This window comes from Nostoc sp. CHAB 5836 (assembly GCF_020829445.1).
Lineage (GTDB): Bacteria > Cyanobacteriota > Cyanobacteriia > Cyanobacteriales > Nostocaceae > Nostoc.
Genome location: NZ_JAIVFV010000043.1, coordinates 1 through 45,409 on the forward strand (window position 1 = coordinate 1; position 45,409 = coordinate 45,409).

A 45,409-nucleotide genomic window follows, 5' to 3' on the forward strand; every position below is an offset into this window, starting at 1 on the left:
TTCTTAGGCTTTAGGCGTTTAACTCAGTTGGACTCAGTTTGAAAAATAACTGGGGTAATTTATGATGCGTAGATTGTAAGTTCGCGTAAATCAAACGCGAACACTTCTTTTTTGTCCAAAGTCCAATAACTTGCTCACGGGCTAGGACGGCTAGAAAGTCTCGGCGGTTTAACCCAGCAACGTTGGCTGCTTTCTCCATTGAGATTTCCTGCTTCTGATACCAGTAGATAGCAGCAGCTTGGCGTATATCGCGCACAAATTCTTCTGGACTCAGGCGACGGGTGCTAAATACGGATTCTGGCAGGTTAATCGTGACATTAGACATGATTTATGTCCTAAATTGCTGCATTATGCTGCAATACGGTTTAGATAAGACTAAAACCCTTGTCCAGTGGACAGTGTAGAGACGTTGCAATGCAACGTCTCTACAGGCCTATGGTTCTGCAGAAAATCCTTAACCCGAGCGTATTGGATTATGCTGCATTAATAATATCAACCATCTCCTTTTAAAAGCGATCGCCTCCTCCCGGCAATTTACATATAAAAGGCTCAAGCATTGCTGCCTGAGCCTTTTCTAGATTCAACTAAGTTAGTTTCGCCTATTTACCTTAGTAACGGTTACGGTTGTAGCCACCGCCACCACCGCCACGGTTTCCACCACCGAAGGAACCACCTCTGTCTTCTCTGGGCTTGGCTTTATTTACTTTGAGGTCACGACCAAGCCACTCAGCACCGTCAAGAGCTTCAATAGCTTTTGCTTCTTCATCTTCTGAACTCATTTCCACAAAAGCGAAACCGCGTAAACGACCTGTTTCACGGTCAGTGGGTAATTGAACACGCTTTACAGCACCATATTCTGCAAATACAGCACTCAGCGCATCTTGCGTAACATCATAGGAGAGGTTACCTACGTAAATTGACATTAAATGTCTCCAAAATCATAAGTTTGTAGAGATTTAGATTTCGGAGAGAAGTCTGTAATACCAAAAGGGAAAAGCCTGTCAATACTAAAAACAAACACTGTCGCCGAATTAATTCTCATTTCACTTCCCATGATGACATAGCAACTAAACTTTCTGGGAGAAAGTTTGAAAAATTGTTATAAAAAGTTATATTGTGCAGTTGTTCAGCTAATGAGCATTGCGATCGCCACTTACCTGCTGATTCCTGGAAAAATTCTGAAATCTGCGATTCGTTAGCGGTTTGTGCAATTTTTAGCAATGATATCACTTGTAACTTTCCTGGCTATTGATCGCTGTAATAGGACTTACGCAATAACTCTAGTAAACGCAAGTCTTCTACATAAGGGCAGATTGCAAGAAATTTAAAAATATTTATACTGAGTTAAGAATTACATCGGAAGCTAAAAAGCTACCTCATTGACGTAATGAGTTAAAGTGGTGAGAATTTTTCCGGATAAAAAGTAATTTTTGATACAAAATTCTGCAAGAAGATAGTTAATTTACTCTCGCCGCTTTTCACTAGCCATAATGTCTCAAAATTACTTGGTAATGCACGGCTGTTTAACCCCAAAACCTCCCAAAATAGAAGAAAAATAAATGATTTTGGATAGAAATAAGCCGCACAAGCAGGTGAAAATCTCACCTTTCGCAGCCGCTAACCAGGTAATTAATACCCAGTTAGATTTAGTTATGAAGACTGATATGGCTGTTGCAGATACAAAGGTATCTTCCCCTTTTACATCCATATTATTGATTCCCTGTTTGCTGGGCATAGGACTGCTGACAGCGAGTTGTGGAGCGCTTCCCAAGGAAGAATCGGCTGATGCACAATCTCAGAGTCTTGGTAGGGGACAAGGTGGTGGTGCAACGGCTGTAGATGTAGCGATCGCCCGAACCGATACGCTGGAAACACAACCAGAATATACAGGTAACACAACACCCTTTCGGATTGTATCAGTGCGATCGCAGGTAGAAGCCCAGTTGTTGGCTTTAAACCTTGATGTGGGCGATGCAGTAAAGCTTGGGCAAAAGGTCGGGCAGTTAGATGATGCCATACTTTTGACCGAATTAAAGCAAGCAGAAGCAGAACTAGCAGCCCTGAAATCAGAAGTAGCTAGAGCAACCAATCAGGTAAGCAATGCCCGTGCAGACGTTGAACGGGCGCGGCTGGAAGTGGTACAAGCTCAGGCAGACTCAGAACGCCAACAAAATTTATTCAAAGCCGGAGCGATCGCAGCACAAACTGCCCAGCAAGCACGTACCCAGGCAAAAACGGCCGCCCAGGAACTGCGGGCAGCCCAAGAGCAAGTTCGTACAGAACAACAAGCCGTCGCTGCTGCTCAAGGTAGAGTACTTGCTCAACAGGCTTTGGTTGCTCAAACCAAAGAGCGCAGGTCTTACGCTCGGTTGACATCCCCCATCACTGGCATAGTTACAGAAAAGGTAACAGAACCCGGCAATCTTTTGCAAGCAGGTAGCGAAGTCTTAAAAATTGGCGACTTTAACCGTGTCAAAGTCGTCGTCCAAGTTTCCGAATTAGAACTGTCACAAATTCAAGTTGGACAGTCTGTACAAGTGCGCTTAGATGCCTTCCCCAAGGAAACATTAATTGGCAGAGTTACGCGCATTTCTCCAGCAGCCGATGCCACAGCTCGCTTGATACCTGTAGAGGTAGTAATTCCTAACACCCAAGGGAAAATTGGTAGTGGACTACTGGCGCGAGTCAATTTTCAAACCCAGACTCAACGGCGCGTAGTAGTGCCGCAAACAGCTATTCAAAAACAAGCAGGGGAAGCAAAGGCAGCAGGGAGAGAGCAAGCAGAGCAACCAGGAACGCTATTTGTGGTGAAAGACACAGAAGGCAAGATGAAAGTATCGACGCGTGCAGTCACTTTAGGAAAAAGGGCTGATGGCAAGGTGGAAATTTTATCTGGTTTGCAAGCGGGAGAGCGCTATGTTGTTCGTAGTGGTAAGCCGTTAAAAGAAGGTGACACTGTAAATCTTTCAATTCTTTCGGAAAAGCAATAGTAGGGTGGGCAATTCGCAATACCTCGACAGGGTTGAAATTTAAACGCAAAGGGGCGCAAAGGGAAGCGCAAAGGTTCGCAGAGAATTGGCTACGAATTTATGAAATATTGTACTTAGTAGTCAGCACTTAGCACTTATCACGTAGTATTATGCAACAGGCAAATAATAATAGTGGCAATGGCGGATTTAGCCTTAGTGCGATCGCTATCCGCCAACACATTGGCACACTCATGCTCACTGTGGCAGTAATTGTCATTGGCGTATTTTTTCTCACAACGATCCAAGTGGATCTTCTACCGTCAATTACCTATCCCCGAATTGGCGTTCGGCTAGAAGCCCCTGGTATTTCCCCAGAAGTAGCAGTAGATGAAATTACCAGACCCTTAGAAGAAGCTTTAAGGGCAACTGAGAATGTAGTACAAGTTTTTTCCCGCACCCGTGAGGGACAGGTAAGCCTCGATTTATACTTCCAACCAGGGGGCGATATTGACCAAGCCCTCAACGATGCTACTGCTGCTTTTAACCGAAGCCGAGGACAACTGCCAGATACGATAGAGGAACCACGCTTATTTAAAGTCGATCCCTCCCAATTGCCGGTTTATGAATTGGCACTGACATCTGCTTCGTTACCAGGTAAAGATTTACGCGTATTTGCTGATGAAGAGTTAACCCGTGAACTCAGTGTTGTGCCAGGAGTCGCTTCCGTTGACGTATCTGGCGGCGCTGAGGAAGAAGTACGAGTGCTTGTTGACTTAAACCGATTGCAAGCTTTGGGTGTAGGGTTAAATGATGTCTTAGATGAATTAACAGCCCGTAACCAAGACACTTCTGGCGGTCGGATTCTGGGGCAAAATTCCGAGCCATTAACTCGGACTGTAGGACGCTTCCAAAATGCTAATGAAATCGAAAACCTCTCCTTAGAAGTTTCCTCCCCCTCATCCCCCTCATCCCCCTCATCCCCCTCATCCCCCTCATCCCCCTCATCCCTTCCCCGCCGCGTCTACTTGCGAGACTTTGCAGAGGTAATTGACGATACAGAAGACCAGCGATTATTTGTTTACCTGAACCGTCAGCCAGCAGTGAAATTTTCAGTCCAAAAGCAGCCTGAGGCCAATACAATCACAGTTGTAGATGCTGTGAAGCGGCGAATTGAACAATTACGACAATCGGGTTTAATTCCAGCAGACATGATTTTGAGTCCCACCACAGATGAATCTGTCTTCATCCGCAATTCTTTAAATGATGTCATCTTTTCGGGAATTTCTGGGGCATTATTAGCAGCAACGGCAGTGTTGTTATTTTTGGGGTCATTCAGGCAAACATTTATTATCAGTTTGACGATTCCGTTGTGTACTCTGGCAGCGATCGCTTTAATGAGAATATTTGGCTTAACTTTGAATGTTTTTAGTTTGGCAGGTCTGACATTAGGAGTCGGTCAAGCAATTGATACATCGGTTGTGATCTTGGAGAACATTTCCGAAAAAGCGGGCATGACTCCCAATCAGAGAGAGATGGAAGAAGGGGAAAAGGGCAAAAATTCCAAATTCTTTATTGACAGTGCGATCGCAGCTTCCCAAGAAGTAGAATCTGCTTTAATTGCTGCTACAGGTGCCAACTTAGTTTCTGTAGTGCCATTTCTCTTAATTGGCGGCTTTATTGCACTGCTATTTAATGAACTGATTTTGACAATTAGCTTCGCAGTTGCAGCATCTCTTGTCGTTGCCATCACAGTGGTGCCGATGCTGTCTTCTCGACTTTTGGGAATTCGCTGGTCTAGTGGAATCAGCGAATTTTGGCTGCTTAGACAGTTTAATCACCGATTTGAAGATGCTACACGGGGATACGGTAACTTCTTAACCAAAGTTTTACGCTATCGGTTTTTCGTAGTCACTGCTGCTTTGCTCATTTTAGGCGGCAGTAGCTTCTTTATGTTTGGTCAAATTCCCCAAGAAATTTTACCTCGCATCAGTACTGGTCAAGCTAACTTAAGAGCGCAGTTTCCTCCCGGTACACCTTTAGCAACTTCTCAAAAAGTTATGCAAATTGTCGATGACATTTTGCTCAAACAACCAGAAACCGAGTCTGCTTTTACAACCGTGGGTGGTAATTTATTTGGTAGCAATACTACAGAAAATCCTTTACGTGCCAGTAGCACCATCAATCTTAAACCAGGCACAGATGTCGAAGCCTTTGTCAAAAAAGTAACTCAGGAATTTAACAAACTCAACTTAGCGGGAATTCTGCTGCGCCTCAATCCTGGTCAGGTGCGGGGTTTAATCTTGAGTAATTCCCCAGTGCAAGGGTCAGAGGTTGACGTGATTCTGCAAGGTGAGAATGAAGAAAACTTAACGCAAGCAGGGGCACAAGTGCTGCAAGCTTTGCAAGAAAGAGCAAAATTAGCAACATTCCGACCAGATGCTGACCCCCGACAACCGGAAATCCAAATTCGCCCCGACTGGGAAAGGGTTTCAGCTTTAGGGTTGAGCGCCGAGCAAATTGGTGCAACAGTTCAAACAGCAATTGAAGGTTCAGTTCCGACGCAAATTCAACGCGGTAATCGTTTAGTTGATGTGCGGGTGCAGCTAAATAAAGAAGCCATTCAGCGGCCTTCTCAGTTAGAGCAATTACCGCTATTTACAGAAAACAATCAACTAATCCGCCTTTCAGATGTGGCAAACATTCAAGAAGGACAAGCACCTGGTGAGGTTCAACGGATTAATCAGCGCCAAGCTTTTATTGTGGCAGGCAATCTCAGCGAGGGAGCTAGTCTTGGTGAAGCGATCGCAGAACTCAACGAGGTACTCCAAGATGTAGACTTACCTGATGGCATTTCCATTGTGCCTAGTTCTGCTCAAGAAACTAATCAGCAACTTCAGGATGCTTTAAAAACTTTGGGAGCCTTGGCAACCTTCTTAATCTTTGTAGTCATGGCGGTGCAATATAATTCGCTGATCGACCCATTGGTAATTATGTTCACCGTACCACTAGCTTTAGCTGGGGGAATTTTTGGACTTTACATTACTCAAACTGCAATTGGCGCAACTGTAATTGTTGGTGTAGTACTGCTGGTGGGAATTGTGGTGAATGCAGGGATTTTAATGGTAGAACTAGCGAACCAAATTCGGGATGAAGAAGGTTGTACTCGCCAAGTTGCCATCATCAAAGCTGCTCCTCAACGTTTGCGCCCAATTATCATGACCACAGTCACCACTATCTTGGGATTGTTCCCTTTAGCATTAGGTATTGGCGAAGGTTCAGAGTTTTTGCAGCCATTAGGAATTGTAGTTTTTTTTGGGATGGCGATCGCAACAATGCTGACATTATTTATCATCCCCTGTTTTTATATTTTGCTGCACGATTTACTAAATGGAAATTGGGCGAAGCCAGTGTTAATCCGATTGCGTGGATTTACGAAAAAACTTACCAGCTAATGAGCATTTAAGTTACACATAAGTAGATCGGCGCGATTAAAGATAACTGGTTATGGCTGTCATTTGTCCTTAGTCATTCGTCATTGGTAAGGGTTTTAAGCCTATTTACGTTTCGTCATATAGTTTGATTTATTTTCACCGACTTACTTAGGCCAATACCGTTGATTGCCAATATTAAGGAGTAAGGAGTTTGAAACTTTTAACTCCTCACTCCTCACTCCTCACTCCTCACTCCTCACTTTTGTAAGTGTTAGCTAGCTAACAGAGTCTTTTCTAGAGAAGTCCAACGGAAAGAGCGATCGCCACCCCTTTCAATAACTACTTTCACTCGTGGTTCTAGCTGAGGCAAATTCGCTAAATACTCAACTTCCTCATTAGAAAGAATATTCCCTTCAATAATCCACAAGACCAGCCCCTTTGATTTAGGTGGTAGCTGTTCTAGATGAGAATTGAGAATAGGTGGCAAATAGTACACCTGACCTACTGCCGCACCACTACCAGTACTTTTTTTCCCAAGATGAGGAGGTCTGACTCCATGAATTCTTGTGAGATACGCAGCTACGTCACCCAGTCCCTTAGCGGTAATGTGGAGAGTAGTATAGCCAGCTGCGCGTAATCGGCGCTGATATCGACCTTCATAACCCCCTTCCAGAGGTACATACACTCCAAGAGCGCCAAATTTTTCCAAATCGCGGATTAAACCATTGCCAGTGGTAATTAGTGCCATAGATTTTCGTCTTATCCCACTTAGATATCTCTATTATTTACCGTGAAACGATAGATTAAAAGCATTTTTTTGGGCATTGGGCACTTGTACTGCCCTTAAGAGCAGGACGCACTCGCGTTCGACTACGCAGTTCGACTGCGATTCCATCTCTTCTTAGGCTACGCCAACGAGCAAAGTCGAGATGCTGACCGTAAACTCACCAAGCGCGAACGCGAGTGCGTCTCCAAGAGTTGTCGAAGTATTGAGCATTGGGTATGGATTCTTCTTTTTGTCTCCCTAATCTCCCTCATCTCCCCCATCTCCCTCATCTCCCCCATCTCCCCACTCCCCACTCCCAAAAATAACTCTACAAACTACTAGACAAACATAAATAAATAATTTATATTATTGGATTGTGACCAAACACGCAAATTAGGTTGGCTTTTTACTGTCATTCTGAGGTAGTGTTAGCATCAAAAGCTGATGACTGAACCCAAATGGGATAATCTAACTCAGATTGATCATAGACTGGTAAACTAAGAAAGCTTTCAGATCAACATTGGAGCTTATGGAGGAACAACCAAAGCCAATCCTAAGCTCCAGAGTAGATTTACTCCTGTGCCTCTGAAAAAGCAGGCAAAATTTTAAACAATAGTTTAAGGTGTTTAAGGAAGTAAAACTGAGCAGCAATGTTGGTTTCATGGCATTACGTCAGTCTCAGTTAACGGATACTGGGCGGTAAAACCGCTTAAGTCCAACTGCAACACGGCAGTAGCCAATCTCCGGGAAGTCGCCCTTCGGGCGTATATAAATCGGAAAACCCCGCCGACAGCGCTGCCTCCAGAAAGTGCCAGAGCAATTGCTTGGACGAAAGCATTGCTGCACACAGCTTAAAGCTGTAGCGCCTTGCATTGATTCCAGAAGTTACTCCTTCCCAATGGGAAGAGACTTGTGGCTGTTCTGGTGATCTAGTGAGTGAAGCTAAACAGATTCACCAAGCAGTACGGACACGGTTTGTTGTGTCCGCAAGCATTTGGAGCGGTTTATTGAAGCCATTCCAAATTTCGCAGGCTAACTCAGCCTAAACTGATGCGTACAAAGCGTGTCCTCTAGAGTCCAATTCCAAGGTCAGCAAGTAGAAAGGAGAACCAGTTACTGTGTCTGTAGGTATTCTCGGCACCAAGCTGGGCATGACCCAAATATTTGACGAAGCAGGAGTAGCTATTCCTGTGACTGTCATTCAAGCAGGGCCATGCACCGTTACACAAGTTAAAACAAAACAAACCGACGGTTACTTTGCCATTCAAGTTGGTTATGGCGAAGTCAAACCAAAGGCACTAAACAGACCACTACTGGGTCATTTGGCTAAATCATCTGCCCCAGCATTGCGTCACCTAAATGAATATCACACCGATGGCTCTGGTGATTATGCTTTAGGTCAACAGATTAAAGCAGATATTTTTAGCCCAGGTCAAATTGTCGATGTCGTCGGCACAAGCATCGGTCGCGGCTTTGCGGGAAACCAGAAGCGCAACAACTTTGCTCGTGGGCCGATGTCACACGGTTCTAAAAACCACAGAGCGCCAGGTTCTATTGGTGCTGGGACAACACCCGGTCGTGTCTATCCAGGTAAGCGGATGGCAGGACGTTTAGGTGGAAAACGCATCACAATCCGCAAACTGACCATAGTGCGAGTTGACTCAGAACGCAACTTATTGCTAATTAAAGGAGCCATTCCTGGCAAACCAGGCGCTCTAGTCAGCGTTGTGCCTGCAAAAATAGTGGGATAGTCAAAAGTCATTAGTCAAACGTCATTAGTCATTAGTCATTGGCTAAGGACAAATGGCAAAAGACAAATGACCAATGACGCCACGTGCTTAACTTGGGGAGACCCCAAGACCGCAGTGGCTCACCAATGACAAAGGACAAATAACAAAGATGGTTGAAAGCGTAGTTAAAAATTGGCAAGGAGAACAGGTCGGCGAGACGACCTTCGAGTTGCGCACTGCCAAAAAAGAAACAGCGTCTCATATTGTGCATCGCGCCTTAGTACGGCAACTGACCAATTCTCGTCAAGGAAATGCCAGTACAAAAACCCGTGCGGAAGTCAGAGGTGGCGGTCGTAAACCTTGGCGACAAAAAGGTACTGGTCGCGCTCGTGCAGGGTCTATTCGTTCACCATTGTGGCGTGGTGGTGGTGTGATCTTTGGGCCAAAGCCGAGAGACTTTAACCTCAAGTTGAACCGCAAAGAGCGACGTTTAGCACTGCGGACAGCATTTGTCAGCCGCATTGACGACTTGATCGTAGTACAAGAATTTAGCACCGAGCTATCTCGCCCGAAGACTAAAGAATTAGTAGCAGCACTTGCTCGTTGGGGAGTAGTACCAGAAAGCAAGGCACTGTTAATTTTGTCTGAGATTGCCGATACAGATAATGTTTATTTGTCAGGCCGCAATATTGAAAATTTAAAACTAATTGCAGCCGACCAGCTAAATGTTTTTGATTTACTGCACGCTGACAAAATTGTAGTTACGGCATCAGCCCTAGAAAAAATTCAGGAGGTCTACAGTGCCTAGCTTTGACCCCCGTGACCTTGCCGATTTAGTACGTCGCCCAATCGTCACCGAGAAAGCGACCATTTTGATGGAGCAGAATAAGTATACCTTTGAAGTAATTCCAAAGGCATCTAAGCCAGAAATCAAGGCTGCGATCGAAGACTTGTTTCAGGTCAAGGTTGTAAAAGTCAACACCATCCTACCACCGCGTAAAAAGCGGCGCGTTGGTAAATTTATTGGTTATAAACCCCAATATAAGCGAGCCATTATCACCGTCGCACCTGGGGATGAAGACAAGATTAGACAAGTTCTATTCCCAGAAGTCTAAAAAAGTTAGGAGTTAGGAGTTATGAGTTAGGAGTTACTACGCTCAAAACTCAGCACTCAAAATTTCCAACTCAGCACGGGCTAGACGCCCCGCTATCGCTAACAGCATTCAGCACTTAAAAATATGGGTACTCGTTCTTATCGCCCTTATACCCCCAGCACTCGCCAAGTTACAATCTCTGACTTTGCGGAAATTACCAAAACCGAGCCAGAGAAATCCTTAACAACCTCAAAGCATCGCGCCAAAGGTCGGAATAATCACGGGCGGATTACTAGTCGTCGCCGGGGTGGCGGACACAAACAGCTTTATCGGATCATCGATTTCAAAAGGGATAAACATAATATTCCTGCCAAAGTCGCGGCGATTGAATACGATCCTAACCGCAATGCCAGAATTGCCCTTTTGTATTACCAAGACGGCGAAAAACGGTACATCCTCCACCCCAACGGGTTGAAAGTTGGAACAATAATTATTTCTGGCCCTGAGTCTCCCTTTGAAGATGGTAATGCCTTACCTCTGTGGAAGATTCCCTTGGGTACTAGTGTTCACAACGTGGAATTCACTCCTGGGAAAGGTGGTCAAATTGTCCGTGCTGCGGGTGCTAGCGCTCAAGTAGTGGCAAAAGAAGGTAATTATGTAACTCTCAAGTTGCCTTCAGGAGAAGTCCGCTTGATTCGACGCGAGTGCTACGCCACTATTGGGCAAGTAGGCAACACCGATGCCAGAAACCTGAGTGCAGGTAAAGCCGGACGAAATCGCTGGAAAGGTCGCCGTCCTAAGGTTAGAGGTAGCGTCATGAACCCAGTAGATCACCCACATGGTGGTGGTGAAGGTAGAGCGCCTATCGGTAGATCAGGGCCTGTTACACCTTGGGGTAAACCCACATTGGGTGCGAAGACACGCAATCGCAAGAAACTCAGCAGCAAGTTGATTGTACGTCGTCGCCGTAAGTCTTCTAAACGCGGTCGCGGTGGTCGTGAATCTTAAACAGTTAGGAGTTATGAGTTATGAGTTATGAGTTGAATCTAACTCCTCACTCCTAACTCCTAACTCCTCACTCCTAACTCCTCACTCCTAAATTTAACTATGGGTCGTTCTCTAAAAAAAGGTCCTTTCGTTGCGGATCATCTTCTAAAGAAAATTGAAAAGCTCAACGACAATAACAAAAAAGAAGTTATTAAAACTTGGTCACGAGCTTCGACAATTTTACCCCTAATGGTAGGTCACACGATCGCTGTTCACAACGGACGCCAACACGTTCCAGTTTTTGTAAATGAACAGATGGTAGGACACAAATTGGGTGAATTTGCCCCAACACGCACCTACAGGGGTCATGGAAAAAGCGACAAAAAAGCAGGTAGGTAGTCATTTGTCATTAGTCATTAGTCATTAGTTATTAACTCAGGGCAAAGGACAAAGGACAAAGGACAAATGACAGATGACAAGTGACAAAATTGGAGAAAATTATGGCTAATGATACTACTGAAGTAAAAGCGATCGCTCGTTTTATCCGCATCTCGGCCTACAAGGTGCGTCGCGTACTCGATCAAATCCGGGGGCGATCGTACCGAGAAGCGTTAATCATTCTGGAATTCATGCCCTATCGCGCCACTGATCCCATATTAAAGGTTCTCAGAAGCGCTGCTGCCAATGCCGAACACAACGCTGGATTAGATCGAACTCAACTAGTGATTACTCAGGCTTATGCCGATCAAGGGCCGCCGTTAAAGCGTTTCCAGCCAAGGGCGCAAGGTCGAGCTTACCAAATTCGCAAGCCGACGTGTCATATTACTGTGGCCGTTGCAGCCGCCCCAGGAAAATAAGCTTTTTTTACACGAATAAATTGCGTAAAGTAAGAAATTTTAGAGGAAGCATTCGTGGGACAGAAGATTCATCCAGTTGGTTTTCGCCTGGGTATTACACATGAACATCAATCCCGTTGGTTTGCTGTTCCTGATCGCTATCCAGAACTTTTGCAAGAAGACTACAAACTCCGTCAGTACATAGAACAAAAGCTGGGTAGACAAGCTCAAAACAACGCCGGAATTTCCGAAGTGCGGATTGAGCGGAAAGCTGACCAAATCGACTTAGAAGTACGCACAGCTAGACCAGGCGTAGTCGTCGGACGTGGTGGGCAAGGTATCGAATCCTTACGTACCGGACTCCAAGGACTGTTGGGTAGTAATCGTCAAATTCGCATTAACGTAGTTGAAGTTCAACGAGTTGATGCTGATGCCTACCTAATTGCTGAATACATTGCTCAACAATTGGAACGTCGGGTTTCCTTTCGGCGGGTAGTGCGGCAATCGATTCAGCGTGCCCAACGGGCTGGTGTCCAAGGTATTAAAATCCAAGTCAGTGGTCGGCTCAACGGTGCGGAAATCGCCCGGACAGAGTGGACTCGTGAAGGCAGAGTACCTTTACATACCTTACGGGCTGACATCGACTACTCTTATTGCACAGCAAAAACTGTTTACGGCATTTTGGGTATCAAAGTATGGGTGTTTAAAGGAGAAATTATTCCTGGACAAGAACCAGCTCCATTACCACCCGTAAGCCGCGATCCTCGTGATCGTGGCGATCGCGAGCGTGAACCCCGTCGCCGTCAACAACAACGTCGTCGCCAGCAATTTGAAGACCGCTCAAATGAAGGATAAATCGTCATTAGTCATTAGTCATTAGTCATTAGTCATTAGTAAATGGCAGATGACAAATGACAAAGGACAAATGACAAATGACAAATGACAAGTAACAAACCATGTTAAGCCCTAGAAGAACTAAATTCCGCAAACAACAGCGCGGACGGATGGAGGGACTAGCCACCCGTGGTAGTACCCTCAACTTCGGTGATTTTGCACTCCAAGCGCAAGAACCTGCTTGGATTACCTCCCGGCAAATCGAGGCTTCTCGTCGGGCAATGACCCGTTATATTCGTCGGGGTGGACAAATCTGGATTCGGATTTTCCCTGATAAACCTGTAACCATGCGTGCTGCTGAAACCCGCATGGGTTCCGGTAAAGGTAATCCAGAGTTTTGGGTAGCTGTAGTCAAGCCAGGGCGAATTTTGTTTGAAATCGGTGGAGTTACTGAAGAAATAGCGCGTGAAGCTATGCGCTTGGCTTCATTTAAGCTGCCCATAAAAACCAAGTTTATTGTGCGCTCTCAACCACAGGATCAGGAGTAACTTATGCCTCTTCCCAAGATTTCAGAAGCGAGAGAACTAACTGACGAGAAACTCTCTGAAGAAATTGTCGCCATCAAAAGACAACTATTTCAGTTGCGCTTGCAAAAAGCCACCAGACAACTAGAAAAGCCCCACCAATTTCGACAACTGCGCCACCGCCTAGCTCAATTGCTGACGCTAGAAACAGAACGCAAACGGGCAGCAAGTCAATCGGCTAAAGAAGAAAAGTAGGAGATTATGGCAGTTAAAGAACGAGTTGGCTTGGTAGTGAGCGATAAAATGCAAAAAACTGTGGTAGTCGCCATAGAAAACCGCGCTCCTCACCCCAAGTACGGCAAAATTGTGGTTAACACCCAAAGATATAAAGTTCACGACGAAGAAAATCAGTGTAAAGTAGGCGATCGCGTTCGCATTCAGGAAACTAGACCCCTGAGTAAAACCAAGCGCTGGAAAATCACAGAAGTCCTGAACGTCAAGCCTACTTAAACCTCATCGTTGTTACAAACTAACAACATTACAAGGGAGAATAATTGTGATTCAACCCCAGACTTACTTGAATGTCGCAGATAATAGCGGCGCTCGCAAACTAATGTGTATCCGCATCTTAGGCGGAGGCAACCGTCGTTATGGTTTTATCGGCGATAAAATTATCGCAGTTGTCAAAGATGCTACACCCAACATGGCTGTAAAAAAGTCTGATGTTGTGGAAGCAGTAATTGTCCGAACTCGGAAAGCTATGTCTCGTGACAGTGGCATGAGTATTCGTTTTGATGATAACGCTGCGGTGATCATCAACAAAGACGGTAATCCCAGAGGCACACGGGTTTTTGGCCCAGTTGCCCGGGAACTACGCGATAAAAACTTTACCAAAATCGTTTCTCTGGCTCCGGAGGTGCTTTAATGGCAACCAAACAGGGTACACCCAAAGTATTCCACAAAATGCACGTCAAAACTGGCGACACCGTACAAGTGATTGCTGGCAAAGACAAAGGAAAAGTTGGCGAAATTACTCAGGCACTTCCCCAACTGAGTAAAGTCATCGTCAAAGGTGTCAACATTAAAACCAAGCACGTCAAACCCCAGCAAGAAGGGGAATCAGGGCGAATTATTACCCAAGAATTCCCAATTCATAGCTCCAACGTCATGCTTTATTCCACCAAGCAAAACGTTGCCAGTCGTATTTGTTACACCTTTACCTCCGAAGGCAAAAAGGTCAGAAAACTCAAGAAAACTGGCGAGATTTTGGATAAATAGTCATTAGTCATTAGTCATTAGTCATTGGTCATTAGTCATTAGTCATTGATCTTAGTAAAAGGACAAATGACAAAGGACAAATAACAAAAGACAAAGGACAATAAAAGTTCCCTGACCAAGCCCAGGGATATCAGGACAAAAAAAATATGCCGACAACAAGACTCAAAACCTTATATCAAGAGACAATCGTCCCCAAACTGATCAATCAGTTTCAATATACCAACGTTCATCAAGTACCGAAGTTGGTAAAGGTTACGATTAACCGAGGTTTGGGTGAAGCAGCTCAAAATGCGAAGTCACTAGAGGCATCCATCAACGAAATTGCCTTGGTAACAGGTCAAAAACCAGTGGTGACACGGGCGAAAAAGGCGATCGCTGGCTTTAAGATTCGTCAAGGGATGCCTGTGGGGATCATGGTTACTCTCAGATCCGAACGGATGTATGCCTTTTTTGACCGACTAGTTAGCCTGTCACTACCCAGAATTCGAGATTTTCGCGGCGTTAGCCCTAAAAGCTTTGACGGACGTGGTAACTACACTCTGGGTGTGAGAGAACAGCTAATTTTTCCAGAAGTCGAGTACGACAGCGTTGATCAAGTGCGTGGGATGGATATTTCCATCATCACCACAGCAAAAAACGACGAAGAGGGACGCGCCTTACTTAAAGAATTAGGAATGCCCTTTCGCGATCAGTAAGTTCATCTATAGAGGGAACGATGGCGGCTAACGACACAATTGCAGATATGCTGACGCGCATCCGCAATGCCAACCTGGCGCGGCATCAAACTACACAAGTGCCAGCGACAAAAATGACCCGCAGCATTGCCAAAGTGCTACGGGAGGAAGGCTTTATTGCTGAAATCGAAGAAGCAGAAGAAGGGGTAAAACGCAATCTAGTGATTTCCCTGAAATACAAGGGTAAAACCCGTCAGCCTCTAATCACCGCCTTAAAGCGAGTGAGTAAGCCTGGCTTGCGTGTTTACTCCAATCGAAAAGAATTACCAAGGGTACTAGGCGGCATTGGCATTGCCATTATTTCTACATCCAGTGGCATTATGACTGACCGCGAAGCGCGGCGTCAGAACTTGGGTGGCGAAGTGCTTTGTTACGTTTGGTAGTCATTGGTCATTAGTCATTGGTCATTAGTCATTTGTTATTAGTGAAATACAAAGGACAAAGGACAAAGGACAAATAACAAAGGACAAAAAGTCATGTCTCGTATTGGTAAACGTCCAATTACTATTCCCGCCAAGGTTCAAGTGGCGATCGATGGTGCAAAGATTGTGGTTAAAGGCCCGAAAGGAGAACTTTCTCGCACTCTCACACCTAATGTCTCAGTCTCTCAAGAGGGAGAAATATTACAGGTAAATCGTCGCGATGAAACTCGTACCTCAAAGCAATTGCACGGCTTGAGCCGCACTTTAGTTGCGAACATGGTTGAGGGAGTTTCCCAAGGTTTTCAGCGCCGTTTAGAAATTCAAGGTGTTGGTTATAGGGCACAAGTTCAAGGACGTAACCTAGTTTTGAATATGGGTTACAGTCATCAGGTGCAAATTGAACCACCAGAAGGAATTCAGTTTGCAGTAGAAGGTACTACTAACGTCATTGTCACCGGCTATGACAAAGAAATCGTCGGGAACACAGCCGCTAAAATTCGTGCCGTTCGTCCACCAGAACCTTACAAGGGTAAAGGCATTCGTTATGCCGGAGAAGTGGTCAGACGGAAGGCTGGTAAGACTGGTAAAGGTGGTAAGAAGTAGAAATGAAACTTACTCGTAGAGAATCAAAAAATCGTCGTCATCGACGCGTTCGTGGCAAAGTTATCGGCTCCCCAGAACGTCCGCGTTTAGCGGTATTTCGTTCTAATGAGCATATTTATGCCCAAATAATTGATGATACTCAGCATCAAACCATAGTGGCAGCATCGACTGTAGAACCAGAGTTGAAATCTAGTTTAGCGTCATGTGCAAACCGCGATGCATCGGTGCAAGTTGGTAAATTGATCGCAGTGCGATCGCTAGAAAAAGGCATCACCAAAGTAGTCTTTGATCGCGGTGGTAACTTATATCATGGTCGTGTCAAAGCACTCGCTGATGCAGCCCGCGAAGCTGGTTTAGATTTCTAAAGTCATTGGTCATTGGTCATTGGTCATTAGTCATTAGTCATTAGTCATTGGTCACTTGTACTGAGCGACTTGTACTGAGCGTAGTCGAAGTAAGTCGAGGTAACTCCAAGTATTACTGAATAAACAAAGGACAAAGGACAAAGGACAAATGACAAAGGACAACTGACAACTAACGTTCACCAGAGCATAAATTATGGCAACAGAGCGTAAAAGTAGAACAAAGCGTGCCAAAAAAGAAGAAACCACTTGGCAAGAGCGGGTTATCCAAATCCGCCGCGTAAGTAAAGTGGTCAAAGGTGGTAAAAAACTCAGCTTCCGAGCGATCGTTGTCGTTGGTAACGAACGCGGTCAAGTTGGAGTTGGAGTAGGCAAAGCTTCAGATGTAATCGGTGCCGTCAAAAAAGGCGTAGCCGACGGCAAAAAACACCTGATTGATGTCCCAATCACTAAATCCAACTCCATCCCCCATCCCATTGATGGTGTCGGTGGCGGTGCAAAAGTGATTATGCGTCCAGCCTCACCTGGTACTGGGGTAATTGCTGGTGGTGCTGTGCGAACTGTGTTGGAATTAGCAGGAGTTCGTAACGTTTTAGCCAAACAACTAGGCTCCAACAATCCGCTCAATAATGCTAGAGCCGCAGTTAATGCCTTATCTACACTGCGTACCCTTGCTGAAGTCGCCGAAGATCGCGGTATTCCTATTCAAAATCTCTACATCTAATTTAGTCATTGGTCATTAGTCATTGGTCATTAGTCATTGGTCATTGGTCACTTGTACTGAGCGACTTGTGCCGAGCGACTTGTACTATTGCTAGTCGAAGTCTTAGTGAATCACAAAGGACAAATGACAAAGGACAAATGACAAAGGACAAATGACAAACCACAAATGAGAAGTTGATAACTTATGAGACTCCATGATGTTAAGCCGCAAAAAGGCTCAAAGAAACGCAAGAAGCGTGTAGGTAGGGGTATTTCTGCTGGTCAAGGCGCCAGTGCTGGTCTAGGTATGCGGGGTCAAAAATCTCGTTCTGGTAGTGGTACTCGACCAGGTTTTGAAGGTGGTCAACAGCCATTGTACCGCCGCTTACCTAAGCTGAAGGGCTTTCCGATTGTTAATCAGAAGATTTACACTACGATTAATGTAGAGAAGCTAGCCTCCCTTCCCGCGAATACGGAAGTAACTTTGGCTTCATTGAAAGCAGCAGGTATTCTGACTGCTGTCAAAGGGCCATTGAAAGTTTTAGGTAACGGAGAATTGAGTATTCCGCTCAAAGTACAAGCGGCAGCTTTCACAGGTTCAGCTCGTAGCAAAATTGAGGCAGCTGGTGGTAGTTGTGAAGTCTTATGAGTGAGCCGGAACAGCGCACTTAAATGCAAGCCAACTCGCTGCCAGTGCTTGGTTCACTATAAAGGTAGCACTCTATGATCAGTCGAGATAAAGCCCCAACGGCTCAAGAAACTTTTATGCAGATGGCACAGGCAGCTGGCCTCAGAGGTAGGTTGCTTGTTACCGTCGGGATTTTAATTTTGGTTCGCCTGGGTATTTTCTTGCCCGTGCCAGGGATTGATAGACCCAGATTTTCCGAAGCCATATCGGGCAATAATTCCATATTTGGATTATTGGATATATTCTCGGGGCGAGGACTTTCGACTTTGGGAGTCTTTGCTTTAGGGATTTTGCCCTTCATTAATGCGTCTATTATCATCCAATTGCTCACGGCTGCGGTTCCATATTTAGAAAATTTACAGAAAAATGAAGGGGAAGCAGGTCGGCGAAAAATATCGCAGATTACCCGCTATGTCACTGTAGGTTGGGCAATTCTTCAAAGTACAGCTTTTTCGGCATTATTCCTCCAGCAATTCGCCTTAAAGCCAGGGCCTATATTTGTAGCTGAAACTGCGATCGCTCTGACTGCTGGCTCGATGTTCGTCATGTGGGCATCAGAACTAATTACAGAACGGGGTATTGGGAATGGAGCATCTTTGTTGATTTTTGTCAATATTGTTGCCTCATTACCAAAAGCTTTAGGTGACACCATCGACTTGGTACAAGTCGGTGGTCGGGAAACAGTAGGTCGGGTGATCGTGCTGATCTTAGTTTTCCTCGCAACAATTGTTGGGATTGTGATTGTGCAGGAAGGAATGCGCCGCATCCCAATTATTTCGGCTCGTCGCCAAGTAGGTCGGCGAGTTTTAGCAGAGCAGCGCAGCTATCTGCCCCTGCGGCTAAATCAAGGCGGCGTAATGCCAATTATTTTTGCTGCTGCCATCCTCAGCTTGCCACTGCTGATCGCCAATTTTGCTAAAAATGCCGAATTGGCGAATATAGTTAACACTTATTTGAGTCCAGGCGGTTCTAGCTCCTGGGTCTATGCCTTGGTGTACATGGTTTCCATCGTTTTCTTCAGCTACTTCTATTCTTCGTTGATTCTCAACCCAGTAGATGTGGCGCAGAACTTGAAGAAAATGGGTTCTAGTATTCCCGGAATTCGTCCCGGTAAGGCAACTAGCGAGTATATCGAACGCGTGTCCAACAGACTCACTTTTTTGGGTGCGATCTTTTTGGGCTTTGTTGCGATTATCCCGACCGCTGTGGAAAGCGCTTTGAATGTGAAAACGTTCCAGGGGATAGGTGCTACCTCTTTGTTAATTTTAGTTGGTGTAGCAATTGAGACAGCCAAACAAGTCCAAACTTATGTCATCTCTCAGCGCTATGAAGGAATGGTGAAATAATAGTGACGCGATTAATCTTCTTGGGGCCACCTGGAGCGGGTAAAGGAACACAAGCTCAAACCTTGGCTGAACACTTGAATATTCCCCATATTTCTACGGGTGAAATATTAAGACAAGCCATGAAAGAGCAGACTCCTTTAGGAATTAAGGCTCAAAGTTATGTTGATGGCGGCGAGTTAGTACCCGACCAGCTAGTGCAGGACTTGGTACAGGAGCGCCTCGATCAGCCAGATGCCAAAAATGGTTGGATTCTGGATGGATTTCCCCGGAAAGTGACCCAAGCAGCTTTTCTGGAGAGGTTACTCGAAGCAATACATCAAGGTGGCGAAAAGGTAGTCAATCTAGATGCACCAGATGAAATTGTCATCGCGCGTTTGCTAGCTAGAGGACGAAAAGATGATACCGAAGAGGTAATTCGTCGTCGTTTAGAAGTATACCGCGCTGAAACTGCACCTTTAATTGATTATTACGGCGATCGCCATAAACTCCTAACAGTCAATGGCAATCAGTCCCAAGAAGATGTCACTGGTGAGTTACAAAAGGTAATCGCTTGAGGTGAGGGGATGAGGGGGATGAGGGAGATGAGGGAGATGAGGGAGATTGGGGAGAAGCTACACTCAGTACAATATTTCATAAATTCGTAGCGAATTCTCTTTGCGTTCCTACCCTACGGGAAGGCGAAGCGCCTATGCGCTTCCCTTTGCGCCCCTACCCTGCGGGAAGGCGAACGCGAGTGCGTCTCCAAGAGTTGCGCCTATGCGTTTAAATTTCAACCCTCAATTCACCACGATTTTATGCTGCATCTGTACTAAGTTTTTTCACAATGGCCAATGCCCCATGCCCCTTTAAAGAAAAAGATCAATTTTAGCTAAGATATATTAATAAACTGTTGATATATTTCTTAAAATGTGTTTCTTTGCAGATGAAGCGCTGCAACTGAACACGAAATTGTTGAGTTGAGGAAAAAACAAATTGTCTAAGCAAGATTTGATTGAAATGGAAGGCACGGTCACAGAGTCCTTGCCCAATGCGATGTTTCGCGTTGACTTGGACAATGGCTTTAACGTGCTAGCACACATTTCCGGCAAGATTCGCCGAAATTATATCAAGATTTTGCCCGGCGATCGCGTCAAGGTGGAGTTGACCCCCTACGACTTGACCAAAGGCAGAATTACCTATCGACTACGAAAGAAGTAAGTATATGTAGAGAATTTTACCATAAAACCATTTTTTTGACTGTTTGCTAGTCATTTAATTGGATTAATTTCCCTATAAATGCTATAATTTTATATTTGGAGTCAAAAAATAAAAGGCATGAAAGTTAGAGCTTCAGTCAAGAAAATTTGTGAAAAGTGTAACGTGATCAAACGTCGTGGTCGCGTTATGGTGATCTGCGTGAACCCCAAGCACAAACAACGTCAAGGATAACGCTTTTACCAACAGAGCCAGTTGCAGGACGCATATCATCATTAAAACGAAAAGACGCGATTAATCACGTTTTTCCAACCAACAGTAATTGCGACAACAATAGGGAGAGTTCATTGTGGCACGTATTGCCGGAGTAGACCTTCCACGCGATAAGCGCGTCGAGATCGGTCTGACTTACATCTACGGAATTGGTTTATCACGCTCTCAAGAAATTATAGCGGCTACTGGTGTGAACCCAGACACCCGTGTTAAGGACTTAAGTGATGCCGATGTGACAGCCCTACGAGGGGAAATAGAAACCAACTATCAGGTTGAAGGCGACTTGCGGCGCTTGGAGTCTTTGAACATCAAGCGCTTAGTTGACATTGGTACCTACAGAGGTCGTCGTCATCGCATGGGCTTACCAGTCAGAGGCCAAAGAACTCGCACTAATGCTAGAACCCGTCGAGGCAGAAGGCAGACAGTGGCTGGGAAGAAGAAGGCTCCAGGGAAATAATTTTGCAACCCTTGCTAATCCGAGCAAGTTTTACCTTAAATCAACTAAACAAGTATGGCGAGACAACCAACTAAAAAAACCGGGAGCAAGAAGCAGAAACGGAATGTACCCAGTGGGATGGCCTACATCCAGTCTACTTTCAACAATAGCATTGTCACCATTACCGATCAAAATGGAGATGTCATCTCGTGGGCTAGTGCTGGTTCTAGCGGCTTTAAGGGAGCAAAAAAGGGAACTCCCTTTGCAGCACAAACTGCAGCTGAAAGTGCAGCCCGTCGAGCTATTGATCAAGGAATGCGCCAAATTGAGGTAATGGTCAGTGGGCCAGGAGCAGGTAGAGAAACCGCTATCCGGGCACTTCAAGGAGCAGGACTGGAAATTACACTTATTCGGGATATTACCCCGATTCCTCACAATGGTTGTCGTCCACCCAAGCGCCGTCGAGTTTAAATACCAAAACTTGGGCAGTGAGGACGAAAAGTTACAGCCAGCAATGACCGCTTGAGCGTCTTAACGTGCAAACTGTTATTGAGTCAAAGCTTGGGCCACCAGAAGCGCGTCAGATTTTCCCGCCAGGAAAGCTGTTAAACTTCGGGTTACCCAAAATATTATTAATCAATTTTGGATTTTAGATTTGCGATTTTAGATTGAACCCGACAAGGGTGCTGGGCCTCGTGGATTTTAAGTTGATGATTTAAGATTTGTTGCGCTAATCATGAGGCGGAGCATGAACGAAAGAAGCACAATCCAAAATCCAAAGTCCAAAATCGAAAATTGGCAATCAATTCTGGAGGCAATTGATTTGTCTGCTAGCAGCACCTTAGAAAAAGGGAGGCTCATCCGTGGCGCAGTTTCAAATTGAATGTGTAGAGTCGAATACCGAAGAAAGTCGGAACCATTACAGTAAATTTGTTTTGGAACCTCTAGAACGCGGTCAAGGAACAACTGTTGGCAACGCACTGCGGCGGGTTTTACTGTCTAATTTAGAAGGTACAGCAGTTACAGCAGTGCGGATTGCAGGTGTTTCACATGAGTTCGCCACAGTTCCGGGCGTGCGGGAAGATGTGCTGGAAATCCTCATGAGAATGAAGGAAGTTATCCTAAAAAACTATTCTTCGCAGCCTCAGATTGGGAGATTACTCGTTACCGGCCCAACAACAATCACTGCGGCACATTTCGATTTGCCCAGTGAAGTAGAAGTCATCGATCCGACCCAGTATGTAGCCACCATCGCTGAAGGTGGAAAGTTGGAAATGGAATTTCGGATCGAAAAAGGCAAAGGCTATCGCACCGTAGAGCGAGGACGTGAGGAAGCCACATCGTTGGATTTTCTCCAAATCGACTCAATATTTATGCCTGTGCGAAAAGTCAACTACAGTGTTGAAGAATCTCGTGGGGAAGGCTTGATTCCAAAAGACCGACTACTGTTGGAAGTTTGGACAAATGGCAGTATTTCCCCGCAAGAAGCACTATCTTCTGCTGCTGCGATCTTGGTAGATTTATTCAACCCGTTGAAAGATATCTCCCTAGAACCAACAGATATAGGTTCCGATATTCCAGACGACCCAACTGCCCAGATACCCATCGAAGAGTTGCAACTTTCTGTGCGGGCATATAACTGTCTCAAACGGGCGCAAGTTAACTCTGTGGCAGATTTGTTGGATTATACCCAAGAAGACCTCTTAGAAATTAAGAACTTTGGGCAAAAGTCAGCAGAAGAAGTTGTGGAAGCTTTGCAGCGACGCTTGGGCATCACCCTGCCAATGGAAAGAGGCTCTAAACATCCTTAAGAAAAACCGTTCATAATTCATAGTGCATAATTATGCGTCACCGTTGTCGCGTCAAAAAACTCAGTAAACCAGCCGATCAACGCCGTGCTTTATTGCGATCGCTCGCCACCGAGCTGATCCGTCATGGTAAGATCACCACCACTTTAATTAGAGCGAAAGTTCTCCGAAGTGAAGTGGAAAAAATGATTACCTTAGCCAAAAATGGCTCCTTGTCAGCACGTCGGGAAGCCCTAGGCTATATCTTCGATAAACAACTGGTTCACGCTCTATTTGAACAAGCCCCGACTCGATACGGCGATCGCCAGGGCGGTTACACCCGCATCATGCGTACCGTACCGCGCCGGGGTGATAATGCAAAAATGGCCATAATTGAATTGGTTTAAGTCATTAGTCATTGGTCATTAGTCATTAGTCATTGGTCATTCGTGAATAACAAAGGACAACTGACAAAGGACAAATGACAAAAAACAAATGACAAAGGACAAAATCTGTATGTTAGAAAGCCACCAGCCTACACAAACTCATCGAGTAGCCTTGGTAATCCAATACCTAGGCACTCATTTTCATGGCTGGCAACGGCAAAAAAAACAGCGGACAGTCCAAGAAGAGATCGAAATAGCGATCGCGACTATTCTTGGGCATCATGTAACACTACATGGTGCAGGACGAACCGACTCTGGAGTTCATGCTGCTGCTCAAGTAGCCCATTTTGAAGCAACAGGTTTAATTCCGCCTCACAAGTGGGCAACAATCCTAAATAGTTATCTGCCGTCAGATATATTAATCAGGGCTTCAGCTAGTGTAGATAACCGTTGGCACGCTCGTTTTAGTGCAGCTTATCGACGATATCGCTACACAATATATACTGAAGATCGGCAAAACTTGTTTGTAAGACCCTTCAGTTGGCATTATTATTATGCACCCCTGGATGAATCTTTAATTGAAGCTGCCTTGAAACCTCTCTTGGGAAAACATCACTTAGCTGCTTTTCACCGTGCAGGCTCAAAGCGATCGCATTCTTGGGTAGAGGTGCAAGCAGCAGAGTGTCGTCGCAGTGGGCCATTTATCCATATTGAAATACAGGCAGATGGATTTTTGTATGGCATGGTACGGCTGTTGGTAGGGATGTTGGTACAGGTAGGTTCTGGACAACGGACACTTTCTAGCTTCACCGAACTCTGGAAAGAACAACGCCGGGAAGAAGTGAAACACGCCGCACCGCCACAAGGCTTATGCTTATTGCGAGTCGGCTATCCAGATTTTCCCTTTCCAAAAGAGACTTGGTACGACACCTTGCCAAAGTTCGTCACTAGTCAAGAGTCATTAGTCATTGGTCATTAGTCATTAGTCATTGGTCATTAGTACTGAGCGTAGTCCTTGGCGCAGCTTCTCCAAGAGTTGTATTGGTCATTAGTGAATGACAAAAGACAAAAGACAAATGACAAATGACAAATGACCAATGACAAAAGACAAATGACCAATGATAAATGACAAAAGACAAATGACAAAGGACAAATGACAAATGACAACAAGTAAAACATACCTTCCTTCTCAAGCAACCCTTGAGCGTGAGTGGTACATAGTAGATGCCACAGATAAACGCCTCGGTCGCCTCGCCAGCGAAGTCGCCCAGGTATTGAGAGGCAAAAATAAACCCGAATATACACCCCACCTAGATACAGGTGACTTCGTAATTATCATCAATGCCGAGAAAGTAGCAGTTACAGGCAAAAAGCGCACCCAAAAGCTTTACCGTCGCCATTCTGGTCGGCCCGGTGGGATGAAAACGGAAACTTTCGCTAAACTGCAAGACCGCATACCAGAGCGGATTTTAGAACAAGCTGTTAAAGGTATGCTACCCAAAAGTAGCCTCGGTAAGCAGTTGTTCACCAAGCTGAAAGTTTACGCTGGGCCTACGCATCCCCATGATGCTCAAAAACCCAAAGAACTACAAATTAGTACAATTCCTGGAGAAGAAAATTAATGGTAGTAGCAGATGCTAATAGCGGTCGCGCCGTATACTGGGGTACTGGCCGTCGTAAGAATGCAGTAGCAAGAGTACGCTTGGTTCCAGGCACCGGTCAACTGACTGTAAACGGTAAAGATGGAACCTTGTATTTCCAATTCAACCCCAACTATCTGGGAGTGATCAAAGCACCCCTGGAAACTCTGGGACTAGAAAACGAATATGACATTTTGGTGAAAGCAGAAGGCGGCGGCTTGACCGGACAGGCTGATTCTGTTCGCTTGGGCGTTGCTCGTGCTTTATGCCAACTTGATCCAGACAACCGCCCACCTTTGAAAACCGAAGGTTACTTGACTCGCGATCCGAGAGCAAAAGAGCGGAAGAAATATGGTTTACATAAAGCTCGGAAAGCGCCTCAGTACTCTAAGCGTTAGGGAATTGGGCATTGGGCATTGGGCATGAGGAAAAACTACTCCTAACTCCTAACTCCTAACTCCTAACTCCTAACTCCTAACTCCTAACTCCTAACTCCCCACTCCCTAGCTGCAATTGAACGCTGAAAGTTATAATTGATATAGATTCATCACAAAAAACAATGGCTAAAGCTGATATTCACCCCAAGTGGTATCCAGATGCTAAAGTTTACTGCAACGGTCAAGTTGTTATGACCATTGGCTCTACTAAGCCAGAATTGCACGTAGATATTTGGTCTGGAAATCACCCATTTTACACCGGCACTCAGAAGATTATTGACACTGAGGGTCGAGTAGAGCGCTTCCTCCGCAAGTACGGTATGAGCAGCACTCAAACATCTGGCGACGAACAAGACAAAAAGTAGCGAGTTGGCTCTGCTGTTAACGACGGCCCTGCATCAGCTGGGTCGATTTTTATTTATATGCTCGAGCCAATTTGTTATTTTTTTAAGGAGCGATCGCACTCGTCATGGCTGAATCATACTTACTGGATAAACTAAAATCCGTTGAACAAACTTTTAATGAATTAACACGTCGTCTTGGCGACCCTGATACCGCTAGTAACCCTGATGAGTATCAAGAAATTGCTAAGTCTCGTTCTTCTTTGGAAGAGGTAGTTAATACTTATGAAATTTGGAAAACAGCCCAAGCAGATTTGATTGGAGCGCGTCAGGTTTATAAAGAATCTGCAAGTGACCCAGAGTTGCAAGAAATGGCAGCACTGGAAGTAAAAGAACTTGAGGAAAAAATAGAAAACTTAGAGTCTCGCTTGAAAGTCTTGCTGTTACCACGCGACCCCAATGATGAAAAGAATATCATGTTGGAAATTCGCGCTGGTACTGGTGGCGATGAAGCAAGTATTTGGGCTGGCGATTTGATGCAAATGTACACCCGCTATGCCCAGACTCAAGGTTGGAAAGTTTCTCTAGTGAGCGAATCTCGTGGAGAAATGGGTGGCTGGAAAGAAGTCATTCTCGAAATTAAAGGTAATGACGTTTACAGCCAATTAAAGTTTGAAGCTGGAGTGCATCGTGTGCAGCGCGTGCCGGCAACTGAATCTGGGGGACGGGTTCACACTTCCACAGCTACCGTGGCGATTATGCCAGAGGTGGATGATGTGGAAATTCACATTGACCCGAAAGATATTGAAATGACTACAGCCCGTTCTGGCGGTGCTGGTGGACAAAACGTCAACAAGGTGGAAACGGCCGCTGACTTGATGCACAAACCGACAGGGATTCGGATTTTCTGTACAGAAGAACGCAGCCAGTTGCAAAATAAAGAACGGGCGATGCAAATTCTGCGGGCGAAGTTGTATGAGATGAAGTTACGCGAACAACAAGAAGCTGTAACTTCCATGCGGCGATCGCAAGTTGGTACTGGATCGCGATCGGAAAAAATTCGCACCTATAATTATAAAGATAACCGCGCTACCGATCATCGGTTAGGTCAGAATTATTCCCTGAACCCTGTTTTGGAAGGTGATTTAGAGACGCTTATTCAATCTTGTATATCTCTAGACCAGCAAGAACGTCTAGCGGAGTTAGCGACTGCCGCCGCTAACTAATTTTTGCTGTTAAATATTCTGTAAAACCACTTGTTGTACTGTTGTTTTTAACACATACAAGTGGTTTTCTAATATCGCGCAGAGATTTGGAATTGGCAGTCTCAACGCTGAGATTTTAGGACAGATAATGGAAAAGATTGACACAGGCATTTCTGGTTTCTCAATCCAATAACCCCACATAGCGAAGCAAGAACCATGCAAAATCTCACCAGAATTACCCGCAATCCAGAAGTTATGGGCGGCAAACCCTGCATTCGAGGAATGCGTGTCACTGTTGGTACTATCGTTGGCTTAATGGCATCTGGACACAGCTTCTTTGATATTCTCAAAGCATATCCCTACCTCGAAGAAGCTGATATCTATGAGGCGCTTGCCTATGCAGCATGGCGAGTTGAAGAAATTGAAGTCCCTCTTATAAGTGCATGAAGATTTTGATTGATATGAACCTTTCCCCTGATTGGGTTGCGGTTTTTGAGAGGTACAATATTTCATCTGTCCACTGGTCTACCATTGGCGACCCCCGCGAGAAAGATTCAATAATTATGGAGTGGGCAAGAACTAATGGTTATATCGTCTTTACTCACGATTTAGACTTCGGCTCCTTGCTTGCTGCAACAGGTGCTGATACCCCCAGTGTTATTCAGGTTCGCACCCAGGATATTTTGCCTAATAGTATCGAACAGATAGTCATTTCAGCTCTGAAGCAGTTTGAGTCCTCACTCTTAACAGGCGCATTGGTCACTGTTGACCAAGCCCAATCTAGGGTGCGTATTTTACCAATTAGACCTGGATAGCCCTGAAAGTGTCAACAAACTAGTTTGTGGTCTCTTGCTGTGAAGATTCAACTTTATGGAAAAACCTTTTTTGTATGACGAAGACTTCTATGGCTGGACACAGCAACAGGCTAAAGCGTTAGAGCAGAGGCTAGTTATGGAACTAGACTGGCAACACCTGCAAGAGGAAATTCAAGCTTTGGGCAGACAGGAGTATCGAGAACTCGTGAGTCGTCTGAGTGTATTGCTTGGCCATCTCTTGAAGTGGGAGTATCAACCCGAACAACGCGATCGCAGTTGGTTTTTAACAATTCGAGAACAGCGTCGCGCCATCCATAGGCATTTGCGACAGAACCCTAGCTTAAAGTCTCGAATCGAAGAAGCCTTGTTAGATGGCTTTGAAGCGGGGGTCGATTTGGCGCTACGAGAAACTAACTTACCATTACGAATTTTTCCAGAACATTGCCCCTATTTATTTGATGAGGCGATCGCAGACAATTTTCTGTGCGATACTCGTCAAGACTGGCAAGGATAGTTCCTACCATTTTTCTGACGCTCATTTTTTACTTGGAGACACGTTATATTTCAATACAGTTCAGTTAAGCATTTCCTCCTTCTCCTTCTCTCTGTGTTCTCTGCGCCTCTGTGGTTCGTATTCCATGCCTTATAAAGAGTACGATAGTATTCAAGATATTTAGCAACAAAACCTTGCTCTTCATCTTTAAAAACAAAACTAGGTACTCTTTTATTCAAATACCGTAAATCTTTTATCTTATCAATACCTTAGCCAAAAAAATAAGTAATCTAGCTTTTGCCGAAATAGCCCAACATATAGCGTTTCCCGACCTAGTGAGAGGATGTTTTAAAAGTCTTTTTATCGGTAGCAAAACGTTCTAGATCCCCCTAAATCCCCCTTAAAAAGGGGGACTTTGAAAGGTTTTGCCCCCCTTTTTAAGGGGGGTTGGGGGGATCAACTAAGTGCCTAAAATCACAGCCAACCACTTTTAAAACATCCTCTAAACTTGATCCACTAGCCGATGCTATATTATTTGCTACATATTAACTATGCAAATTTGCCGTTTACATCAGTGAATACGCGCATTTTGTGTTTTTATAGTAAAATTTCCTGCTTTAATAAAGGAGAGTTTTTTAAGTGAATTCTTAGAGTCAAAGTTGCACCCTTGAGGAAGCGAAATAGCCCAACATAAGACCATGCTTGATTATGAGGCAAAACGTCAAACTCCAGTCCAGACGTATACTACAGTCAAAATTACTTCCACACAAACCATACAGTATTTTATTGGGTCAGTTTTTTGCCATCCGGCAAAAACAAACTTGTAAAATCTTAGGTTTGTTCTATATCAAGGCTCGTAAATTGGCGAAGGTATTGATCTTATTTGAAATTATTGGTAATCCTCCAGAAGATGCTAGCCTTTATCAATTTTCATCAGTTGAAATCAAACAAACAGCCTTCAGAATCGATGGGGTATTTCTACCGACACCAGGAAGCGGAAACCAGATTTACTTTGTGGAAGTGTAATTTCAAGCCGATGGGGAAATTTATTCACGGCTAATTGCAGAAATATGTTTATACCTGCGTCAGAATCAACCGTTAAATGATTGGGGTGCTGTGGTTTTATACCCAAATAGGAAAGTAGATACAGGCAATATCAAACATTACCGTGAGTTTTTCACAAGTGGGCGCGTCAGGCGCATTTATTTGGATGAATTAGGTGAAGCTGCATCGCTTCCAATCGGCATTGCAACTGCTAAATTAGTAATTGCAGCCGATGATATCGCAATTGTCCAAGCAAGGCAGTTGATAGACAGAACTAAGTCAGAGATAAACTCACCATCAAAACAGCAGCAATTATTACAATTTATAGAGACTATTTTGGTTTACAAATTTCCCACAATCAGTAGGGAGGAGATGGAGCAAATGTTTAGCTTAAGCGAGTTAAAGCAAACCAGATTTTATCAAGAAGCCTTTCAGGAAGGTGTTGAACAAGGCATTGAACAAGGTAAGGTTCAAGGGAAACTAAAAGCAGTACCAGCAATGTTGGCAGCAGGGTTGACTGTAGAACAAGTAGCACAGGCGTTAGATTTGAATGTCGAAGAAGTCAGACAAGTAGCACAAAGTCAGCCTTAAGATAGATGTGGTAAATTTTATCCGTGGCTCAAGCAAAATTTGGTTTGCGCTCACGAGACTTTCTCACGACGAATTTATAGTTAATTTTTGTTAATATTAGAGGCGGTGTTAGTACTTCGTCCTCAACCACCCACTCCCTACCTGAGAGAAACTTAATGCTGCGACTAGAACATATAAGTAAAATTTATCCCACAGGCGAAGTTCTCAAAGATATCAACTGGGAAGTTAAACCAGGCGATCGCATTGGCTTAGTCGGTGTCAACGGTGCTGGAAAATCTACCCAACTCAAAATCATCTCTGGGGAAATTGAACCCACCGCAGGCGAAATTATCCGTCCTAATAGCTTACATATAGCCTACCTCAACCAAGAGTTTGAAGTAGACCCCACCCGCACCGTTAGAGAAGAATTTTGGACTGTCTTCAAAGAAGCCAACGAAGTACAGTTATCTCTGGCGCACATACCACAAGAGATGGAAACGGCTAGCCCAGAGGAACTGGATCGACTGATCGACAAGTTGGATCGCTTGCAGCGCAAATTTGAAGCCTTGGATGGCTACAACTTAGATGCACGCATCGGGAAAATCTTACCAGAAATGGGGTTTGGGCTAGAAGATGGCGATCGCCTCGTTAGTGCCTTCAGTGGTGGTTGGCAAATGCGGATGAGTTTAGGTAAAATACTGCTGCAAAAACCTGACTTGTTGCTGCTGGATGAACCGACTAACCACTTAGATTTAGAAACCATTGAGTGGTTAGAAAATTACCTCCGAGGGCTAGTTACGCCGATGGTAATAGTCTCTCATGACCGGGAGTTCCTTGACCGCCTCTGCACCCAAATTGTCGAAACTGAACGTGGTGTCTCTAGTACTTACCTTGGGAACTACTCGGCATATTTGGAACAAAAAGCCGAAAGTCAATCAGCACAACTGAGTGCTTACGAACGTCAGCAAAAAGAATTAGAAAAACAGCAAACATTTGTTGATAGATTTCGCGCCAGTGCTACCCGCAGTACCCAGGCGAAAAGCCGGGAAAAACAACTCGACAAAATTGAGCGCATTGAAGCACCCATTGCAGGGGTAAGAACTCTCCACTTCCGTTTTCCCCCCGCACCCCGTAGTGGACGGGAGGTAGTAGACATTAAAGATTTAACTCATCTTTATGGTGATAAAATCCTGTTTTTGGCAGCAAATCTCCTCATTGAAAGAGGCGATCGCATTGCATTTCTTGGCCCAAATGGTGCTGGAAAATCTACCCTTCTGCGCGTAATTATGGGTATGGAACCACCCACAGAAGGTAGTGTTCAATTAGGGGATCACAACGTTATTCCCGGTTACTTTGAGCAAAATCAAGCTGAAGCCTTGGATTTGAAGAAAACTGTCATGGAAACTATCCATGATGAAGTTCCCGATTGGGATAATCAAGAAGTCCGCACACTTTTGGGACGCTTCTTATTCACTGGTGATACTGTATTTAAGGCAGTTGGCGCATTAAGTGGAGGAGAAAAAGCTCGTCTGGCGTTGGCAAAAATGCTCTTACGTCCTGCGAACTTACTAATTTTAGATGAGCCGACAAACCACCTAGATATTCCAGCTAAAGAAATGCTGGAAGAAGCGCTTAAAAATTATGATGGCACGGCAATTGTAGTTTCCCACGATCGCTACTTTATTTCTCAAGTAGCTAACAAAATCGTTGAAATTCGTGATGGCGAATTCCGCGTTTACTTAGGAGATTATCATTACTATCTCCAGAAAATTGCCGAAGAAAAAGAACAAGCCAAGTTAGCTGCGATCGCTGCTGAAAAAGCTGCTAAAAAAGCTGCAAAAGCTTCCACTAAAAGGAAATAACAAATGATTACTTAGTAGTAGCGCGAAAACTCTACTACTAAGTAATCATTTGTTATTAGCGCTCAACAACATTACAGAAAAATTGCTAAAATTTAAAAAGTCTATCAAAAAACTGCAATTCTTTCATAAAATAAATTAATAAGCAAAAATTCACTTGCGGCATGGATTAGCAGTGGTATCATTCGGATATTACAAAAAGTAAAGGGCAATTTTACTATGACCAAAGCACCTGTTGCTCCGGTGGTGCTAGTCATTTTAGACGGATGGGGCTACTGCGACCAAACGCGAGGAAACGCCATTACTGCTGCTAAAACTCCCATCATGGACAGTTTATGGGCAGCTTACCCCCATACCCTCATCCACACATCAGGAAAAGCTGTAGGGTTGCCAGATGGCCAAATGGGCAACTCGGAAGTTGGTCATTTGAACATTGGTGCTGGACGAGTGGTACCGCAAGAACTGGTACGCATCTCTGATGCGGTCGAAGACGGTTCTATTGCCTCCAACCCAGCACTTGTCAAAATTTGCCAGGAAGTTCGTTCTCGGAATAGCAAGCTGCATCTAGTCGGGCTTTGTTCTGAGGGAGGGGTACATTCGCATATCACCCATCTATTCGGACTAATTGACTTAGCGAAAGACCAGCGAATTCCAGAAGTTTGTATTCACGCCATCACTGATGGTCGTGACACCGCCCCAACTGAGGGTGTAAAAGCAATCACGCTCTTGCAAGATTATATAGACCGCACAGGCATTGGGCGCATAGTCACCCTCAGCGGTCGCTACTACGCGATGGATCGCGATCACCGCTGGGATCGGGTCAAACGCGCCTATGATGTGATGACCCAAGATGGTGCAGGTGACGATCGCAAAGCTGTAGAAGTCTTGCAAGCATCTTACGCCGAAGGGGTAAAAGACGAATTTGTCAACCCAATCCGAATTGCCGCAGGCGCAATCGAACCAGAGGATGGGGTAATATTTTTCAACTTCCGCCCCGATCGCGCCAGACAATTAACTCAAGCTTTGGTCAGTCCCAAATTTGACGGTTTTCAAAGACAGCAAATCACACCGTTGTCCTTTGTCACCTTTACGCAGTATGATTCAGACTTACCTGTGGCTGTAGCCTTTGAGCCGCAGAATCTCAGTAACATTCTGGGAGAAGTCATAGCCAATCATAGTCTGAAGCAGTTCCGCACTGCCGAAACCGAAAAATACGCCCACGTCACCTATTTCTTTAATGGGGGACTGGAGGAACCTTTTGCCGGAGAAGATCGGGAACTAGTAAGTAGCCCGATGGTAGCAACTTACGATCAGGCCCCAGCGATGTCAGCAGCAGCAGTTACAGATGTAGCGATCGCTGCGATTCAAAAGGGTATGTATTCCCTAGCTGTGATTAACTATGCCAACCCAGACATGGTAGGGCATACTGGTCAAATCGATCCTACCATTACAGCAATTGAAACAGTTGATCGCTGTTTGGGACGCTTGTTAGAGAGCGTGATTAAAGCAGGTGGTACAACAATTATTACTGCCGATCATGGCAACGCTGAGTATATGCTAGATGAAGCGGGTAATCCCTGGACAGCCCACACCACTAACCCAGTCCCCTTCATCTTGGTAGAAGGAGAGAAAGTCAAAATTCCTGGATATGGTACAAATGTCGAACTGCGAAGCGATGGCAAGCTATCCGACATCGCCCCCACTATTCTAGAGATTTTACAGCTGCCTCAGCCACCAGAAATGACCGGGCGATCGCTGCTAAAAACAGCAGATTACGAGTTGCAACGCACTCGCACCCCGGTACAAGTAGGACTGTAGAAGAGTTAGGAGTTAAGAGTTAGGAGTTAATAGTGAGGAGTTAATAGTGAGGAGTTAATAGTGAGGAGTTAATAGTTAATGATGAACAGTGGTGAATTCAAACTTCCCAAACTCCTAACTCCCAACCCTAACTCCTAACTCCCAACCCTAACTCCTAACTCCCAACTCCTAACTCCCAACTCCTAACTCCCAACCCTAACTCCTAACTCCTAACTCCTAACTCCTAACTCCCAACTCCCAACTCCTGAATTCTGTTTTTGAAACTTTTTATAAATGAGATTCCTACCATGACAGTTACTAATATCGTGCAAGGCATTTGGGCATTTTCCGCCACCGGTTTAATTATCTTAGTTTTGCTGCATAGCCCTAAAGGAGATGGCATTGGAGCCATTGGTGGACAAGCCCAGCTATTTAGCAGCACCAAAAGTGCAGAAAACACCTTAAACCGAATTACTTGGGCATTGACAGTAATTTTTCTTGGTTTAACAGTAGTTTTAAGTGCTGGTTGGCTGCCTAAATAAGGATAGGTAAATGGGGAAAATAACCCAACACCCGATACTTAACACCCTAATAATTTTAATTTCACGACGGTTAATTACAGCTCTTGCCTTCTTTCTTGGCACAGGGCTGTTAATCATTTTTACTAATCTCCAGTTGAGCGATGGGTTTACAATAAAACCAAAATATGTATCTTCAAACTTAATAATCTCTCTTCCCATCTCCCCATCCCCCTCATCCCCCTCATCCCCCTCATCCCCCTCATCCCCCTCATCCCCCTCATCCCCCTCATCCCCCTCATCCCCCCCAAAACCCCATCCCTTACCGCCCACACTCGCACAGTGGCAAGATAGCACTAACAGTGGTGACTACTTTTCCCAAGTCACAACAACCCAAGTTGATTATTTAGTCTGGTCACAATTTCCCGTTCGAGTTTATGTAGAACCACCAAAAGCTGTCAGTGAAAAACAAGCTCAAGCATGGGTTAACGGTGTCTTGCAGGGTGTACAGGAGTGGAGTAATTATTTACCTTTAACAGTAGTCGAACAGCCAGAAGTTGCTGATATTACGATCGCCCGAAAAGCGCCACCTTTACAAATTTCCCCTGGTACTAATATACCCCGCGCGCGATCGGCACAAACTACTTACGAGTTATACACCAACAACAAAGTTTTATCCCACCGTTTCACCATCTTGTTAAGTCCCAGTCAAACAGGTGAATATCTCATTGCAGCAGCCCGCCACGAATTCGGTCATGCGTTGGGAATTTGGGGTCATAGTCCACTACAAACTGATGCGCTATATTTTTCTCAAGTTCGTAACCCGCCGCCTATTTCTCCCAGAGATGTAAATACTCTAAAGCGGGTTTATGAACAGCCAACCAGTTTAGGATGGTCTTTAGTGGACAATTCAAAGATTAATTGATCGATAGGTAGACTATAAGCTGGTCACTACGGAAAAAATAGTAGGAGAAATCCCATGACTAACTTAAATGTACAGCTACCCGAATCTTTATATAAACAAATTGAAGCTTTAGCAGCCAGAGAAAATATTTCTATTGAACAACTTGCAACTCTTGCTTTATCTGCACAAGTTTCCGCATGGATGACCAAAGACTATTTGGAAGAAAAAGCCAAAAGCGGTAGCTGGGAAAAATTTCAGCAAGTTTTGAATAAAGTGGCTAACGTAGAACCAGAAGAATATGATAAATTGTAGCGACTTAATTTTATGGTGTTGCTGAGTTAAAATATGAAAATGTTTAGCGCAAAGAAGAAAAATTTAAGATTAAGGCAACCAATTTTTATCCAAAATTTGCTCTAATGTATAAGGACATAATTCAGGTAAATTGGTTAGCTTTGTTTTAGCCTTAACATAATCTAAGGCATTAATATAAATTATGCTGAAATTATCCTCTAAATGTTTGCGTAAATTGGCACTTAAATCTTCATTTATCTGATTACGAAAACTAATAATTTCTCCTGACCAATGATTAGCATTTCTTGGCTTTTCTAAATCCCAATTTTGATAAAGTAATAAATGTCTAATAATTTGTTCCAACAAACTTCTTACTCGCCTTTTTTCATTTTTAGCCAAATCTTCCAATTCTTCTATTAAATTTTCATAGTCAATGTCTGCTAATTGTCGATTTTTGAGACATTTAATAGTCTCCTCCAACCATTGCAGGTAATTAGATTCATATAATGTTTTTATGTCGATGATTGTAGTCATTTGTTGATTTTGTAGCTTTAATTTACTGTTACTTATTATTTAATGTTAACTAATGTATTAAGTAGGTCGGCCCAATTAAAGCTAACTGGCTGAGGCTTTCACTTGTACTGCCCTTAAGAGCGGGACGCACTCGCGTTCGACTACGCTCAGGAATCGCGAGGTCGAAGTATTGGTCATTAGTAAGGGTTTGAAGCTTATTTACGTTTCTTAACATACTTGGTTTTTTTCGCACCAATGTACTTAATTTTTGCCGATAATTATTTACATTTTATAACTTTATGATCATACCTAGTCTAACAGGTGAGTATGTCCAACTCACTGTGCGTCATGAACTTGATTAAGATTTGCAAATATAGCGTGATCATCAGTTTGTAACTGATGCTTTATATAGGACTAGTATTTGATTTTTGAAATAAATATACCTAGGGGAGCAAGTGCGTTGCGGAGGTTCCCGACGCTCGATAGCATTCGCCCAGCATCTCAAAGAGAAGCGTTACCAACTGTGCGTAGGTCTGACTCGTTAACGCTGCGTATCCGTTGTAATAACTGGCATTCCCTAAGCTCTACGACTTAATGGTAGAGGTCGCTGTGCTAAAACTTCTTTATAAAGTTCTTCCAGCAGAGTAATATTTTTACTAAGGGTATAGCGGTCTAATATACGCTGTCTGGCTTTTTGCCCCAGTAATGTTGTTAACTCTGGATGGTCTTGCAACACTGGCAAGAGGGTTCTTAATTGCGATCGCGCTGTTTTGGTACTAATAACTACACCTGCACCCTTTTCCAACACTTCTCCATCTGCGCCCACGTCTGTTGCTAAACAAGCTAACCCACATGACATTCCTTCTAACAGAGATAGGGACAAACCCTCTACCAATGAAGGCAAAACAAATACATCTGCGCCTCGTAAAATTTCGATGCGTCGGTCTTCATCAGCGACAAATCCCAACCAGATAATGCCGTATTCTGAACCATAAAACGGCTCCAAGGAAGACTTCAAAGGCCCATCGCCAACAATTAGCAACTTACTACCAAGGCGCATTGCAGACTGCTTCCAAGCCCGCAGCAGGGCTTCGATATTTTTCTCTGGCGCTATTCGACCCTGATAGACAAACAAGCGTTCAGCTTTAAATTCTGCTTTGACTTGAGATAGCCCTGGAGAATACTTGGCAGTATCAACACCGTTGGGAATTACAGCGATATTTTCTTCCCGCACGCCCATCCCTGCCAATAATTCTCGCTGAATTTGGGAAAATACAATTACGCGATCGTAGTTAACTAAAAAAGGCGCGTAGAGCTGATAAGCCAAAAGTTGTGTTCCCGATATCAGCTTTGCCCCCTTACCAGCAAACGGCGTGTGAAAAGTGGCAATTAGGGGTAACCTCAGTTCCTCACAGATTTCCGGTAGAAAAAAGTCTAGAGGAGATAACGTTAAGGAAGCATGGACTATATCTGGCTTGATTTCCCGGAGTGAATCGGTTAAAACTTTGGTCGCTTTAAAAGTGGGAATTGTGTAAACCTGCGACTTGTAAATGAAAGGAAGGGAAACCTCTCGGAGATTTGGCCAATTGTCAGGTTCAGACTCTTCCTGGGCGAAGTGAAGAAAGCTAACTTGATGTCCCCTATCTAGCAAGGAATTTGTAATTTCTCGACTGTAGGTGACGTTGCCGCAAAAGGGTGATTTTTTTCCAATCCAGGCTATACGCATTCTTTATTTAGCTGTAAGAAAAGCAGGTTTGATCTATTATGTGTCCTTTGTGATTTTTATTTTATCTAGCTATACTTGCTGATTTTTTTAGTTATTACAGATTCCCACCACGCTTTGTTTAAAAAGCCTCTTTTAAGCTGATTAAACCAGTGGATTTATGGCTTTATTTATTTTACTTATAAGTTGTTAGTTTCTGATATTTAAACAACTTATTCTGACTAATGTCAGATTGATAATCCCGCAAGTATATGATAAATTTTCACTGACCTCAGTTTACCATGAACACAAAAGCTTTAAGTAAATATTAATTACTTCAAAGTAATGAATAATAACTCCTGTTAGTTGATAACTACTTGCGTGAGTTATACCAGGTTAATATACCTCCTAAAAAGACGATCGCAGCTAATCCCAAAAAAACTACCTGTAATCCTACAAAGGTTTCTGCGACACCAGCTAATGCCAAAGGTAAGGAGAGAGCAATATTAATTACGTTGTTCTGCAAGCCAAAAACTTTACCACGCATTTTTGGAGGTGTTTCTGTTTGGATTGCGGTTTGCATGGGAATTCCCACTAGCGCCCCAAAGATACCTAATAGCGCCACAAGTAACAAGACTAGCCATAGTTGGGTTGTAAATACGGACAGACCAATTAGGGATGCTGCCATACCCATACAACCGCACAGACTTAGCTGGGTATAGGAGAAGCGTTGACCAAATTGACCGAGAATTGTTGCGCCAGCAGCGATGCCAACACCACCGGCTGCTAGTAAAAAGCCGAATTGGGAGGCTTTCATGTTGGGAATGATTTCTGCCATGCGAACGGCTAGAACAGTTAATGCTGCAAAGACAGAAAACAAGATAATCAGCTGAAGCAAAGCATTGCGGACGCGCTGATTTGCTTGGAGGTAAGCAAAACCATCCCGCAAGTCCGAAAAGACGTGAGGGAATTCTGTATCGGGATCGTGGTGTTTTTCCTTAGTTGCCAGGAGGAACAAAATTAGTCCAGCGATCGCATAGCTACCACCTACTAAAAGTTCCTTACCTAAACTACCACTACCACCAACTTGTAACCAAAGTCCATCGGCGATCGCTAACAATGGTTCTCCCACAGCAAACCCAACAATCACCGATGCCATCATTGTTGTTGTATAAAGCGAATTTGCCGAGAGTAAATCCTGTTCTTCTACCATTAAGGGAATTGCCGCCTGTTCCGCCGGTGCGAAAAACTGCGTCAGTGTGGAAACTAAAAAAGTCACACCCAGGATGATCAAAAAACCCACTGGTAGGACTCCTATGGGTTTCCAGCTATGAGTCAACCACAGCAGAAAAGGAATTGAGAAAACCAGGATGCCGCGCCAAATATTCGTTGCCACCAGCACAGCCTTTTTCGACCAGCGATCGACAAACACGCCAGCAACTGAACCAAACAATACTGCTGGAATAGTAAAAGCCATCATCAAGACTGACACCCAACCACTAATACTCTGATTACTAGCCTGAAACTGAGTATTAATCAAAGCAATCATCAGTACCAAATAAACTTTATCTGCTAGTTGGGAGAAAACTTGACCACCCCAAAGAGCCAAGAAATTAGGGTTTTTTAATACAGGCAAAAATCCTTGCTGTTTTACACTCCCTGCAACAGCTTCTCCACCTGAAGTAGACCTTTCTAATTTCGGTGTTTCTTTTTCTAAGATAGTAGTTACGGGTGAATTCTGCCCATTGCCAGCGCCGTTGCAATCTACCTCAGCAGTGGTTAATTTGTCCTCAGATTGTGGTTCTGATTGGCTTGGAAGATCAATTTTTGAGATCTCGGCTGTCCAACTTGGATCGTTTTTAGAAACGTCTTTTGGGGACATTTCTTGGTCATTGATTTCACTAGGTGTACACTTAGGTACGGCACTCAAATGATTCCTGACTGTAGGATCTAATGCCCGATTCTGTTTTTTGGCGAGGCTTGGTGACAAAGGCAGAATCTTTTTATTCAAATCAGACGGTTGCATCATGGTTGGCAGCAAAATAAGAGTCGATCAAGGTAGAAGAGCGAATAGGGCGACCTAATTGATACTGAGCATACTGGCGCAAAATCTGCTCAACAGATAACCAGTGATCATCTCTAGCACCATCAATTTGCATTATCTCTGGTTGTGACAGATGTTGAAGCAAAGCTAATTCCATAGCACCCAGACGAGTAGAAATCACAGGTATTTCTTGCCGATGTACAACAACTGTTTGGGCATTGGGCATTGGGAATGGGGCATGGGGCATGGGTAATTGGTTATTAATCTCCCCCTGCTCCCCTGCTCCTCTGCTGCTGTGCCCCTCTGCCCTGATCTTCGTCTCCCCATCTCTTCGTAAAGTTTTCCAAGCTTCTAAGCAAATCGTTCCACCAGCAGGGATGCTAAATCCTACCTGCCAGTTGGGGTCTGTAAAGTCTGGCTTAAGGGAGCGCCTAGATAGGCAACACATTTGCACTTGTGGTGTCACTCCTGCTAAGGCTAAAAGGTGAAATACCCCATGAGCCAGATGAGCCAAAACACCAGATGTATTTGCACGAGACAAAGCCTCTAAGCGATGGAGATGTTCATTGAACAACTCATAAAGTTCTTCTTGGGGCTGTTCACTCAAAGCTTGACATAGGACTATTTCTGCTAAATACTGGCTTGCCGCCAATTTTCCCAAATCTTTAGCTAAACCAGGATAAGTTGTTAACGTCTGTGCTTGAGTAATTTTATCAAGCGATCGCCCCTTGGCAATTAATAGTTCATTCACAACGAACATACCACTCCTCCCACCCAGGCTGGAGTTGTGCTTACGTGCCCCTGGAGCCACTGCTCGAATCAGACCGAATTCCCGTGTCAAAATCGTCACTATTTTATCTGATTCTCCTAACACCTGGGTTTTAAGATTAATTCCGGTTGCTTTGTAGGTTCTACTCATTTGTCATTTGTCATTGGTCATTGGTCATTGGTTATTGGTCATTAGTCATTGGTTATCAGGGCAAACGCATCTTAATTAATCTTGACAAAAACCTTAATTAATGTATTAACGGGAGAACAAGAATTTATTGTTTGATTGATTTTTCAGGGGTTAAGGCGATCGCTTAAAATTTTGTCAATAAGCGGGCATTAATGCGATTATTATGGCTTTATTGACATTGAGAGATTCTTATTGACAATATGCCTTTGCCCTGTTATTGGTTATTGGTCATTAGCTTCGGACAAATGACAAAGGACAAATGACAAATGACAAATGACTATTCACCCTTTCCCAAGTTATCGCGCTGGCGGATCAAATCCATACCCCGAGATGTGCCTAATCTAGTAGCACCCGCTACGATTAAGTCTAGGGCTTGATTGATCGTGTGGATACCACCTGAAGCTTTAATTCCTACTCTTTCTTTGGCTAATTCCTGCAAAAGTCGCACATCGGCCACTGTTGCACCACCATTCCAACCTGTACTAGTTTTTAAGAATGCCGCTCCCGCCTCCATAGCTATTTCAGCAGCTATTTTTTTCTCCCCATCTGTCAACAGGTTAGTTTCCAAAATTACCTTGACAGTTTGCCCAGTCTCTTCACAAATTTCGGCAATTTCCCGGTGGACTTCTTCAGTTTTGCCAGCTTTCAACCATCCCAAGTTCATTACCACATCCAACTCAGTGGCCCCACTATCTGCCGCTTCTTGAGCCTCATATAGCTTGACTGCTGAAGTCGTCGCACCAGAAGGAAAGCCAATCACCGTGCAGACTTTTGGGTTCTTGCCGTGGAGGAGTTCGACTGCTTGTTTGACATAGGCGGGGTACAAGCAAACCGCCGCAAAATTGAATCTGTATGCTTCTTCACACCACTGCTCAACCTGCTCTGGAGTAGCAGTTGGCGTTAACAGGGCGTGATCGATAAATGGCGCAATATCAATATCCGGATAGTCTGCTGCCATTGTGTCTTCTGCCAGTGATTGATTGTTAAACTTTATAAAAAATTAAAACATTTCTTATATATATATTAAACCATATTTATTACGAGTTTATCCTGAAAACAAGCTGCTGACTTCTCTGGGTTGTCGGCTTTGTAGATATGGCAAAATTACTGTAAGTATTTAAGTTGACATTTGGCTGTAGTAAAGTTATGAATATCAACAGCATTTGTCACACCAATTCCTAAGAAGTTAATAATAGTTTTAGCTAATGCCTTCGAGGCCAAGTAGGGCACGCCATTACCAATAGTCTTAAACATATTCGTCAGTGACATATTCTCTGGAAGTACAAAATTTGCCGGCAAAGATTGTATGGCTAAAGCTTCCGCCACAGATATTCGCCGGATTTTGTAGGGATGCAAATGTACTTCATTATTTCCATAGCAAGCTGTCGGAGAGTAACGCCATCTGTGAAGACGCTTGAAAGACTTTTTAGAATCATCTCCTTCATCAATAGCAGCAAATCTTGTAATACCTGCCCTTGGTTGAAAACAGTTTTCAGCATTGGGATGCTTCAGCACATTATTTTTTCTAAACCATAATTCTACGGTGAGTTCTTGAGGGATGCCATCAGGACAAGGGATGATGGAGTTTTCTTGGAATGGTTCGCACTGACGCCAAGGATAAGCGAAAACTTTTTGTTGAGGATATAAAATTTGATTTTCCCAAGGAAAAGATCCTTCATGTAGGAACTTTTGACTACCTAGTTTTATTCCTATATCCTCAATCAAATTATTTCGGAAACCAATGAGAATAATTCTTTCTCTATCCTGGGGTACACCATATTCGATAGCATTAATTAACCGCTCTGTTAATATATAGCCTGCTTCCAATAATTGTTGCTTGAGTGCTTCAAAAAATAAACGATGCTTTGCCGTTTTCCACAACCCCTTAACGTTCTCAAATAAAAAGAAATCTGGAAGATTTCGGCAGATTAATTCAACGTAAGAAGCGGAAAGTTTGCCATTATCTCCTAAACGGCCTCTATTTTTCCCACCAAGAGAAAAATCAGGACAAGGAGGCCCCCCAATGAAGCCCACAATATTATTAAATTTGCGGCAGTCTCGTACTAACTCCCGGAGGTGTCGTGTTTGTGAAGCTTCGAGAAGTTGGGTTACGTCTGCTGCTTCTCCTTCATAATACCCATATTCTGGCAACGGTAGATTGAGAACCTGCCGTGAATAGCGGTATGCTGCCATGAATGGCGGGAAGATTTCATTGACGTAAACAATATTAAAACCGTTGGTTTCAAAACCTAAATCTAGGAATCCTGAACCAGCAAAAAAGGAGAAAATACAAGGGCGATCGCTCATTCTATAACTAGTATTATGAAACAGTCTTAATTAATTAGGACTTACGCAACTGGCATATTATTTTGAGTTTGTAGTGAGGACTTTAGTCCTCAAGATCAGGGCTGTTCGCGGTGCGTTCCCGTAGGGTAGCCCTTACTACAAACTAAAAGTTTTTATTTTTTGTGACACTTGCGTAAGTCCTATTAATATCTCAATATAGGACTCGTACTTCATTTAAAAAAATGAGTACACCCTGAAAAGGCTTCTTCGCCACTCCCTGATCCCTGTCTATCGCGCCGCGCTTGCGCTTCCCACACCACGTAAATAATTCAAAGCAGACTGCTATATTTAGGGTTTATACTTACGTACAAATCAGAAATATACACTTGAAATCCTGCTTAAATAGTCAAAATAAATCTCCGTATTTCTAAGCATTCAATATAAGATTTTACTCAAATTTTAAGGTAAATACCTGACATAAAAAAAGTCTGAAGCCACAATTAAATGTAGGAGTTTCCAACCTCCAAATCATGTTTCAGACAAAACATTTGTCATTAAATAAAAAATCGGAGTTCTTCGGACTAATTTTTTATGCGGATTTTAATTTACTCCTACAACTACTATCCAGAACCAATTGGTATTGCCCCACTGATGACTGAACTAGCAGAGGGACTAGTGAAACGTGGGCACGAAGTGCGGGTAATCACCGCTATGCCCAACTACCCTGAGCGTCAAATTTACCAGGAATATCGGGGCAAGTGGTATCTCAACGAATACAAAAATGGCGTTCAAATTCAACGCAGTTACGTTTGGATTCGTCCACACCCCAACCTATTAGACCGGGTGTTGCTAGATGCTAGTTTTGTTGTCACTAGTTTTGTGCCCGCTCTCATTGGTTGGCGTCCAGATGTTATTCTCTCAACATCACCATCTTTGCCAAGCTGTGTACCAGTTGCTCTTTTAGGATGGTTACGTGCTTGTCCTGTGATCTTAAATCTACAAGATATATTACCAGAAGCAGCCGTCCATGTCGGTCTACTGAAAAATAAATTGCTCATCCAGTTGTTTACATTATTAGAAAAATTTGCTTACCATACTGCCAGTAAAATTAGCGTCATTGCCGATGGGTTTGTAGATAATTTGCGATCTAAAGGCGTGGAAGCTGATAAAATCGTGCAAATTCCCAACTGGGTTGATGTAAATTTTATTCGCCCCCTGTCGAAAGAAAATAACCCTTTCCGCACAGCACATAATCTAAATGGCAAATTTGTAGTGCTGTATTCTGGTAACATTGCCCTAACACAAGGCTTGGAAAACGTTGTCAAAGCTGCTTCTGTGTTGCGCCACATCCCAGATATTGTTTTTGTCATCGTTGGAGAGGCAAAAGGTTTAGAGCGATTGCAACAGGAATGTTTAGACTGCGGCGCAGATAATGTTTTGCTACTGCCATTTCAACCCCGCAAATATTTGCCACAAATGTTGGCAGCTGCGGATATTGGTTTAGTAGTGCAAAAGAAAAATGTTATATCTTTCAATATGCCGTCAAAAATTCAAGTGTTACTTGCCAGTGGTCGCGCCTTGGTTGCCTCTGTCCCTGATAATGGTACGGCAGCAAGAGCCATTAGGCAAAGTGGCGGCGGAGTTATCGTTGCTCCAGAAGATTCCCAAGCTTTAGCAATGGCAATTTTAGATTTGTATCAAAATCCCGAAAAAGTCAAAACTCTGGGTTATAAAAGTCGTCAATATGCGGTTGAACACTATGCTTTTGAGCAAGCTTTAAATCAGTATGAGTCGTTGTGTTACTCATTGATTGCAGAACCTAGAGTAATTCAGTCCACAGTAGTTACCAAACAAGAAGTTTAATCGTAAGCAATGGGGTCAGATTGCACAAAGTGCTAAATTCAAAACCCCAACCATTCTCCTCCAGTTGCTCTGGCTGTTGTCGCATAATTTTCGTTTCGCCCTCGATTCATCTCACTGCCATAATCAAAGATTATGGCGGGAGCCTTCTCTCCGATTTAGGTAAAGCTTACCCCAGCAAGCTGACCCGCGCCCAGTATGAATTTATCGGTGACCTGATTCCAGAACCCAAAGCTGATGTTGAAATCTAAACACTCAATTCTCAAACTAGACCCCATAGACACCTGTTTTTTTGTTAGTATTCAAAAAAACCTATTGACACATTTTCAGATCAATTGTTTGTTGTTTGTAAGTAAATGTAAACAATTGTTTCAAAAGAAAAAAAGCACCTGAGGTTTAATGACTGATTATTTCCAAGGAAATTTCCCATTACAATCTGTCCCACTGACGAAGAGTGCGGTAAAGAGCTACGCCCAAACCGAAGAGGTAAGCGGAAAATTAGCTGCAACGATCGCAGTTGCCGCATCAGATCGCAAAGCAGGTGAGATTTTATTGCTCAAAGTAGCAGAGGTGTCTTACCTAGCTGATTACTTTGTGATGATGACTGGCTATTCGAGGGTACAGGTTAGAGCGATCGCTCAAGCAATTGAAGGAAAAGTCGAAACTGAGTTGCAACGGCGGGAAACTACAAATTGAATGACTTCTGCATACAGATTCCTGTCGCCATACTCTAAAGACACAATTTGTCCC

At 44.0% G+C, this 45,409-nt stretch carries 53 protein-coding genes and 2 pseudogenes; 45 read left to right on the plus strand and 10 right to left on the minus strand.

The genetic code is table 11. The features are described 5' to 3' along the window. Positions 1-10: 10 nt before the first annotated feature. From LC605_RS11150 to LC605_RS11160, 3 genes are all read right to left on the minus strand, one after another. Complete coding sequence (locus tag LC605_RS11150; protein ID WP_229547615.1) at positions 11-325, minus strand: UPF0175 family protein; 315 nt, start codon at positions 323-325, stop codon at positions 11-13. 283 nt (positions 326-608) lie between these two features. After that, complete coding sequence (locus tag LC605_RS11155) at positions 609-923, minus strand: RNA-binding protein (protein ID WP_229547616.1); 315 nt, start codon at positions 921-923, stop codon at positions 609-611. A 115-nt stretch (positions 924-1,038) separates the two neighbouring features. Continuing rightward, positions 1,039-1,230 (minus strand): phycobiliprotein lyase, encoded by a 192-nt coding sequence (locus LC605_RS11160; RefSeq protein WP_229547617.1) that lies wholly within the window; start codon positions 1,228-1,230, stop codon positions 1,039-1,041. Between the two features lie 329 nt (positions 1,231-1,559). On the opposite strand from LC605_RS11160, the gene LC605_RS11165 reads away from it, so the two are divergent. Together LC605_RS11165 and LC605_RS11170 are read left to right on the plus strand one after the other, a co-directional pair. Further along, positions 1,560-2,990: an efflux RND transporter periplasmic adaptor subunit gene (locus tag LC605_RS11165; RefSeq protein ID WP_229547618.1), complete on the plus strand. Its 1,431-nt coding sequence runs from the start codon at positions 1,560-1,562 to the stop codon at positions 2,988-2,990. Between the two features lie 149 nt (positions 2,991-3,139). Further along, on the plus strand, positions 3,140-6,421 hold the full coding sequence (locus LC605_RS11170) for an efflux RND transporter permease subunit (RefSeq protein ID WP_229547619.1): 3,282 nt from the start codon (positions 3,140-3,142) through the stop codon (positions 6,419-6,421). Between the two features lie 250 nt (positions 6,422-6,671). Here LC605_RS11170 and LC605_RS11175 read toward each other — a convergent pair whose 3' ends face one another. After that, positions 6,672-7,148 carry an NAD(P)H-quinone oxidoreductase subunit N gene (locus LC605_RS11175; RefSeq protein WP_229547620.1) on the minus strand — a complete coding sequence of 159 codons (477 nt, stop codon included), beginning with the start codon at positions 7,146-7,148 and terminating at the stop codon, positions 6,672-6,674. A 1,136-nt stretch (positions 7,149-8,284) separates the two neighbouring features. Here LC605_RS11175 and rplC point away from each other — a divergent pair. The 40 genes and pseudogenes from rplC to LC605_RS11375 all read left to right on the plus strand — a co-directional run bounded on the left by rplC (position 8,285) and on the right by LC605_RS11375 (position 35,317). Further along, entirely contained in the window at positions 8,285-8,917 is a 633-nt protein-coding gene (gene rplC, locus LC605_RS11180) for a 50S ribosomal protein L3 (protein ID WP_229547621.1), read from the plus strand. Positions 8,918-9,065: 148 nt separating this feature from the next. Continuing rightward, on the plus strand, positions 9,066-9,704 hold the full coding sequence (rplD, locus tag LC605_RS11185) for a 50S ribosomal protein L4 (RefSeq protein WP_229547622.1): 639 nt from the start codon (positions 9,066-9,068) through the stop codon (positions 9,702-9,704). Further along, the gene (locus LC605_RS11190; protein WP_179068331.1) at positions 9,697-10,011 is read left to right on the plus strand and encodes a 50S ribosomal protein L23; all 315 of its coding nucleotides are present in this window, start codon (positions 9,697-9,699) and stop codon (positions 10,009-10,011) included. Before rplD ends, LC605_RS11190 begins: the two co-directional genes overlap by 8 nt. A gap of 123 nt (positions 10,012-10,134) precedes the next feature. After that, positions 10,135-10,998 (plus strand): 50S ribosomal protein L2, encoded by an 864-nt coding sequence (rplB, locus tag LC605_RS11195; protein ID WP_229547623.1) that lies wholly within the window; start codon positions 10,135-10,137, stop codon positions 10,996-10,998. A gap of 99 nt (positions 10,999-11,097) precedes the next feature. After that, positions 11,098-11,376 carry a 30S ribosomal protein S19 gene (rpsS, locus tag LC605_RS11200; RefSeq protein ID WP_229547624.1) on the plus strand — a complete coding sequence of 93 codons (279 nt, stop codon included), beginning with the start codon at positions 11,098-11,100 and terminating at the stop codon, positions 11,374-11,376. 101 nt (positions 11,377-11,477) lie between these two features. After that, on the plus strand, positions 11,478-11,834 hold the full coding sequence (gene rplV / locus LC605_RS11205; RefSeq protein ID WP_229547625.1) for a 50S ribosomal protein L22: 357 nt from the start codon (positions 11,478-11,480) through the stop codon (positions 11,832-11,834). A gap of 54 nt (positions 11,835-11,888) precedes the next feature. Continuing rightward, positions 11,889-12,668, plus strand: coding sequence for a 30S ribosomal protein S3 (rpsC, locus tag LC605_RS11210; protein WP_229547626.1), 780 nt, complete (start codon positions 11,889-11,891; stop codon positions 12,666-12,668). A 101-nt stretch (positions 12,669-12,769) separates the two neighbouring features. Beyond that, the gene (rplP, locus tag LC605_RS11215) at positions 12,770-13,195 is read left to right on the plus strand and encodes a 50S ribosomal protein L16 (protein ID WP_229547627.1); all 426 of its coding nucleotides are present in this window, start codon (positions 12,770-12,772) and stop codon (positions 13,193-13,195) included. Between the two features lie 3 nt (positions 13,196-13,198). Beyond that, positions 13,199-13,426, plus strand: coding sequence for a 50S ribosomal protein L29 (gene rpmC, locus LC605_RS11220; RefSeq protein WP_229547628.1), 228 nt, complete (start codon positions 13,199-13,201; stop codon positions 13,424-13,426). Positions 13,427-13,432: 6 nt separating this feature from the next. Continuing rightward, a complete protein-coding gene (gene rpsQ / locus LC605_RS11225; protein ID WP_094349093.1) occupies positions 13,433-13,681 on the plus strand; it encodes a 30S ribosomal protein S17 in 249 nt (82 codons plus the stop codon). Between the two features lie 46 nt (positions 13,682-13,727). After that, positions 13,728-14,096, plus strand: a complete 369-nt coding sequence (gene rplN, locus LC605_RS11230; protein WP_229547629.1) for a 50S ribosomal protein L14 — start codon at positions 13,728-13,730, stop codon at positions 14,094-14,096. Beyond that, positions 14,096-14,449, plus strand: a complete 354-nt coding sequence (gene rplX, locus LC605_RS11235; RefSeq protein ID WP_229547630.1) for a 50S ribosomal protein L24 — start codon at positions 14,096-14,098, stop codon at positions 14,447-14,449. The genes rplN and rplX overlap by 1 nt, the downstream gene beginning before the upstream one ends. A 146-nt stretch (positions 14,450-14,595) precedes the next feature. After that, positions 14,596-15,144, plus strand: a complete 549-nt coding sequence (rplE, locus tag LC605_RS11240; protein WP_229547631.1) for a 50S ribosomal protein L5 — start codon at positions 14,596-14,598, stop codon at positions 15,142-15,144. Between the two features lie 20 nt (positions 15,145-15,164). Then, positions 15,165-15,566, plus strand: coding sequence for a 30S ribosomal protein S8 (rpsH, locus tag LC605_RS11245; protein ID WP_229547632.1), 402 nt, complete (start codon positions 15,165-15,167; stop codon positions 15,564-15,566). 93 nt (positions 15,567-15,659) lie between these two features. Continuing rightward, positions 15,660-16,208, plus strand: a complete 549-nt coding sequence (gene rplF, locus LC605_RS11250; RefSeq protein WP_229547633.1) for a 50S ribosomal protein L6 — start codon at positions 15,660-15,662, stop codon at positions 16,206-16,208. 2 nt (positions 16,209-16,210) lie between these two features. Next, the gene (rplR, locus tag LC605_RS11255) at positions 16,211-16,573 is read left to right on the plus strand and encodes a 50S ribosomal protein L18 (RefSeq protein WP_099101131.1); all 363 of its coding nucleotides are present in this window, start codon (positions 16,211-16,213) and stop codon (positions 16,571-16,573) included. A gap of 193 nt (positions 16,574-16,766) precedes the next feature. Continuing rightward, complete coding sequence (gene rpsE, locus LC605_RS11260; protein ID WP_229547634.1) at positions 16,767-17,294, plus strand: 30S ribosomal protein S5; 528 nt, start codon at positions 16,767-16,769, stop codon at positions 17,292-17,294. Between the two features lie 183 nt (positions 17,295-17,477). Further along, positions 17,478-17,921, plus strand: coding sequence for a 50S ribosomal protein L15 (rplO, locus tag LC605_RS11265; protein WP_229547635.1), 444 nt, complete (start codon positions 17,478-17,480; stop codon positions 17,919-17,921). 74 nt (positions 17,922-17,995) lie between these two features. After that, positions 17,996-19,306, plus strand: a complete 1,311-nt coding sequence (secY, locus tag LC605_RS11270) for a preprotein translocase subunit SecY (protein ID WP_229547636.1) — start codon at positions 17,996-17,998, stop codon at positions 19,304-19,306. A gap of 2 nt (positions 19,307-19,308) precedes the next feature. Continuing rightward, positions 19,309-19,860 carry an adenylate kinase gene (locus tag LC605_RS11275; protein WP_229547637.1) on the plus strand — a complete coding sequence of 184 codons (552 nt, stop codon included), beginning with the start codon at positions 19,309-19,311 and terminating at the stop codon, positions 19,858-19,860. A gap of 418 nt (positions 19,861-20,278) precedes the next feature. Then, entirely contained in the window at positions 20,279-20,503 is a 225-nt protein-coding gene (gene infA, locus LC605_RS11280; RefSeq protein ID WP_006276978.1) for a translation initiation factor IF-1, read from the plus strand. Between the two features lie 117 nt (positions 20,504-20,620). Then, entirely contained in the window at positions 20,621-20,734 is a 114-nt protein-coding gene (gene rpmJ / locus LC605_RS11285; protein WP_015129703.1) for a 50S ribosomal protein L36, read from the plus strand. Between the two features lie 115 nt (positions 20,735-20,849). After that, positions 20,850-21,230, plus strand: coding sequence for a 30S ribosomal protein S13 (gene rpsM, locus LC605_RS11290; protein WP_104906411.1), 381 nt, complete (start codon positions 20,850-20,852; stop codon positions 21,228-21,230). Between the two features lie 54 nt (positions 21,231-21,284). Beyond that, on the plus strand, positions 21,285-21,680 hold the full coding sequence (gene rpsK / locus LC605_RS11295; protein ID WP_069070761.1) for a 30S ribosomal protein S11: 396 nt from the start codon (positions 21,285-21,287) through the stop codon (positions 21,678-21,680). 392 nt (positions 21,681-22,072) lie between these two features. Further along, positions 22,073-23,020: a DNA-directed RNA polymerase subunit alpha gene (locus tag LC605_RS11300; RefSeq protein WP_229547638.1), complete on the plus strand. Its 948-nt coding sequence runs from the start codon at positions 22,073-22,075 to the stop codon at positions 23,018-23,020. Positions 23,021-23,052: 32 nt separating this feature from the next. Then, on the plus strand, positions 23,053-23,403 hold the full coding sequence (gene rplQ, locus LC605_RS11305; protein WP_229547639.1) for a 50S ribosomal protein L17: 351 nt from the start codon (positions 23,053-23,055) through the stop codon (positions 23,401-23,403). 109 nt (positions 23,404-23,512) lie between these two features. Then, entirely contained in the window at positions 23,513-24,361 is an 849-nt protein-coding gene (gene truA / locus LC605_RS11310) for a tRNA pseudouridine(38-40) synthase TruA (RefSeq protein WP_229547658.1), read from the plus strand. 181 nt (positions 24,362-24,542) lie between these two features. Then, positions 24,543-25,004 carry a 50S ribosomal protein L13 gene (gene rplM, locus LC605_RS11315; RefSeq protein ID WP_229547640.1) on the plus strand — a complete coding sequence of 154 codons (462 nt, stop codon included), beginning with the start codon at positions 24,543-24,545 and terminating at the stop codon, positions 25,002-25,004. Then, complete coding sequence (gene rpsI / locus LC605_RS11320) at positions 25,004-25,420, plus strand: 30S ribosomal protein S9 (RefSeq protein WP_229547641.1); 417 nt, start codon at positions 25,004-25,006, stop codon at positions 25,418-25,420. The genes rplM and rpsI overlap by 1 nt, the downstream gene beginning before the upstream one ends. A 161-nt stretch (positions 25,421-25,581) precedes the next feature. Further along, entirely contained in the window at positions 25,582-25,824 is a 243-nt protein-coding gene (rpmE, locus tag LC605_RS11325) for a 50S ribosomal protein L31 (protein ID WP_229547642.1), read from the plus strand. Between the two features lie 104 nt (positions 25,825-25,928). Next, the gene (prfA, locus tag LC605_RS11330) at positions 25,929-27,026 is read left to right on the plus strand and encodes a peptide chain release factor 1 (protein WP_229547643.1); all 1,098 of its coding nucleotides are present in this window, start codon (positions 25,929-25,931) and stop codon (positions 27,024-27,026) included. 195 nt (positions 27,027-27,221) lie between these two features. Further along, a complete protein-coding gene (locus tag LC605_RS11335) occupies positions 27,222-27,452 on the plus strand; it encodes a DUF433 domain-containing protein (protein WP_229547644.1) in 231 nt (76 codons plus the stop codon). A 14-nt stretch (positions 27,453-27,466) separates the two neighbouring features. Further along, a complete protein-coding gene (locus tag LC605_RS11340; RefSeq protein WP_229547645.1) occupies positions 27,467-27,820 on the plus strand; it encodes a DUF5615 family PIN-like protein in 354 nt (117 codons plus the stop codon). 55 nt (positions 27,821-27,875) lie between these two features. After that, positions 27,876-28,334, plus strand: coding sequence for a DUF29 domain-containing protein (locus tag LC605_RS11345; protein ID WP_229547646.1), 459 nt, complete (start codon positions 27,876-27,878; stop codon positions 28,332-28,334). An 807-nt stretch (positions 28,335-29,141) separates the two neighbouring features. Next, positions 29,142-29,948, plus strand: a pseudogene (locus LC605_RS11350) (Rpn family recombination-promoting nuclease/putative transposase). Positions 29,949-30,103: 155 nt separating this feature from the next. Beyond that, the gene (locus LC605_RS11355) at positions 30,104-31,789 is read left to right on the plus strand and encodes an ABC-F family ATP-binding cassette domain-containing protein (RefSeq protein WP_229547647.1); all 1,686 of its coding nucleotides are present in this window, start codon (positions 30,104-30,106) and stop codon (positions 31,787-31,789) included. Between the two features lie 216 nt (positions 31,790-32,005). After that, positions 32,006-33,604 (plus strand): 2,3-bisphosphoglycerate-independent phosphoglycerate mutase, encoded by a 1,599-nt coding sequence (gene gpmI / locus LC605_RS11360; protein ID WP_229547648.1) that lies wholly within the window; start codon positions 32,006-32,008, stop codon positions 33,602-33,604. A gap of 287 nt (positions 33,605-33,891) precedes the next feature. After that, positions 33,892-34,125 carry a preprotein translocase subunit SecG gene (secG, locus tag LC605_RS11365; protein WP_094328436.1) on the plus strand — a complete coding sequence of 78 codons (234 nt, stop codon included), beginning with the start codon at positions 33,892-33,894 and terminating at the stop codon, positions 34,123-34,125. A gap of 10 nt (positions 34,126-34,135) precedes the next feature. After that, positions 34,136-35,026 (plus strand): peptidase, encoded by an 891-nt coding sequence (locus LC605_RS11370; RefSeq protein WP_229547649.1) that lies wholly within the window; start codon positions 34,136-34,138, stop codon positions 35,024-35,026. 54 nt (positions 35,027-35,080) lie between these two features. Then, complete coding sequence (locus LC605_RS11375; RefSeq protein ID WP_229547650.1) at positions 35,081-35,317, plus strand: hypothetical protein; 237 nt, start codon at positions 35,081-35,083, stop codon at positions 35,315-35,317. 69 nt (positions 35,318-35,386) lie between these two features. Here LC605_RS11375 and LC605_RS11380 read toward each other — a convergent pair whose 3' ends face one another. The 6 genes from LC605_RS11380 to LC605_RS11405 all read right to left on the minus strand — a co-directional run bounded on the left by LC605_RS11380 (position 35,387) and on the right by LC605_RS11405 (position 42,820). Beyond that, on the minus strand, positions 35,387-35,830 hold the full coding sequence (locus LC605_RS11380) for a DUF29 domain-containing protein (RefSeq protein WP_229547651.1): 444 nt from the start codon (positions 35,828-35,830) through the stop codon (positions 35,387-35,389). Between the two features lie 556 nt (positions 35,831-36,386). Continuing rightward, positions 36,387-37,535 carry a glycosyltransferase family 4 protein gene (locus LC605_RS11385; protein WP_229547652.1) on the minus strand — a complete coding sequence of 383 codons (1,149 nt, stop codon included), beginning with the start codon at positions 37,533-37,535 and terminating at the stop codon, positions 36,387-36,389. Between the two features lie 349 nt (positions 37,536-37,884). Further along, positions 37,885-39,537, minus strand: coding sequence for an MFS transporter (locus tag LC605_RS11390; protein WP_229547659.1), 1,653 nt, complete (start codon positions 39,535-39,537; stop codon positions 37,885-37,887). Next, positions 39,524-40,474 carry a DNA repair protein RecO gene (gene recO / locus LC605_RS11395; protein WP_229547653.1) on the minus strand — a complete coding sequence of 317 codons (951 nt, stop codon included), beginning with the start codon at positions 40,472-40,474 and terminating at the stop codon, positions 39,524-39,526. The genes LC605_RS11390 and recO overlap by 14 nt, the downstream gene beginning before the upstream one ends. A 316-nt stretch (positions 40,475-40,790) precedes the next feature. Continuing rightward, complete coding sequence (gene deoC, locus LC605_RS11400; RefSeq protein ID WP_229547654.1) at positions 40,791-41,471, minus strand: deoxyribose-phosphate aldolase; 681 nt, start codon at positions 41,469-41,471, stop codon at positions 40,791-40,793. Positions 41,472-41,617: 146 nt separating this feature from the next. Continuing rightward, positions 41,618-42,820 carry a DNA cytosine methyltransferase gene (locus tag LC605_RS11405; RefSeq protein ID WP_229547655.1) on the minus strand — a complete coding sequence of 401 codons (1,203 nt, stop codon included), beginning with the start codon at positions 42,818-42,820 and terminating at the stop codon, positions 41,618-41,620. 570 nt (positions 42,821-43,390) lie between these two features. Between LC605_RS11405 and LC605_RS11410 the strand changes: the two genes are divergently transcribed. From LC605_RS11410 to LC605_RS11420, 3 genes and pseudogenes are all read left to right on the plus strand, one after another. Then, positions 43,391-44,662: a glycosyltransferase family 4 protein gene (locus LC605_RS11410; protein ID WP_229547656.1), complete on the plus strand. Its 1,272-nt coding sequence runs from the start codon at positions 43,391-43,393 to the stop codon at positions 44,660-44,662. A 29-nt stretch (positions 44,663-44,691) separates the two neighbouring features. Then, complete coding sequence (locus LC605_RS11415) at positions 44,692-44,910, plus strand: hypothetical protein (protein ID WP_229547657.1); 219 nt, start codon at positions 44,692-44,694, stop codon at positions 44,908-44,910. 148 nt (positions 44,911-45,058) lie between these two features. Beyond that, positions 45,059-45,340, plus strand: a pseudogene (locus LC605_RS11420) (RsfS/YbeB/iojap family protein); the annotation flags it as partial. Between the last annotated feature and the right edge of the window lie 69 nt (positions 45,341-45,409).

Coding starts and splice junctions, on each gene's coding strand:
- LC605_RS11150 (WP_229547615.1), bottom strand. CDS start 325: ATGTCTAATGTCACGATTAACCTGCCAGAATCCGTATTTAGCACCCGT.
- LC605_RS11155 (WP_229547616.1), bottom strand. CDS start 923: ATGTCAATTTACGTAGGTAACCTCTCCTATGATGTTACGCAAGATGCG.
- LC605_RS11165 (WP_229547618.1), top strand. CDS start 1,560: ATGATTTTGGATAGAAATAAGCCGCACAAGCAGGTGAAAATCTCACCT.
- LC605_RS11170 (WP_229547619.1), top strand. CDS start 3,140: ATGCAACAGGCAAATAATAATAGTGGCAATGGCGGATTTAGCCTTAGT.
- LC605_RS11175 (WP_229547620.1), bottom strand. CDS start 7,148: ATGGCACTAATTACCACTGGCAATGGTTTAATCCGCGATTTGGAAAAA.
- rplD (WP_229547622.1), top strand. CDS start 9,066: ATGGTTGAAAGCGTAGTTAAAAATTGGCAAGGAGAACAGGTCGGCGAG.
- rplB (WP_229547623.1), top strand. CDS start 10,135: ATGGGTACTCGTTCTTATCGCCCTTATACCCCCAGCACTCGCCAAGTT.
- rpsS (WP_229547624.1), top strand. CDS start 11,098: ATGGGTCGTTCTCTAAAAAAAGGTCCTTTCGTTGCGGATCATCTTCTA.
- rplV (WP_229547625.1), top strand. CDS start 11,478: ATGGCTAATGATACTACTGAAGTAAAAGCGATCGCTCGTTTTATCCGC.
- rplP (WP_229547627.1), top strand. CDS start 12,770: ATGTTAAGCCCTAGAAGAACTAAATTCCGCAAACAACAGCGCGGACGG.
- rpmC (WP_229547628.1), top strand. CDS start 13,199: ATGCCTCTTCCCAAGATTTCAGAAGCGAGAGAACTAACTGACGAGAAA.
- rpsQ (WP_094349093.1), top strand. CDS start 13,433: ATGGCAGTTAAAGAACGAGTTGGCTTGGTAGTGAGCGATAAAATGCAA.
- rplX (WP_229547630.1), top strand. CDS start 14,096: ATGGCAACCAAACAGGGTACACCCAAAGTATTCCACAAAATGCACGTC.
- rplE (WP_229547631.1), top strand. CDS start 14,596: ATGCCGACAACAAGACTCAAAACCTTATATCAAGAGACAATCGTCCCC.
- rpsH (WP_229547632.1), top strand. CDS start 15,165: ATGGCGGCTAACGACACAATTGCAGATATGCTGACGCGCATCCGCAAT.
- rplF (WP_229547633.1), top strand. CDS start 15,660: ATGTCTCGTATTGGTAAACGTCCAATTACTATTCCCGCCAAGGTTCAA.
- rplR (WP_099101131.1), top strand. CDS start 16,211: ATGAAACTTACTCGTAGAGAATCAAAAAATCGTCGTCATCGACGCGTT.
- rpsE (WP_229547634.1), top strand. CDS start 16,767: ATGGCAACAGAGCGTAAAAGTAGAACAAAGCGTGCCAAAAAAGAAGAA.
- rplO (WP_229547635.1), top strand. CDS start 17,478: ATGAGACTCCATGATGTTAAGCCGCAAAAAGGCTCAAAGAAACGCAAG.
- secY (WP_229547636.1), top strand. CDS start 17,996: ATGATCAGTCGAGATAAAGCCCCAACGGCTCAAGAAACTTTTATGCAG.
- rpmJ (WP_015129703.1), top strand. CDS start 20,621: ATGAAAGTTAGAGCTTCAGTCAAGAAAATTTGTGAAAAGTGTAACGTG.
- rpsK (WP_069070761.1), top strand. CDS start 21,285: ATGGCGAGACAACCAACTAAAAAAACCGGGAGCAAGAAGCAGAAACGG.
- rplQ (WP_229547639.1), top strand. CDS start 23,053: ATGCGTCACCGTTGTCGCGTCAAAAAACTCAGTAAACCAGCCGATCAA.
- truA (WP_229547658.1), top strand. CDS start 23,513: ATGTTAGAAAGCCACCAGCCTACACAAACTCATCGAGTAGCCTTGGTA.
- rplM (WP_229547640.1), top strand. CDS start 24,543: ATGACAACAAGTAAAACATACCTTCCTTCTCAAGCAACCCTTGAGCGT.
- rpsI (WP_229547641.1), top strand. CDS start 25,004: ATGGTAGTAGCAGATGCTAATAGCGGTCGCGCCGTATACTGGGGTACT.
- rpmE (WP_229547642.1), top strand. CDS start 25,582: ATGGCTAAAGCTGATATTCACCCCAAGTGGTATCCAGATGCTAAAGTT.
- prfA (WP_229547643.1), top strand. CDS start 25,929: ATGGCTGAATCATACTTACTGGATAAACTAAAATCCGTTGAACAAACT.
- LC605_RS11335 (WP_229547644.1), top strand. CDS start 27,222: ATGCAAAATCTCACCAGAATTACCCGCAATCCAGAAGTTATGGGCGGC.
- LC605_RS11340 (WP_229547645.1), top strand. CDS start 27,467: ATGAACCTTTCCCCTGATTGGGTTGCGGTTTTTGAGAGGTACAATATT.
- LC605_RS11345 (WP_229547646.1), top strand. CDS start 27,876: ATGGAAAAACCTTTTTTGTATGACGAAGACTTCTATGGCTGGACACAG.
- LC605_RS11355 (WP_229547647.1), top strand. CDS start 30,104: ATGCTGCGACTAGAACATATAAGTAAAATTTATCCCACAGGCGAAGTT.
- gpmI (WP_229547648.1), top strand. CDS start 32,006: ATGACCAAAGCACCTGTTGCTCCGGTGGTGCTAGTCATTTTAGACGGA.
- secG (WP_094328436.1), top strand. CDS start 33,892: ATGACAGTTACTAATATCGTGCAAGGCATTTGGGCATTTTCCGCCACC.
- LC605_RS11370 (WP_229547649.1), top strand. CDS start 34,136: ATGGGGAAAATAACCCAACACCCGATACTTAACACCCTAATAATTTTA.
- LC605_RS11375 (WP_229547650.1), top strand. CDS start 35,081: ATGACTAACTTAAATGTACAGCTACCCGAATCTTTATATAAACAAATT.
- LC605_RS11380 (WP_229547651.1), bottom strand. CDS start 35,830: ATGACTACAATCATCGACATAAAAACATTATATGAATCTAATTACCTG.
- LC605_RS11385 (WP_229547652.1), bottom strand. CDS start 37,535: ATGCGTATAGCCTGGATTGGAAAAAAATCACCCTTTTGCGGCAACGTC.
- LC605_RS11390 (WP_229547659.1), bottom strand. CDS start 39,537: ATGCAACCGTCTGATTTGAATAAAAAGATTCTGCCTTTGTCACCAAGC.
- recO (WP_229547653.1), bottom strand. CDS start 40,474: ATGAGTAGAACCTACAAAGCAACCGGAATTAATCTTAAAACCCAGGTG.
- deoC (WP_229547654.1), bottom strand. CDS start 41,471: ATGGCAGCAGACTATCCGGATATTGATATTGCGCCATTTATCGATCAC.
- LC605_RS11405 (WP_229547655.1), bottom strand. CDS start 42,820: ATGAGCGATCGCCCTTGTATTTTCTCCTTTTTTGCTGGTTCAGGATTC.
- LC605_RS11410 (WP_229547656.1), top strand. CDS start 43,391: ATGCGGATTTTAATTTACTCCTACAACTACTATCCAGAACCAATTGGT.